Origin of the sequence: Bradyrhizobium sp. 930_D9_N1_4, from assembly GCF_052076015.1 — a bacterium.
GTDB lineage: Bacteria > Pseudomonadota > Alphaproteobacteria > Rhizobiales > Xanthobacteraceae > Bradyrhizobium.
The window spans coordinates 1278992-1334507 of the sequence record NZ_CP197236.1; the positions used below are offsets into that span (position 1 = coordinate 1278992).

The 55516-nt window shown below is 64.4% G+C and carries 53 protein-coding genes, 1 tRNA gene and 1 pseudogene (2 of these 55 cut by a window edge); 33 read left to right on the forward strand and 22 right to left on the reverse strand.

Annotated features, from left to right (window positions below; genetic code table 11):
• Both AB7532_RS05940 and carA read right to left on the reverse strand, forming a co-directional pair.
• A protein-coding gene (locus AB7532_RS05940) for a cupin domain-containing protein (protein ID WP_441233882.1) crosses the window boundary here: on the reverse strand, positions 1–132 show its 5' portion. Its footprint begins 390 nt before the window's first position; 132 of the gene's 522 nt are visible here — the first part of the coding sequence; its start codon is at positions 130–132; its stop codon lies off the left edge, out of view.
• 117 nt (positions 133–249) lie between these two features.
• The gene (gene carA / locus AB7532_RS05945) at positions 250–1440 is read right to left on the reverse strand and encodes a glutamine-hydrolyzing carbamoyl-phosphate synthase small subunit (RefSeq protein ID WP_441233883.1); all 1191 of its coding nucleotides are present in this window, start codon (positions 1438–1440) and stop codon (positions 250–252) included.
• A gap of 146 nt (positions 1441–1586) precedes the next feature.
• On the opposite strand from carA, the gene AB7532_RS05950 reads away from it, so the two are divergent.
• The 7 genes from AB7532_RS05950 to AB7532_RS05980 all read left to right on the forward strand — a co-directional run bounded on the left by AB7532_RS05950 (position 1587) and on the right by AB7532_RS05980 (position 7189).
• A complete protein-coding gene (locus AB7532_RS05950) occupies positions 1587–2315 on the forward strand; it encodes an alpha/beta fold hydrolase (protein ID WP_441233884.1) in 729 nt (242 codons plus the stop codon).
• A gap of 33 nt (positions 2316–2348) precedes the next feature.
• Entirely contained in the window at positions 2349–2804 is a 456-nt protein-coding gene (locus tag AB7532_RS05955; protein ID WP_441233885.1) for a GatB/YqeY domain-containing protein, read from the forward strand.
• 130 nt (positions 2805–2934) lie between these two features.
• Positions 2935–4074 carry an epoxide hydrolase family protein gene (locus AB7532_RS05960; protein WP_441233886.1) on the forward strand — a complete coding sequence of 380 codons (1140 nt, stop codon included), beginning with the start codon at positions 2935–2937 and terminating at the stop codon, positions 4072–4074.
• Positions 4075–4199: 125 nt separating this feature from the next.
• On the forward strand, positions 4200–5810 hold the full coding sequence (locus tag AB7532_RS05965; protein ID WP_441233887.1) for an AMP-binding protein: 1611 nt from the start codon (positions 4200–4202) through the stop codon (positions 5808–5810).
• A gap of 15 nt (positions 5811–5825) precedes the next feature.
• Positions 5826–6293, forward strand: coding sequence for a MarR family transcriptional regulator (locus tag AB7532_RS05970; RefSeq protein ID WP_441233888.1), 468 nt, complete (start codon positions 5826–5828; stop codon positions 6291–6293).
• 81 nt (positions 6294–6374) lie between these two features.
• Positions 6375–6743 carry a YybH family protein gene (locus tag AB7532_RS05975; protein WP_441233889.1) on the forward strand — a complete coding sequence of 123 codons (369 nt, stop codon included), beginning with the start codon at positions 6375–6377 and terminating at the stop codon, positions 6741–6743.
• A gap of 2 nt (positions 6744–6745) precedes the next feature.
• The gene (locus tag AB7532_RS05980; protein WP_441233890.1) at positions 6746–7189 is read left to right on the forward strand and encodes a hypothetical protein; all 444 of its coding nucleotides are present in this window, start codon (positions 6746–6748) and stop codon (positions 7187–7189) included.
• Between the two features lie 2 nt (positions 7190–7191).
• Here the strand turns inward: AB7532_RS05980 and AB7532_RS05985 are convergent, their stop codons facing one another.
• Positions 7192–9420 (reverse strand): ATP-binding protein, encoded by a 2229-nt coding sequence (locus AB7532_RS05985; RefSeq protein WP_441233891.1) that lies wholly within the window; start codon positions 9418–9420, stop codon positions 7192–7194.
• A 290-nt stretch (positions 9421–9710) separates the two neighbouring features.
• Between AB7532_RS05985 and AB7532_RS05990 the strand changes: the two genes are divergently transcribed.
• Positions 9711–10484, forward strand: a complete 774-nt coding sequence (locus AB7532_RS05990; protein ID WP_441233892.1) for a DUF2189 domain-containing protein — start codon at positions 9711–9713, stop codon at positions 10482–10484.
• Between the two features lie 149 nt (positions 10485–10633).
• Here AB7532_RS05990 and AB7532_RS05995 read toward each other — a convergent pair whose 3' ends face one another.
• The 4 genes from AB7532_RS05995 to AB7532_RS06010 all read right to left on the reverse strand — a co-directional run bounded on the left by AB7532_RS05995 (position 10634) and on the right by AB7532_RS06010 (position 13323).
• Positions 10634–11440, reverse strand: coding sequence for a transglutaminase-like domain-containing protein (locus AB7532_RS05995; protein WP_441233893.1), 807 nt, complete (start codon positions 11438–11440; stop codon positions 10634–10636).
• A gap of 596 nt (positions 11441–12036) precedes the next feature.
• Positions 12037–12549, reverse strand: a complete 513-nt coding sequence (locus tag AB7532_RS06000) for an SRPBCC family protein (RefSeq protein ID WP_441233894.1) — start codon at positions 12547–12549, stop codon at positions 12037–12039.
• Positions 12546–13016, reverse strand: coding sequence for an SRPBCC family protein (locus tag AB7532_RS06005; RefSeq protein ID WP_441233895.1), 471 nt, complete (start codon positions 13014–13016; stop codon positions 12546–12548). Before AB7532_RS06005 ends, AB7532_RS06000 begins: the two co-directional genes overlap by 4 nt.
• Positions 13009–13323 carry an ArsR/SmtB family transcription factor gene (locus tag AB7532_RS06010; RefSeq protein WP_212446487.1) on the reverse strand — a complete coding sequence of 105 codons (315 nt, stop codon included), beginning with the start codon at positions 13321–13323 and terminating at the stop codon, positions 13009–13011. The genes AB7532_RS06005 and AB7532_RS06010 overlap by 8 nt, the downstream gene beginning before the upstream one ends.
• A 116-nt stretch (positions 13324–13439) precedes the next feature.
• On the opposite strand from AB7532_RS06010, the gene AB7532_RS06015 reads away from it, so the two are divergent.
• From AB7532_RS06015 to AB7532_RS06030, 4 genes are all read left to right on the forward strand, one after another.
• A complete protein-coding gene (locus AB7532_RS06015) occupies positions 13440–14885 on the forward strand; it encodes an LVIVD repeat-containing protein (protein WP_441233896.1) in 1446 nt (481 codons plus the stop codon).
• Between the two features lie 2 nt (positions 14886–14887).
• Positions 14888–15430, forward strand: coding sequence for a hypothetical protein (locus AB7532_RS06020; protein WP_441233897.1), 543 nt, complete (start codon positions 14888–14890; stop codon positions 15428–15430).
• Between the two features lie 50 nt (positions 15431–15480).
• Entirely contained in the window at positions 15481–16098 is a 618-nt protein-coding gene (locus tag AB7532_RS06025) for a LysE family translocator (RefSeq protein WP_441239195.1), read from the forward strand.
• A gap of 87 nt (positions 16099–16185) precedes the next feature.
• Positions 16186–17169, forward strand: coding sequence for a DUF3592 domain-containing protein (locus AB7532_RS06030; RefSeq protein WP_441233898.1), 984 nt, complete (start codon positions 16186–16188; stop codon positions 17167–17169).
• On the opposite strand, the gene AB7532_RS06035 is transcribed toward AB7532_RS06030, so the two are convergent.
• Positions 17166–17972: an N-formylglutamate amidohydrolase gene (locus AB7532_RS06035; protein WP_441233899.1), complete on the reverse strand. Its 807-nt coding sequence runs from the start codon at positions 17970–17972 to the stop codon at positions 17166–17168. The genes AB7532_RS06030 and AB7532_RS06035 overlap by 4 nt on opposite strands.
• 92 nt (positions 17973–18064) lie before the next feature.
• Here AB7532_RS06035 and AB7532_RS06040 point away from each other — a divergent pair, with 92 nt between their 5' ends.
• Both AB7532_RS06040 and AB7532_RS06045 read left to right on the forward strand, forming a co-directional pair.
• Positions 18065–18976: a transglutaminase family protein gene (locus AB7532_RS06040; RefSeq protein WP_441233900.1), complete on the forward strand. Its 912-nt coding sequence runs from the start codon at positions 18065–18067 to the stop codon at positions 18974–18976.
• Between the two features lie 45 nt (positions 18977–19021).
• Positions 19022–19420, forward strand: coding sequence for a gamma-glutamylcyclotransferase family protein (locus AB7532_RS06045; RefSeq protein ID WP_441233901.1), 399 nt, complete (start codon positions 19022–19024; stop codon positions 19418–19420).
• Positions 19421–19502: 82 nt separating this feature from the next.
• On the opposite strand, the gene AB7532_RS06050 is transcribed toward AB7532_RS06045, so the two are convergent.
• Positions 19503–20066, reverse strand: a complete 564-nt coding sequence (locus AB7532_RS06050; RefSeq protein WP_441233902.1) for a chlorite dismutase family protein — start codon at positions 20064–20066, stop codon at positions 19503–19505.
• 320 nt (positions 20067–20386) lie between these two features.
• On the opposite strand from AB7532_RS06050, the gene dnaG reads away from it, so the two are divergent.
• The 3 genes from dnaG (at position 20387) to AB7532_RS06065 (ending at position 25594) form a co-directional block, all read left to right on the forward strand.
• Entirely contained in the window at positions 20387–22411 is a 2025-nt protein-coding gene (gene dnaG / locus AB7532_RS06055; RefSeq protein WP_441233903.1) for a DNA primase, read from the forward strand.
• 378 nt (positions 22412–22789) lie between these two features.
• Positions 22790–24949: an RNA polymerase sigma factor RpoD gene (gene rpoD / locus AB7532_RS06060; protein ID WP_441233904.1), complete on the forward strand. Its 2160-nt coding sequence runs from the start codon at positions 22790–22792 to the stop codon at positions 24947–24949.
• Between the two features lie 267 nt (positions 24950–25216).
• A complete protein-coding gene (locus AB7532_RS06065) occupies positions 25217–25594 on the forward strand; it encodes a thiol-disulfide oxidoreductase DCC family protein (RefSeq protein WP_441233905.1) in 378 nt (125 codons plus the stop codon).
• An 18-nt stretch (positions 25595–25612) separates the two neighbouring features.
• On the opposite strand, the gene AB7532_RS06070 is transcribed toward AB7532_RS06065, so the two are convergent.
• From AB7532_RS06070 to AB7532_RS06080, 3 genes are all read right to left on the reverse strand, one after another.
• Positions 25613–25849, reverse strand: a complete 237-nt coding sequence (locus AB7532_RS06070; protein ID WP_441233906.1) for a hypothetical protein — start codon at positions 25847–25849, stop codon at positions 25613–25615.
• Positions 25850–26499: 650 nt separating this feature from the next.
• Entirely contained in the window at positions 26500–27441 is a 942-nt protein-coding gene (locus AB7532_RS06075) for an OmpA family protein (RefSeq protein ID WP_441233907.1), read from the reverse strand.
• Positions 27442–27511: 70 nt separating this feature from the next.
• Positions 27512–30739 (reverse strand): KAP family P-loop NTPase fold protein, encoded by a 3228-nt coding sequence (locus tag AB7532_RS06080; protein ID WP_441233908.1) that lies wholly within the window; start codon positions 30737–30739, stop codon positions 27512–27514.
• Positions 30740–30995: 256 nt separating this feature from the next.
• On the opposite strand from AB7532_RS06080, the gene AB7532_RS06085 reads away from it, so the two are divergent.
• The gene (locus tag AB7532_RS06085; protein WP_441239196.1) at positions 30996–31802 is read left to right on the forward strand and encodes a lytic murein transglycosylase; all 807 of its coding nucleotides are present in this window, start codon (positions 30996–30998) and stop codon (positions 31800–31802) included.
• A 147-nt stretch (positions 31803–31949) separates the two neighbouring features.
• On the opposite strand, the gene AB7532_RS06090 is transcribed toward AB7532_RS06085, so the two are convergent.
• Positions 31950–32786, reverse strand: coding sequence for an SDR family NAD(P)-dependent oxidoreductase (locus AB7532_RS06090; RefSeq protein WP_441233909.1), 837 nt, complete (start codon positions 32784–32786; stop codon positions 31950–31952).
• Between the two features lie 129 nt (positions 32787–32915).
• Here AB7532_RS06090 and AB7532_RS06095 point away from each other — a divergent pair, with 129 nt between their 5' ends.
• Entirely contained in the window at positions 32916–33290 is a 375-nt protein-coding gene (locus tag AB7532_RS06095) for a response regulator (protein WP_441233910.1), read from the forward strand.
• 108 nt (positions 33291–33398) lie between these two features.
• Here the strand turns inward: AB7532_RS06095 and AB7532_RS06100 are convergent.
• Positions 33399–33548 (reverse strand): annotated as a pseudogene (locus AB7532_RS06100) (hypothetical protein); the annotation flags it as partial.
• 69 nt (positions 33549–33617) lie between these two features.
• Here AB7532_RS06100 and AB7532_RS06105 point away from each other — a divergent pair.
• The 3 genes from AB7532_RS06105 (at position 33618) to AB7532_RS06115 (ending at position 36727) form a co-directional block, all read left to right on the forward strand.
• Positions 33618–34229, forward strand: a complete 612-nt coding sequence (locus AB7532_RS06105; protein ID WP_441233911.1) for a LysE family translocator — start codon at positions 33618–33620, stop codon at positions 34227–34229.
• Positions 34230–34855: 626 nt separating this feature from the next.
• Positions 34856–36067, forward strand: a complete 1212-nt coding sequence (locus AB7532_RS06110; RefSeq protein ID WP_441233912.1) for a GGDEF domain-containing protein — start codon at positions 34856–34858, stop codon at positions 36065–36067.
• A gap of 36 nt (positions 36068–36103) precedes the next feature.
• Positions 36104–36727 (forward strand): peptidoglycan recognition protein family protein, encoded by a 624-nt coding sequence (locus AB7532_RS06115; RefSeq protein ID WP_441233913.1) that lies wholly within the window; start codon positions 36104–36106, stop codon positions 36725–36727.
• Between the two features lie 10 nt (positions 36728–36737).
• On the opposite strand, the gene AB7532_RS06120 is transcribed toward AB7532_RS06115, so the two are convergent.
• Complete coding sequence (locus AB7532_RS06120; RefSeq protein WP_441233914.1) at positions 36738–37079, reverse strand: hypothetical protein; 342 nt, start codon at positions 37077–37079, stop codon at positions 36738–36740.
• A gap of 111 nt (positions 37080–37190) precedes the next feature.
• Between AB7532_RS06120 and AB7532_RS06125 the strand changes: the two genes are divergently transcribed.
• Positions 37191–37709 carry a hypothetical protein gene (locus AB7532_RS06125; protein ID WP_441233915.1) on the forward strand — a complete coding sequence of 173 codons (519 nt, stop codon included), beginning with the start codon at positions 37191–37193 and terminating at the stop codon, positions 37707–37709.
• Positions 37710–37951: 242 nt separating this feature from the next.
• Here the strand turns inward: AB7532_RS06125 and rpoH are convergent, their stop codons facing one another.
• The gene (gene rpoH, locus AB7532_RS06130) at positions 37952–38851 is read right to left on the reverse strand and encodes an RNA polymerase sigma factor RpoH (protein ID WP_441233916.1); all 900 of its coding nucleotides are present in this window, start codon (positions 38849–38851) and stop codon (positions 37952–37954) included.
• A gap of 218 nt (positions 38852–39069) precedes the next feature.
• Complete coding sequence (locus tag AB7532_RS06135; RefSeq protein WP_441233917.1) at positions 39070–40077, reverse strand: RluA family pseudouridine synthase; 1008 nt, start codon at positions 40075–40077, stop codon at positions 39070–39072.
• On the opposite strand from AB7532_RS06135, the gene AB7532_RS06140 reads away from it, so the two are divergent.
• The 3 genes from AB7532_RS06140 (at position 40076) to AB7532_RS06150 (ending at position 41333) form a co-directional block, all read left to right on the forward strand.
• Positions 40076–40420 (forward strand): hypothetical protein, encoded by a 345-nt coding sequence (locus AB7532_RS06140; protein ID WP_441233918.1) that lies wholly within the window; start codon positions 40076–40078, stop codon positions 40418–40420. The genes AB7532_RS06135 and AB7532_RS06140 overlap by 2 nt on opposite strands.
• Positions 40421–40522: 102 nt before the next feature.
• Positions 40523–41107 (forward strand): DUF2846 domain-containing protein, encoded by a 585-nt coding sequence (locus tag AB7532_RS06145; protein WP_441233919.1) that lies wholly within the window; start codon positions 40523–40525, stop codon positions 41105–41107.
• A 151-nt stretch (positions 41108–41258) separates the two neighbouring features.
• Positions 41259–41333: transfer RNA gene (locus AB7532_RS06150), tRNA-Glu, on the forward strand.
• A gap of 29 nt (positions 41334–41362) precedes the next feature.
• On the opposite strand, the gene AB7532_RS06155 is transcribed toward AB7532_RS06150, so the two are convergent.
• Entirely contained in the window at positions 41363–41908 is a 546-nt protein-coding gene (locus tag AB7532_RS06155; protein ID WP_441233920.1) for an SEC-C metal-binding domain-containing protein, read from the reverse strand.
• 333 nt (positions 41909–42241) lie between these two features.
• On the opposite strand from AB7532_RS06155, the gene AB7532_RS06160 reads away from it, so the two are divergent.
• Entirely contained in the window at positions 42242–43732 is a 1491-nt protein-coding gene (locus AB7532_RS06160) for an amidohydrolase family protein (protein ID WP_441233921.1), read from the forward strand.
• Positions 43733–43735: 3 nt separating this feature from the next.
• Positions 43736–44662 (forward strand): CobW family GTP-binding protein, encoded by a 927-nt coding sequence (locus tag AB7532_RS06165; RefSeq protein WP_441233922.1) that lies wholly within the window; start codon positions 43736–43738, stop codon positions 44660–44662.
• Positions 44663–44669: 7 nt separating this feature from the next.
• On the opposite strand, the gene AB7532_RS06170 is transcribed toward AB7532_RS06165, so the two are convergent.
• On the reverse strand, positions 44670–45047 hold the full coding sequence (locus AB7532_RS06170; RefSeq protein ID WP_441233923.1) for a tautomerase family protein: 378 nt from the start codon (positions 45045–45047) through the stop codon (positions 44670–44672).
• 170 nt (positions 45048–45217) lie between these two features.
• Between AB7532_RS06170 and AB7532_RS06175 the strand changes: the two genes are divergently transcribed.
• Complete coding sequence (locus AB7532_RS06175; RefSeq protein WP_441233924.1) at positions 45218–45817, forward strand: TetR/AcrR family transcriptional regulator; 600 nt, start codon at positions 45218–45220, stop codon at positions 45815–45817.
• Between the two features lie 145 nt (positions 45818–45962).
• On the opposite strand, the gene AB7532_RS06180 is transcribed toward AB7532_RS06175, so the two are convergent.
• Both AB7532_RS06180 and AB7532_RS06185 read right to left on the reverse strand, forming a co-directional pair.
• Positions 45963–46436, reverse strand: a complete 474-nt coding sequence (locus AB7532_RS06180; protein ID WP_441233925.1) for a hypothetical protein — start codon at positions 46434–46436, stop codon at positions 45963–45965.
• Positions 46437–46447: 11 nt separating this feature from the next.
• Positions 46448–46948: a hypothetical protein gene (locus AB7532_RS06185; RefSeq protein ID WP_441233926.1), complete on the reverse strand. Its 501-nt coding sequence runs from the start codon at positions 46946–46948 to the stop codon at positions 46448–46450.
• A gap of 292 nt (positions 46949–47240) precedes the next feature.
• Here AB7532_RS06185 and AB7532_RS06190 point away from each other — a divergent pair, with 292 nt between their 5' ends.
• From AB7532_RS06190 to AB7532_RS06200, 3 genes are all read left to right on the forward strand, one after another.
• Positions 47241–48923: a methyl-accepting chemotaxis protein gene (locus AB7532_RS06190; RefSeq protein ID WP_441233927.1), complete on the forward strand. Its 1683-nt coding sequence runs from the start codon at positions 47241–47243 to the stop codon at positions 48921–48923.
• 11 nt (positions 48924–48934) lie between these two features.
• Positions 48935–49618 carry an aspartate/glutamate racemase family protein gene (locus AB7532_RS06195; protein ID WP_441233928.1) on the forward strand — a complete coding sequence of 228 codons (684 nt, stop codon included), beginning with the start codon at positions 48935–48937 and terminating at the stop codon, positions 49616–49618.
• A gap of 127 nt (positions 49619–49745) precedes the next feature.
• Entirely contained in the window at positions 49746–53051 is a 3306-nt protein-coding gene (locus tag AB7532_RS06200; RefSeq protein WP_441233929.1) for a carboxyl transferase domain-containing protein, read from the forward strand.
• Positions 53052–53175: 124 nt separating this feature from the next.
• On the opposite strand, the gene AB7532_RS06205 is transcribed toward AB7532_RS06200, so the two are convergent.
• Positions 53176–54351 carry an IS481 family transposase gene (locus tag AB7532_RS06205; RefSeq protein ID WP_441233930.1) on the reverse strand — a complete coding sequence of 392 codons (1176 nt, stop codon included), beginning with the start codon at positions 54349–54351 and terminating at the stop codon, positions 53176–53178.
• A gap of 211 nt (positions 54352–54562) precedes the next feature.
• Here AB7532_RS06205 and AB7532_RS06210 point away from each other — a divergent pair, with 211 nt between their 5' ends.
• Positions 54563–55516: the 5' portion of a sigma-54-dependent Fis family transcriptional regulator gene (locus tag AB7532_RS06210; RefSeq protein ID WP_441233931.1), read on the forward strand. 894 nt of this gene lie beyond the right edge of the window; only the first 954 of its 1848 coding nucleotides appear in the window; it begins with the start codon at positions 54563–54565; its stop codon lies beyond the right edge, outside the window.

The following is a 55516-nucleotide window of genomic DNA, read 5'->3' on the forward strand; positions in this document are numbered from 1 at the left end:
CTCTTCCGGCTGTTTGGAGTCGACCTTCACCGCACCCTGGTAAACCAGGAAGGGGAGAATGTTGTTCGGCACGAGCCCGTCATCCTCGAAGACGATGGCGAGCGGCTCGGCATTGTCGCGGATGACGGACATGGCGGGGCTCCTGCACGAATGTAGCAGGGATTCAACGAGGGGCGTGAGACGACGTTCCTTCGACGAAAAAGCCCGGGACGAGCCCGGGCTTTTCAGAATGTATCGCGATAGTTCGTCTTACGCGCTCTTCTTCTGCCGCATCAGATCGGCAAAGCGCTGGAACAGATAGTGCGAGTCGCGCGGACCCGGTGAGGCCTCGGGGTGGTACTGCACCGAGAACACCGGCTTGCCGTCGAGCTGGATGCCGCAATTCGATCCGTCGAACAGCGAGATGTGGGTCTGCGTCGCACCCTTCGGCAGCGTCGCCTCGTCCACCGCAAAGCCGTGGTTCATCGAGGTGATCTCGACCTTGCCGGTGGTCTCGTCCTTGACGGGATGATTGGCGCCGTGATGGCCCTGATGCATCTTCTTGGTCTTCGCGCCGACGGCGAGGCCGAGCATCTGGTGGCCCAGACAAATGCCGAAGGTCGGCGTGCCCGACTTGATCACGTCCTTGATGACGGGGACCGCGTACTTGCCGGTCGCAGCCGGATCGCCCGGACCGTTGGACAGGAACACGCCGTCCGGCTTCATTGCCAGAATGTCTTCGGAGGAAGTCGTCGCCGGCACCACCGTCACCTTGCAGCCAACGCCGGCGAGCAGGCGCAGGATGTTGCGCTTGATGCCGTAGTCGATGGCGACGACGTTGAACTCGGTCTTGTCCTGACGGCCAAAGCCTTTGTCCCACAGCCAGGGCGTCTCATCCCAGGTGAAGCGCTGGCCGGAGGTGACCATCGGCACGAGGTCCATGCCTTCGAGGCCGGGCCATTCGCGCGCTTCTTCCTTCAGGCCATGCAGATCGAACTCGCCGTTCTTGGCGTGGGCGATCACGGCGTTGGGCATGCCCTTGTCGCGGATCAGCGCGGTCAACGCGCGGGTGTCGATGCCGGAGAGGCCGATGATGCCGCGGGCCTTCAGCCACTGGTCCAGGTGCTTGGTGGCGCGGTAGTTCGAGGGATCGGTGATCGCGGTGCGCAGGATCACGCCGCGCGCACCCGGCGTCGCGGCCATGTTCACCGTCTCGATATCTTCGTCGTTGGTGCCGACGTTGCCAATATGCGGGAAGGTGAAGGTGATGAGCTGGCCGGCATAGGAGGGATCGGTGAGGATCTCTTCATAGCCGGTCATCGCGGTGTTGAAGCAGACTTCACCGACGGCGTGGCCTTCGGCGCCGAGGCCAAAACCTTCGAGCACCGTGCCATCGGCGAGCACGAGGAGCGCGGTCGGTTTATGGTCCGGCCAGGCGGTATCGTTTTCGGATTGTGTCATAAGCCCGCTTCATAGTCCCCGCGGGCGCTGCCGTCAAAGCGGAGAAACGCGGATTCACATGCGTTTTTGCATATTTGACAGGTCGCCTCGGCCACTTCAGCTTGGCGGCACAATTTCTGGCAATTTGAGCGGCTTGCGAGGCAATAATGGACCACGCCACCCCGATTCTGCTGGTTCCGGGGCTGGCCTCCTCGGCCCGGATCTACGCCCCGGTGATCCCGGCGCTCTGGCGGTTCGGCCCGGTGATGGTTGCCAACCATATCCGGGACGACAACATGGCGGCGATCGCCGCCCGCGTGCTCAGCGAGGCGCCGCCGCGCTTCGCGCTCGCCGGCCATTCCATGGGGGGCTATGTCGCGCTCGAGATCATGCGCCAGGCGCCGGAGCGGGTGGCAAAACTCGCACTGATCAATACCCAGGCGCGGCCCGATACGCCCGAGGCGACCGCGCGCCGCCGCGGCCTGATGGAGCGCGCCAGGCGCGGCGAACTGCGCGCGGCGCGCGAGGAGATGTTTCCGGAGCTGGTGCATCACTCACGTCGCGACGATGCGTCCATCCGTCAACTCGTGCATGAGCAGGGCGAGGACGTCGGCGTCGACGGTTATCTGCGGCAGCAGAACGCGATCATCGCGCGGGTGGATTCGCGGCCGATGCTGGCAACGATCACATGCCCGACGCTGGTGCTGACGGGCGACCAGGACAACACCATTCCCAACGCGTTCTCGAAGGAGATGGCGGAGGGCATTGCCGGCGCGAAGCTGGTCGTGCTGCCCAATTGCGGGCACCTGCCGCAGCCGGAGCAGCCCGAGGCGACAGTGCGGGCGCTGGTCGAATGGCTGGGACCCCCGGTTGTCTCGGGGGCGCGAACGGCCTAGATCAGGCATCGGATATTCGAAGGGATCACGATCATGCTGCGCGACGACATCAACAATGCGGTCAAGGAGGCCATGAAGGCCAAGGACGAGCGCAAGCTGTCCACGCTGCGCATGGTCAACTCGACCATCAAGAACGCCGACATCGAGGCGCGCGGCAACGGCAAGCCGCCGCTGAGCGATGCCGATCTGCTCGGCGTCTTTCAGAAGATGATCAAGCAGCGCCAGGAATCGGTCGAACTCTACGACAAGGGCGGCCGCGCGGAGCTTGCCGCGCAAGAGCGCGAGGAAATTGCGATCATCTCGGCCTATCTGCCGAAGCAGATGTCGGATGACGAGGTGAAGACGGCGATCGCGGACGCCATCGCCGAGACCGGCGCCGCCGGCATGAAGGACATGGGCAAGGTGATCGCGATGTTGCGCGCGAAGTACGCCGGGCAGATGGACTTTGGTAAGGCCAGCGGTCTGGTGAAAGCGGGGCTGTCGGGCTGACTGTCATTCCGGGGCGGCGCAAAGCGCCGAACCCGGAATCCATCGCGCCGCTTGAATCCGTTGCTTAATGGATTCCGGGCTCGCGCTCCGCGCGCCCCGGAATGACAAGAAGAACAAGGGGAGGCAACCGATGACCGGCGCCATCAAACCGTTTCGCATCGCCATCAGCGACGACATTCTCTCCGACCTCAAATCACGTCTCGCCCGCACGCGCTGGCCGGAGGCGGAGCTGGTCGACGACTGGAGCCAGGGCGCGCCGCTGAAATGGATCCGGGAAATCTGTGCCTATTGGGCGAACGACTACGACTGGCGCGCACGCGAGACAAAACTCAACCGCTTCGAGCAGTTCACGACGGAGATCGACGGGCTCGACATCCACTTCATCCATGCGCGCTCGAAGGAGCCGTCCGCGCTGCCGCTGATCATCACCCATGGCTGGCCGGGCTCGATCGTGGAATTCCAGAAGGTGATCGCGCCGCTGGTCGATCCCGTCGCGCATGGCGGTAATGCCTCGGACGCGTTTCACGTGATCTGCCCCTCGCTGCCGGGTTTCGGCTTCTCTGCAAAACCCCAAGCCACCGGCTGGGGCGTCGACCGCATCGCCGCGACCTGGGCGAAGCTGATGGACCGGCTGGGCTACGCGCGTTACGGCGCGCAAGGCGGCGATTGGGGTTCGGCGGTGACGACCTCGCTCGGCGGGCAGGATCCGGAGCATTGCGCCGGCATCCACATTACGCTCGCCTTCAACGCGGCGCCGAAGGTCGAGGGTGAGCCGACGGCGGAGGAGAAGCGCGCGCTCGCCGGGCTCAAGCACTATGTCGATCTCGATTCCGGCTATTCGAAGCAGCAGGCGACGCGGCCGCAGACGCTCGGTTACGGTCTGACGGATTCGCCGAGCGGGCAGGCCGCCTGGATTTTGGAAAAATTCTGGGCCTGGACCGATTGCGACGGCCACCCCGAGAACATTTTCGACAAGGACGAACTGCTCGACAACGTCATGCTCTATTGGGCGACGCAGACGGCGACCTCCTCCGCGCGGCTCTATTGGGAGAGCTTTGGCAAGCGCCGGACCACGCCGAAGGTCAATGTGCCCACAGGCGTTGCCGCATTCCCCAAGGAGATCATCACGCCGGTGCGGCGCTGGATGGAGCCGAATTTTTCGCGCATCACGCATTGGAGCGAGATGGAGAAGGGCGGGCATTTCGCCGCATTCGAGCAGCCGGAGCTGTTCGTGCGCGATGTCAGGACGTTCTTTGCGACGGTGCGGTAGCCTCGCCCTCAGCCGTCATGCCCGGGCTTGTCTCGGGCATCCACGGCCTTAAACTGATCGCCAAGAAAAACGTGGATGGCCGGAACAAGTCCGGCCATGACGACGCTGCCAGGAAACGCCGGATCATGCTGACCGAAGCCGCAACCTACGACGAGCTTTATCGCAACTTCCGCTGGGACCTGCCTGGTCGCTTCAACATGGCGGAGGCGTGCTGCGACCGCCACGCCGACGGCACCGGCCGCCTCGCGCTGGTCTATCTCGACGAGAACGGCGTCACCACGCGCACCTCCTTCGACGAGGTCGCAGAGATGTCGCGGCGCTTCGCCAATGTGCTGAAGGCCGATGGGCTCACGGGTGGCGACCGCGTCGCGGTGTTCCTGTCGCAATCGCTGGAGCTGCCGATCGCGCACATCGCGGCGTTTCGCTCCGGCATGATCTCGATCCCGCTGTTCGCATTGTTCGGCGAAGACGCACTGGAGTTCCGCCTGTCGAACTCGCAGGCCAAGGCGATCGTCACCGACGAAGGCGGCTGGGAGAAGCTCGCAAAAATACGCAACCGGCTGCCGGACCTGAAGAACGTCTATATCGTCGGCGAACGTGCGCCCGCGGGCACGAAATCGTTCTGGGATTCGACGAGGGCCGCGTCGCCCGACTTCACGCAGGTCGACACCTCATGCGACGATCCCGCGCTGATCATCTACACCTCAGGCACGACGGGCAATCCGAAGGGCGCGCTGCATGCGCACCGTGTCGTGCTCGGTCATCTTCCCAATGTCGAGATGTGTCACAATTTCCTGCCACGGCCCGGCGATCTGATGTGGACGCCGGCGGACTGGGCGTGGATCGGCGGGCTCGTCAACGGCCTGTTCGCATTCTGGTATCACGGCATTCCGCTGGTCGGCCATCGCGCCCGGAAATTCGAGCCGCAGGCGGCGATGCAGATGATGGCCGATCTCGGCGTGCGCAACGTCTTTCTGCCGCCGACGGCGCTGAAACTGATGCGGCAGGCCGGCGTGAAGCATTCCGGCGTCAAGCTGCGCAGCATCTTTACCGGCGGTGAATCGCTCGGCGGCGAGTTGCTCGGCTGGGTGCGCGAGACCTTCGGCATCGACGCGCACGAGGTGTTCGGGCAGACCGAGTGCAATCTCGTGATCGGCAGCAACTCCAACCTGTTTCCGATCCGCCCGGGCTCGATGGGCAAGGCGACGCCGGGTTTCGACGTTCGCATCGTCAACGACAAGGGGGAGGAACAGCCCCGCGGTCAACGCGGCATCGTCGGCGTGCGGCAGCCGTGCCCGTGCACGATGCTCGAATACTGGCGCAATCCGGACGCGACCGCGAAGAAATATGCCGGCGAATTCCTGCTCACCGGCGATCTCGGTGTGCAGGATGAGGACGGCTATTTCTGGTATGTCAGCCGCGAGGACGATGTCATCACCACCGCCGGCTATCGCGTCGGCCCGTCCGAGATCGAGCACACACTGATGAAGCATCCGTCGGTGGCGATGGCCGCCGTGGTCGGCATTCCCGATCCGATCCGCACGGAATCGATCAAGGCCTGGATCGTGCTGCGCCCCGGCTTTGCGCCGGGCGATGCGCTCGCGCGCGAGATCCAGGAGTTCGTCAAGGTGCAGCTTGCCGCGCACGAATATCCGCGCTTCGTGGAGTTCGCTGAGACGTTGCCGATGACGGCAACGGGAAAAGTTCTGCGGCGCGAGTTGCGGACGCGGGGTTAGGGTCTCAACCAGATCATGCCAAAGACCTCTCAAGCCGCGGGGCTTCACCGCGCATCACTTGCGAAGCTACACGATCTCGATGCGGCGCTGGAGCTGATGTATTACGGCTGGCGCGGGATGACGCTCGAGGCCGACGACTATCTCGCGAAGCAGGGCCTGTCGCGTTCGCACCATCGCATCCTCTATGTGGTGGCACGCCGGCCCGACATCGCGATCGGCGCGCTGATCGAGGTGCTCGGCATTTCCAAGCAGGCCCTGAATCGTCCGCTCGGTTTGCTGCTGGAGCGCAAGCTCCTGACCTCGAAGCGCGCACCCGAGCAGCATCGCTCCAAGCTGCTGCGCCTCACGGCTGCGGGGCAGAAGGTCGAGCAAACGGCTTCGGGGCACGAGCGCAAGGTGATGCGCGAGGCGTTCGATCGCGCAGGCGCCTCGGGTGCGGCGGCATGGATGGCCGTCATGGGGGCGATCGCCGACAACACCTGACGATTTCTAAAGTCAACATAGTTGACATGAAGAGCGAGCTTTGCCACTTTCCGGGCCTACGAGCCAGGGGAGGGCTCTGCCATGAGCGGACAGATAATGGATCGCGCAGCCGCCGAACGCTTTGTTACGTCCTGGTGCGCGAGCTGGTGCCGGGTCGACATCGACGCGGTCGTCGCGCATTTTGCCGACAATGCGCAGATGCGCAGTCCTTTGGCGCTGTCGCTGACCGGTTCTCCTGTCATCACCGGTGCCGCAAACATCCGCGCCTATTGGCAGAAGGCCTATGGCCACGTCGAAAGCGCAGACCTGAAGATACTCAGTTGGAGCTGGGACGAGGTGATCGCGCGACTGACGGTGTGGTGGCAACTCGGCGATGTCAGGGCCAGCGAGTTCATGGATTTCGACGATGCGGGCCGTGTGGTGCGCAGCGAAGCCTTCTACGGAAAATGATCATGCACCTTTCGGATTTCGTCCTGCTCCTCAACGCGCTCTGGTTCGGTGGCGCCTTCATCCAGTTCAGCATCGCCCAGGGCAACACGCTGAAGATCCTCTTGCCGCGCGAAGAGCGCAGCAATCCGATCGCGCCGACGCTGGCCGCCAGCGTGGCGTTTCTGGGTGGAATGAATCTGCCGATCGGGCTGTTGTCGTTCTATCTTCTGGCTGCGCGTCCGCTTTTCTTCCAGCCGGTCGAGGCGCAGCTCGCGCTGTTCCTGTTCTTTGCCGCCTGCCATTTCAGCCAGTTCGCCTACAATCTTCCGGTCCTGATGCGCGGAGGGCGCGTTGGGGTGGCTTACTGGCCCGTGCTGAAGGGACCGATGCTCAGAATCTTCATCATCGACGCGGCTCTGTTCGCGGCCAATCTTGGCGTGGCGCTCCGGCTCGCGTTGTCCTCCTGACGTTATTCCGACGGCGCCGACAATGCGGACCGCAGCATCGCAGCAAGATCCTGCCGCTTGAACGGCTTTGTCAGGATCGGGGCGTCGGCCCCGTCGGGGGTCTTGACGGGACTTTGGCTGTAGCCCGAGGTGAAGAGCACTTTAAGCCCAGGTCGTAGTTCGATCGCTTGTCTCGCGAGCTCCGGCCCGAACATGCCGCCGGGCATCACGACGTCGGTGAACAGCAGGTCGATGTCGCCGGACTGGCGCAATAGATCGAGCGCCGCGGGACCGTTCGACGCAACGGTGACGCGATAGCCGAGCGCCTTGAGCTCGTTCTCGACATAGGCCCGAACCATGTCGTCGTCCTCGACGACGAGGATGGTCTCGCTTCCCTCGCGCGCAACGATCCGTTTCACAGGCGACGGATGCTCGTTTGCCGGCGTGGCAAGGCGAGGAAAGAACAGCTTGACGACGCTGCCCTGTCCCGGTTCCGACTGCATCTGCACGAGGCCGCCCGATTGTCGCACGAACCCGTAGACCATGCTGAGACCAAGCCCGGTCCCCTTGCCGACCTCCTTGGTGGTGAAGAACGGTTCGAACGCCCGGCTCGCCACCTCGGCCGTCATGCCGCTGCCGGTGTCGGTCACGGCGACCAGGACGTAGTCACCCGGTCGCGGCTCGCCGTTGACGTCGAGGTCGGATTCGCCGAGCGAAATGTTGCGCGCCTCGATCGTCAGCTTGCCGCCGAGCGGCATCACGTCGCGCGCGTTGAGCACGAGATTGAGCAGCGCCGTTGCGAGCTGGCCCGGATCGATGCTGGTCAGCCACAAATCCGGTTCGAACGTGAAGGCGCACTCGATCTGCTCGCCCAGGGTCCGACGCAGCAATTGCTCCATCTCGCGAATCTTGCCGGCGATGTCGATGTCCCGCGGCCGGAGCGGCTGCTTGCGCGCGAAAGCCAGCAGGCTCCGCGTCAGGTCGGAGCCGCGCTCGGCCGCGGTCGCGATGTCGCCGGCGATCCGGTGCAATTCCTTGTTGCCCGCCAGGCGGTCGGCCAAATGCTCCGAATTGCCGAGGATGACGGTCAGGAGATTGTTGAAATCGTGGGCCACGCCGCCGGTGAGCTGGCCCATGGCTTCCATCTTCTGGGATTGGCTGAGCTTCTGGCTGAGGTCCGCGATGGCGGCGCGTTGCTGCTCGAGCGACCCCGCGGTGTCGTTGAGCAGGGTCATCAGCCCGCCCAGCTCGCCGCGCGGGTGGGGCGGCGGAATTCGCGCGCTGAGGTCGCCGCGTCCGAGCTTCTTTGCCATCGCGGCCAGCCGGCCGACCTGACGACCGACGCTCACGGTCGCAAGGATCCAGACGCCGGCGAGCAGCAGTAGCGAGGCCACGGCGAGAATCGCCATGTCCTCGTAGAGCCGGCGGTTCGCGGCTGCGACCAGCCCGTCCTTGGACCGTCCGACCAGGATATAGAGGCCGGCCTTGCGGATCGAGGGCGAGCGGGAAACGGCCCAGACCTGCGTGTGGCCCTCGCGGTCGGTGACCTCCCGAAACGGCTCGCGATCAGGCGCTGCAGCGAAGCGGAGCAGATCGGAGCCCGCGATCGAGGTGCCGACGGGCTCGCTCCAGCCGCCACCCTTGGGCGCGACCAGCACCGTGCCCTTGCTGTCGACAAACAGGATATCCTTCTCGGCGAGCAGTCGCTTGTCGTGAAAGTCTACGAATTTGTTCAGGTTGAAGGACGCGAGCAACACGAACTTCAGCGCGCCCGCATCCGATCGCACGGGATAGGCGATCTGGAGCACCGATAGTCCGGTCAGGCGGCCGAACACCGGCTCGACCGCGACGACGCCTTGCAAACCCTTGACCTGCTTGAAATAGCCGCGGTCATTCAGATCGAGGGTGCGGTTGGTCCGCAGCGAGTCGCAGAACAGGCTGCCGTTCGGATCAATGGTCAGGATTCCCGTGAACTGCGGGTATTCCTCGCGCACATCCGACAGGAACGCCGAGCATGCTGTCTTGTCGCGCGTGTCGAGGTCGCGGGCACGGGCGAGGCCATAGTGAAGCTGGGCGGTGCCCTGGATCTTCTCGTCGAGATCGCTCGCGATGTCGTCGGCGGACGCCGCCAGATTGGCCAGGGCGGCGTTGATCTCGCTGCTCCGGTTCTGCACGAAACGCAAGCCGACGAGGCACGCCGGCACCAGCATGGCCGCGATGACGAGTATCAGTAGCCGGGTACGCAGGCTCATCGGTCGGGTGGTCCACTCTGGTCATCGCGTGCGCTGCTTCGAAGGTACAATTTGCGGCACCACCCTCCGTACAGTCTATAGGCAACGTGCGGAAAAGGCCTCGATGGGGAAAGATTCTGAAGCCGTGTCTCGAACGAGCCTCCGAATGGGCTTGCTGACGAAACTCTGCCGGCTTCCTGCGATACCGTCACCCGCCATCAACGCGCGCGTGCGCGCAGGCCGCGGGGGCGCTAATATCAAGGCTGGTCCGCGCGCGACGAAATTCGCGCCGGCAGATCAGGAGGGAGCGGATGTCGATCTCGGGCAAAGTCGATCCGGTGGTTCGGCCCGTGGCGGCGACCGACATCGCCGAAGCGCTGGTCGAGGGTTTGCGCGATTTCCAGGCGCTGCCGCTCTACGGGCTGTGTTTCGGCGCGCTCTACGCCGGCGGCGGCATCGCCATCATGCTGTGTCTCACCGCCTTCGGCATGGTCTATCTGGTCTATCCCCTCGCAGCCGGCTTCGCGCTGCTCGGGCCGTTCGTGGCGATCGGCCTCTACGAAGTGAGCCGCCGCCGCGAGCGCGGCGAGGCCGTCTCGTTTGGCGCCATCTGGTCGGCGATACGCTCACGCAGCGAGATCGCCTGGATGGCGTTCGTCACGCTGTTCGTGTTCGTGATCTGGATGTATCAGGTGCGGCTGCTGATCGCGCTGCTGCTCGGCCTGCACGCCTCGTTCTCGAGCCTCCAGGAATTCATGACGGTGGTGCTGACGACCAATGAGGGCCTGCTGTTCCTCGGCATCGGCAACGCGGTCGGGGCTGCGCTGTCGCTGATTTTGTTTTCCCTGACCGTGGTGTCGTTTCCGTTGCTGCTCGACCGCGAGGTCGATTTCGTCACGGCCATGGTGACCAGCGTACGTGCGGTGGTGACCAGCCCGCTGCCGATGATCTCGTGGGCCGCGGTGATCGTGATGTTGCTGATCGTGTCGGCACTGCCGTATTTTCTCGGACTGGTCGTGACGCTGCCCGTGCTTGGGCACGCGACCTGGCATCTTTACCGGCGGCTGGTGGTGCCGGTGGCGTAAGAGGGGAGCCGGACGCAACGGCAGCGAACTATTCGCCCGTTGCGGGGCGTTCGCTATGCGCTTGCGGAATTTCGCCTCTCGCCTTGCCCTTGCTGATCTCGGTCAACGCGCAAATTCATCAGCGCTGAGCGCAGCGGAACTGTCTGTCATCAGGCAATTTCGTCGGTCCATACCTTGAAATTAAGCAGTTTATTCGGACCGAAGGTCTGGGTGATCGGGACGTCTGCGGCATCGCGTCCTTGCGCGATCAGCACGCGGCCGATCCGTGGCGTGTTGTTGCGCGGATCGAACATGTGCCAGCTTCCACCGACGAAGGCCTCGAACCAGGCGGCGAAATCTCCAGCAGGCCACGGCTGCGGTGTGCCGATGTCGCTGAGGTAGCCGGTGCAGTAACGCGCCGGGATGTTCATGCTGCGGCAGAACGCGATGGCGAGATGGGCATAGTCGCGGCACACGCCCTTGCCTTCGTCGTAGGCTTCCCGGGCTGTCTTGGTCGCACGCGCGTGCTCATGGCCGAACGTGATGTGGCGATGAACAAAATCGCAGATGGCCTGGACCCGCGCCCAGCCCGGCGGCGTCTGCTCGAACAACTTCCATGCGATATCCGACAGGCGATCGGTCTCGCAGTAGCGACTGCCGAGCAGATAGACGAGCGTGTCGGCCGGCAGCGCTTCGACGGCATGCTGAAACGCGTTCGGAAATATTGGGTCGGGCAGGCCGCTGTCGCGAACGACGCCATCGCCGGCAAGGCGGAAGGCGCCGGCTGGCGCCACGATGCGGCTGCACCAATTGCCGAAGAGGTCGCGATAGGGATTGATCGTCACCGAGGGGCTGGTGGTCAGCAGGTCGGGCACGAGGACGTCGGAGGCACGCGTGAAGTGCGTGCCCAACACCATGATCATGGGCGTCGGCTGCGGGAATTCGTATTGCATCTCGAACCCGACGCGGAGCTTCATACGAAAGACTTTCCCGTAGCTAAGCTCCCAACATGGCTACGAAGCGGTCGAACACAAGGCTTCGACGGCCTTATTCGATCGAGAGCGGCATCTGGCGCTTCAAAAGCGCGTGGCAGGTGAGAAAACGATAGCTAATTGCAGTGATTGCGCGCACGGTGCGCCAATGTCGGAAAGAGCGGTCGTGTCTGCGCACATGTGGCGCCACGACAATACGCGCGCGACGTGAATGGCTCATTTCTCGCACCGGCGGAGCCGAATCGTCGCGACCTCGCACCTGCGATCGTCGCGCATGTGATCAATTCCTGCGGGTAAATCGGACGCGGCAGGCCCATGCCGCGGATGCCCGAAAGATTCAACTGCGTTCCGATATGAGATCGAACGCCAACTGAAAGCACCTGATGCAAACTCTCTCCCCACGACATGTCAAGACAGATGAAGCACTCCGGCTCGGCGTGGAGTCAGGCTGGTACGCGATCAAGGTCAGCGGGACGTTCGTCTCGGGCCCGCACGATTCGGAAGGGGATTGCCGTCGCAAGATCGACGAGATTCAACCGCCGCCGCCGAAGAAGAAGCAATAAGGGCACAGATTCCGGCCGCTACGGCGTCTTGATCCCCATCGCCTTCAACGCCGCCAGCATCTGCGCTGGCGGCGCCATTTTGATCTGCGGCGCCTTGCCCGTCTCCAACAGGCTCTTCAGCCCCGACAGGATCGCGGGCCAGCCGGTGCGGCCGCCTTCGAGGATGTCGTCGCTGAGCGCGCGGTCGTGGCGCTCACTCATGGTGAGGCGGACGGCTTCGCCGGCTTGCTCGATCTCGTAGGTGACGAGCGTGGTGCCGAGCTTGGCGACCAGACCAGGCCAGTTGACGTTCCACGTCACCGTCAGCTTGTTCGGCGGATCGTATTCGAACACTTCGCCCGAGATGTGCTCGGCGCCGTCGGGCGTGCGCACGATGAATGCGCCGCCAAGTCGCGGCTGCATCTCCACCGCAAGGCCGAAGAAATATTGCCGGCTGAACTCGGCCGAGGTCAGCGCTTCCCACACCTTCGCCGGCGTGGAGGCGATGTAGATGGTGTAGACCGTCAGCGGCTTGAACTGATCGAGGTTCATTTTGCGTCGAATCCCTTGTTGAGCGCCGTGCGCGGAATGGCGAGCACCTGGCCTCTCTCCAGCAGGCTCTTGAGCCCGGACAGGATCGCCGGCCAGCCGTTGGAGACGGCGCCGAGATATTTGCCGCCCTCGACGAAGCCGTCATGCAGCACGGTCAAACGCACGAGCGAGCCGAACGGTTCGATGGTAAAGACGACGCGCGAGATCGGCTCGCCGCGCAGCTCTTCGAACTTGTGGTGCTTGAAGCTGTAGGACAGCCGCCGCGGCGGATCCGCCTCGAGGATCTCACCGGAATCGGTGATTTCGCCGTCCAGCGTGAGCGCGAAGGGGGAGCCGACCTTCCAGTCGGAGCGGACTTCGGCGCCGAACCAGTATTGCCTGGTGAATTCGCTCGACGTCAGCGCCTCCCACAGCTTTTCAGGCGTCGTCTCGATATAGCTCACATAGACGAATTGCGGCTTACTCATCACGCTTCTCCAACTGGCGTTTCAATTCGCTGAGTGCGGCGAGCTTGCCGCGCTCGAATTTCCTGATCCAGCGCTCGCCGATCTGATGGATCGGCACCGGATTCAGGTAATGCAGCTTCTCGCGGCCATGCCTGATGGTCGTGACCAGATTGGCCTCTTCGAGAATGACAAGATGTTTTGTGACCGCCTGGCGCGTCATCTCCAGGCCTTCGCAAAGTTCATTCAGCGTCTGGCCGTTTTTGGCGTGAAGCCTGTCCAGGAGCGACCGTCGTGACGCGTCGGCGAGCGCTTTGAAGACCTCATCCATGGTCGTGATATTAGGCAACCAAATAGTTGCATGTCAAGATGGTGTCTTTGGCGCCTGCAAATGGCCGTGCTAGCTTTGAGGCTCAGCCAACGCAGATTGGTTCCGGGAGGACTTTGATGTTCCGTTGCGTCCTGACTGCTGCCGGCCTTGTCCTTTTCGCCTGCAGCACCGCGGTCCACGCGCAGAAGCAGACCATCGGCGCGCCGCCGGAAGCTTCCAACATGAAGCTGGTCGGCACCAACGATCTCCAGGCGCGCAGTGCGTATCAACCGACCATCCATCACCAGGGCGATCGCTGGATCGCCTATATCGGTCATCACGGCGGCACCGACGATGTGCCTGCGCCCGTCAACCCGATGACGGGGCAGGCCGAGCCGAACGGGACCTCGATCGTCGACGTCACCGATCCCGCGCGTCCAAAGTATCTGCGGCATTTGCCGGGACAGGAAGGCAAGTACGAAGGCGGCGGCGCGCAGATGGTGCGGGTCTGCGACGGCAAGTCCCTGCCGAAGGGCGATCCCAACGCGGTCTACATGCTGCGCACCTTCGGCAGCGAGGCGCATGAGATCTGGAACGTCGCCGATCCCGCAAACCCCGTGCTCATCACGCGGATCGGCGGCCTGAAGGACACGCACAAGAGCTGGTGGGAATGCGACACCGGTATCGCTTTTCTCGTCTCGGGCGCGCCGGACTGGCGCACGCGGCGCATGACGCAGGTCTATGATCTCTCCGATCCCGCACGTCCGCAAAAAATCCGTGATTTCGGTCTGCCCGGGCAGGAGCCCGGCTCGACCGGCGCGGTGCCGACCGAGCTGCACGGGCCGATCTCGACCGGGCCGAACGGCAACCGCGTCTATTTCGGCTACGGCACCAACAAGGGCGGCATCCTGCAGATCGTCGATCGTGAGAAGCTTCTGGAGGGGCCGAAGGAGCCGACTCCGGACAATCTGCGGTATCCCGAGATTGCGCGGATGCCGATGTCCGCCTTCAATGGCGCGCACACGACGTTTCCGATGCTCGACATGCCCGTCGCCGAATTTGCCGAGGACAAGGACGGCAAGACGCGCGACATCGTCATGATCGTGGATGAGGCGATCCTCAACGAATGCGGCGAGGCGCGGCAGATGGTATGGTTCGCCGACGTCACCACCGAGACGCGACCGATGATGATCTCGAGCTACACCGTGCCGGAGGCGAGCGGGCAGTTCTGTCAGCGAGGCGGCCGCTTCGGCTCGCACTCCTCGAACGAGAGCATGGCGCCGGTCTATTACAAGAAGCTTGCCTTCATCGCCTTCTTCAATGCCGGCGTCCGTGTGCTCGACATCCGCGATCCCTATCATCCGAAGGAGGTCGGCTATTTCATTCCGTCGATCACGCAGGCCACCGACCAGCGCTGCATTCCCGTTGACGGCGGCGAGCGCTGCAAGGTCGCGATCCAGACCAACAATGTCGAGACCGATGACCGCGGCTACATCTACATCGTGGATCGCGCCAACACCGGCCTGCACATCCTCGAACTGACCGGACCGGCGCGTGCCGCAGCCGGTCTGCCGAGGAACTGAGGATGCGGCGCGGGGCGGCGATTGCGGCTGTGGTGATCGCGCTCGGTGTGTCCGGCGTCGGTGCCTATCAGCTTGCGACGCCGCCGGCGGAAGAGGCGGCGCACTGGCGCGAGATCGCCTGGCCGTTTCCCCGCGACGGCTGGCCCTCCGGGCGTGCATTTCGTTGCGCCGGTCCGTGCGCCGGCACCGAGCTCTACGTCCGCGCCAAGCGCGGCTTCTGTAACTGCGACCGCGGCGTTGCCGATGACGACGAGGTCGATCGTGTTGCCGATATCGATCTGATCAGCCCGCGCTTTGCCGCCGTCGCGCGGGGTGAGGAGGTCGGTCTCGGCGAGATGCGCGGGCGTGCGAGGCAGTATGATCTCGATATGCCCGATGGCGCCCGCCACACTGCGATCGGAGTCGCGGTCTCGCGACGCTGCGATCTCTTCGTTGCGGCTGTGCGGGGGCGAGGGGAAGCGGGCGCAATGCAGCGTGCCGCGCTCGTGTTCCTGGAGACGCAGGAGATGAAGACATGGGGGCTCGCCGCGCTGGACGGAAAGTGAGTGCCATGCATTAATGCGCCCAAACCGCCCCGAGCCGAGTCTTTCCCATGATGTCCATGCAAGCCTATCTCGCCTTCGTCGCCGCCTGCATTGCGCTGGCGCTGCTGCCGGGCCCGATCGTCACCCTCGTCATCGCCAACGGCCTGCGCTACGGCACACGCGCGGCGCTGACCAACATTCTCGGCGTGCAGTTGGGGCTGTTGATCGTGATTGGCATCCTCGCGGTCGGCCTTACCACGCTGATGGCGACGATGGGCTATTGGTTCAACTGGGTACGCTTCGCGGGCGCGGCCTATCTGGTGTGGCTTGGCATCAAGCTGATCCGCTCTCCGGTCGAGGGCGTCGACGCGGATTCGCCGCCGCCTCCCCCTCGCGGTGGCTTTCTTCTGCAGGGCTTTGTCGTGGCGTTGTCCAATCCGAAGCTGCTGGTGTTCTTCGGCGCGTTCATTCCGCAATTCATGGACATGAGCAAGGATCACCTGTCGCAGGTCCTGGTGCTCGGATTGACCTTCATGGTGCTTGCCGGCCTGACGGACGGAATCTACGCGCTGCTTGCCGGTCAAGTCCGCGGCTTTTTCTCGGCGCGCCGCACCCGCATGGTGTCGCGCGTGTCCGGCGGCTTCATGATCGGCGGCGGCATCTGGCTGGCGCTCATCCGGGCAAAATAACCTTCCCCGAAGCCGGTTCGCGCTTGAACCCTTCGCGGCGGCGATGCGTCCAATCGTGCATTGTGCCGCTGGCGAAGGAATGTGGCCGTGCCCGATCTGCCCTGGTTCGTCTATGCGATGCTGCTCGCACCGCTCGGACTGCTGCTGGTCGCCGCGATCGTCAAGACCTGGCAGGTGCGCGAGGCGCGAAACTGGCCGCAGACATCGGGGAAGGTCGTCCGCTCGATCGCGGAGGTGCGCGAGGTCAGGGTCTCCGACTCCGATCGCGAGGAGGGCTATCGCCTCGAGAGCCGCAATTTCGCGAACGTAACCTACGAATATGCGTTCGGCGGCCGTAAAATGCGCTGCAACCGCATCTCGATCGGCGAGGACCTCGGCAATTTCAAGGTCGCCGAGAAGCTGGCAAAATATCCCGCCGGCAGCACCGTTACCGTCTATTACAATCCGCGTCATCCCGATCAGGCCGTGCTGGAGCGCGATCTGCCCAAGGGCCTGTGGGGCTGTCTCGGCATCGGCACGTTGATCGTGCTGGTCATCGTGTTCGGTTCGGCGTTCGGTCTCAACCAGAGCTATGCCTATCTCGCGCATCATATCGGCCGGCCCGATCTCGCTGGCCTCGTCGTCGGTTTCGGTGGCTTCGGCCTCGTCATCGCGCTGATGGGGTGGGCGGTGCGACGGCAGGCCTCGATGGCGACGCGCTGGCCGGTGGTGCCGGGCACGATCAGGCTATCGGGGATCGAGGAATATCACCAAGCCAGCGAGCCCGGCGAAAGCCGCGGCACCGAGATGTTCGGCAAGCGGGTGACCTACACCTACAATTATCAGAACGTCAGCTACACCAACGAATGCGCGCGCGTCGCGACCGGCACGCCGTCGGGCTCAGACGAGATGCTGCGCAAGCTGATGTCACGCTATCAGGACGGCGCCACCGTGGAGGTGCGGGTCAATCCGGATAATCCAGCCGAGGCAACGCTCGACGCAAGCGGCGCGGGCCGCATCGCCTATCTGCTGTGGGGCATCGCCGCGATCTTCGCCGCGCTCGCGCTGTTCGTCGCGACGCGCGGCGGTTAGTCGGCCAGCCGTTCCCGACGCAACTCCACCCCGATCTCCACAAAGATCCTTCCCAGCCGTTCGGCCCATTGCTGCTGGCCGGACTGGTCGGCGATCAGGTCCTGCCGGATCTCGATGCCGGTGTTGACGAGGCCGCGCGCTTCGCCGTGGACGGGGATGGTGTAGTCGCTGAGGTCGCTCACCGCATAGGGCTCGTTGTCGCCGACGACGAGATCGCCTTCGGCGCGCAGATGCTTGAGCAGCAGCTTTGGCAGCACGGTGTCGCGATTGTAGAGCGCGCCGATGTGCCAGGGCCGCGCAACGCCGGCATAGACGGGCGTGAAGCTGTGCAAGGACACCAGCACCGTCGGCCGCTTCTCATGCAGGCGGCGGTCGATCGCGGCATCGATGCGGTGATGATAGGGCTCGAAGATCTCGCGCCGCCGTGCCGCGCGCTCGCCCTCGGAAATTCTCTCGTTGCGCGGGATCGTGGTGGCTTCGGAAATCACGGGGATGGAACTTGCGACGCCGGGTGAGCGGTTGCAGTCGATCACGAGCCGTGAGTAGCGCTGCGCGATCAGATGGGCGTCGAGCATCTTGGCCAGCCGATCGGCAACGCCGGCGATGCCGATGTCCCAGGCGATGTGCCGCGTCAGCTCGCTCTCGGCAACGCCGAGATCGCCGAGCGCGCGGGGCATAATGCGGCCGTAATGGTCCGATGTGAGCAGGAAGGGTGATGTCCCTGCTGCATTGACCTCATGCACTGGCGGAATATCGCCCTCGCCGAGCAGTTGATCCGTCGCCTCGGCTGTGTTGAAAGCCATCCTGATTGCCTATGGAAAAAGCAGTCGCCCCGGAAATTGGGCAAAGAATCGCTATAAAAGGGCCTGCCCAAAATCACCATGATCTCCCGACGATGCCGCTGCTGACGATTCATCACAAGACCGAATATCGCTACAACCGTCCCGTGGCGTTCGGTGAGCACAGGTTCATGCTGCGGCCGAGCGACGGCCACGATCTGCGCGTGCTCGACAGTCAGCTCAAGATCTCGCCCGAGCCGAGATCGCTGCGCTGGATCCACGACGTATTCGGCAATTCGGTCGCGATCGCCGATTTCGACGAGCGCGCGGACAGGCTGACCTTCGACTGGCACGTCACCGTCGCGCACGACCCGGTCGAGGAGTTCGCGCTGACGCCGGATGATCCCGCTTACTTCTATCCGTTCGTCTATGACAACGCGGAATTGCCCGATCTCGTCCAATATATGACACCGCAATATCCCGATCCCGTCGGCAAGATCGGCGAGTGGGCGCGCGGCTTTCTCGACGCTGATGCGCCGTCGCCGACCTTCGAGATCCTGAGCCGCATTACGCACGCCATCCGCGAGCAGTTCGAATACCGCAGGCGGCACGCGCCCGGCACGCAGCCGCCGTTCGATACCCTGGAGCTGGGCACCGGCACCTGCCGCGACTACGCGCTGTTCATGATCGAGGCATTGCGCCGTCTCGGCTTCGCCGCGCGCTTCGTGTCCGGCTACATCTTCGTGCCGGACGACATCGCGCAGCACCATGTCGGCGGCGGCGCGACGCATGCATGGGTGCAGGTCTATCTGCCGAGCGCGGGCTGGATCGAGTTCGATCCGACCAACGGCATCGTCGGCACGCGCGATCTCATCCGCGTCGCTGTCGCGCGCGACCCGCGCCAGGCGATCCCGCTTCACGGCATCTATATCGGCACCCAGGACGCCTTCGATGTCATGGAGGTGAGCATCAGGGTGGTCTCGGACGAGCAGCGCAGCAGCCGGGAGCTGGAAGCGGCGGTTTTGTAAGCCGGCTGCGATTTGCGCGCCGCGGATTGACGGCTATAGAGGGCCATGAGCTCCGATCGTCTTTTCGTTTACGGCACCCTGATGCGCGGCTTCGACCATCCGATGGCGCGGCTGCTGGCGGGCCACGCGGATTTTTTGGGTGAGGCCACCTGCCGGGGCCGGCTCGTCCTCGTGAAGCATTATCCGGGATTGCTGGTGTCGGAGATGGCCTCCGACATCGTGCATGGCGAACTCTTTCAGATGCGCGTGCCTGGCGAACTGCTGGGCGAGCTCGACATGTACGAGGCCTGCGGCGAAGGCTTTCCGGAGCCGACCGAATATTTGCGTCAGTTGGTCGACGTGACGCTCCCGGATGGCGCGACGGAGAAGGCCTGGACTTACGTCTACAACTGGCCAGTCACGGACCTGCCGCGGATCGAGTCGGGACGCTTCCTCGAGCACTAGAGCATGATCCGGGAAAGTGTGTAGCGGGTTTTCCGAAAGATCATGCGCCAATAACAAACCTAAAGCGCGATCTCATCGCGCTTTAAGCCGACAACACTTCCTTCACGACCCGCACATCCACCTCGTGCTCGACATAAGTCCATTCCTCGGTTCGCCTGAGCATCCCGACCAGCTCCTCGAACAGCGAGGCATGCGCGGGCGCGAATTCGAACCAGGTCAGGAAGTCGAAGGGGCCGCCGAGGTCGCGGCAGTGGTAGAGCTGGCGCGCGATCGCGGGCAGGAAACGCAGACTGCTGGCGATGTGGTGAGACTTGTCCTCGAAGATCTTGCGCCGCTCTTCCTGCGTCAGGTCCCACCAGGCCTGCGACTTGCGGATGGGGATCAGGGCCGCGCTCGTTGCCTCCAGCCGGCCGAGCCCGGCCTGCACGGCGACGAGCTGTTGCTTCTCGGCGCGCTCGGTGTAGCGCAAGCTGCTGGGGACGCCGACCAGCCGCCATGCATTCCGCGAGGGCACCAGCGGCAATGAAATGGCCTCGCTGTCGGTCACCGACAGCGCCGGCATGAAGGCGAGGGGCTCACCCGTCACGGGCGAAATCGAGGTGACGCGCCAACCCCCGCTCGGGCCGCCCCGAAAGGTCCTGAACATGGCCTATGGAAGCGTGGAACCGGGCGAGGTTCAAGCTTTTCCCGTCATGCGGGGAACTGCCGGAGCCGTCATCCTGAGGTGCGAGTGGCGCGATGCAGGGCATCGCGCCGGGAGCCTCGAAGGATGGGCGGCCGAGATGCAGCCGGGCCGTCGCCCTTCGAGGCTCGCCGAAGAGGCGAGCACCTCAGGGTGACGGTGAGGGAATGACGGAAGGGGCTGTGAACAGCGCGTATAATCCTGACAAACCTGACTTTTAGGCGAACCGCACCTATATCCCTGATCCCCAGCCCGACTCACACGGTTCGCGTTAAACGGACGCCATGCGCTTCACGCCCCAATTCCTCGACGAGCTTCGTGCCCGGCTTTCGGTTTCCGAGGTCGTGGGCAAGCGCGTCAAGCTGAAGAAGGCGGGGCGGGAGTGGAAGGGGCTGTCGCCGTTCCAGCAGGAGAAGACGCCGTCCTTCTACGTCAACGACCAGAAGGGCTTTTACCACGACTTCTCCTCCGGCAAGCACGGCGACATCATCAGCTTTGTGATGGAGACCGACGGCCTGCCGTTCGCGGAGGCCGTGGAGCGGCTCGCCAGCATGGCGGGGCTGGCGCTGCCGGCCGTGACGCCCGATGCGGCGCGGCAGGAGCAGCGGCGCCGCACCCTGCATGACGTCATGGATCTCGCCGCGACTTATTTCGCGGAGACGCTGGCCTCGCGCCTGGGTGCCAAGGCGCGCGGCTATCTCGCCGACCGCGCGATCTCGCCGGCGACGCAATTGCAGTTTCGCCTCGGCTATTGCTCGCCCGACCGCTTCGCGCTGAAGGAGCATCTCGGCAAGCTCGGAATCTCCGTCGAGGACATGGTCGAGACCGGCCTGCTGATTGGCGGCGACGACATCCCGGTGCCCTACGACCGCTTCCGCGATCGCGTGATGTTTCCGATCACGGATATTCGCGGCCGCGTCATCGCCTTCGGCGGGCGCGCGCTGGAGAAGGATGTTCCGGCCAAATATTTGAACTCGCCGGAGACGCCGCTCTTCCACAAGGGCGACAATCTCTACAATCACCAGACCGCGCGCAAAGCCACCCATGACGGCGGCACGCTGATCGTGGTCGAAGGCTATGTCGACGTCATCGCCATGGTGACTGCGGGCTTTGCAGGCAGCGTCGCGCCGCTCGGCACCGCGCTCACCGAAAGTCAGCTCGGACTGCTCTGGAAGATGGCGGACGAGCCGATCCTCTGTTTTGACGGCGACCGCGCCGGACAGAAGGCGGCTTATCGTGCTGCCGATCTCGCGCTGCCCTTCCTCGCACCGGGCAAGAGCCTTCGTTTCGCGCTGCTGCCGGAAGGGCAGGACCCCGACGATCTCGTGCGCTCCGGCGGCCGCGGCGCGATCGAGGAGGTGATCGCAGCGGCGAAGCCGCTCGCCGAGATGATCTGGTCGCGCGAGCTCGAAGGCGGCAACTTTGCAACGCCCGAGCGCCGCGCCGCGCTGGAGGCCCGCGTCAAGGAGCTCTCCAACGGCATCCGCGACGAGGTGGTGCGGCGCTATTATCGCGACGATTTTGCCGAGCGGCTTCGGCGCACTTTCGCGCCCGAGGGTGGCCGCGGCGGCTTTGCCGGCCGGGGCAATTTCCAGGGCAACTTTCAAGGTAATTCCGGCCGCGCCTTCCAGCCCCGCGGCGGAGGGCAGGCGAAGCGATTCGGAGGCCAGGGATTCGGTGGCCAAGGGCGCCGTGGGGCTCCGGGTCCTGCCTTTATTCCCTCAGGCCCCTATCAGGCGGCCAGCCCCCAGCTCGCGGCCAGCCCGATCATGCGCGGACAGCGGAGCGCGATCTCGCGCCGCGAGGCGCTGATCCTGCAAATCCTGATCAACCATCCCTGGCTGCTGCACGACCACCTCGAGGAGGTCGCCGCCCTGGAGCTGGCCCATCCCGAAGCCCATAAGCTGCGGGCCGGCATCATCGCCGCCTTCGCCAACGACCATCATCACTCGCCCGACCCCGGCGAGCTGGCCGAGAAGATGCGCGCCGACATCGAGAAGGGGGGATTTTCGCAGCTTCTTCAAAGGGTTGAAGGCGGCATCACCACCGCGGCGGTATGGGGTGCCCGCGAGGGCGCCGCCCGGGACGACGTTCTCGCCACCTGGCACCAGCTCGTTGCCTTGCATCGGCAGTACCATTCACTACTTAGAGAGTTGAAGGACGCCGAGCTGGCCTTGGGGGAGGACCCCAGCGAGGCCAATTTGGCATGGCTGCGTGACGTCAAGGCTCGGATAGGCGAAGTCGACGGCACCGAGGCCCTGATCGAGGGTTTTGGCGAGCTGTCGGGCCGGTTCCAGAAGAGCGTGTGATGAAAGAATCATGCGGACGGCCGGAGCCGGAACCGCTAAAAGACTCGCCAAATCCAAGGTTTGGCGGCAAAAACAGGGTTAATCGAGGCTTAACGGTCTTGTAGCACTTTGGCCACCAGGCGGCCGCAGGCAGAACAGACGCGTCAGGAATGAATCCGCGCAAGCTCTGTTGGTACTACACCTGCATCCGCTGCGACAAAGAGGCTCACGAAGCGTTAGGCAAATCCGGCGAGAGAGAAGGTCGGGGTGGCGAGAGATATCCGCGCCGCCCTTTCCGTGTCGAGTGCTGACGAAGCGAGAGCGTCGAACAACAGGTTCAAGTGAATTCAGGCGGGCGGCCGTTCGGCCTTCTGCATGAAGCGCGTTTAGGAGCAATGGATGGCCACCAAGGCAAAGACGCTGCAGGCGAAGGACAAGGAAAAAGACGACAAGGCAGCGGACGCGCCGGAGAAGGACTCCCAGGACGCGCCGTCGCCTTTGCTCGATCTGTCCGACGCGGCAGTGAAGAAGATGATCAAGCAGGCCAAGAAGCGCGGCTTCGTGACCTTCGATCAGCTCAACGAAGTTTTGCCGTCCGACCAGACCTCGCCCGAGCAGATCGAGGACATCATGTCCATGCTCTCGGACATGGGCATCAACGTCACCGAGGCCGATGATAGCGGCGACGAGGAGGAAAAGGACGAGGGCGGCGAGGACGAGACCGACAACGAACTCGTCGAGGTCACCCAGAAGGCCGTCACCGAGGTCAAGAAGAGCGAGCCGGGCGAGCGCACCGACGACCCCGTGCGCATGTATCTGCGCGAGATGGGCACGGTCGAGCTGCTGTCGCGCGAAGGCGAAATCGCGATCGCGAAGCGCATCGAGGCCGGCCGCGAGGCGATGATCGCAGGCCTCTGCGAGAGCCCGCTGACCTTCCAGGCCATCATCATCTGGCGCGACGAGCTCAACGAAGGCAAGATCTTCCTTCGCGACATCATCGATCTCGAAGCGACCTATGCCGGCCCCGACGCCAAGGGCGGCATGAACAACGCCATGATCGCCGGCCCCAACGGTGAGAACGGCGAAGCGCCGGCCGATGGCCAGGCCGCAGCGAACGGCGGTGCGCCCGCGCATGTCGCGCCGCCCGCTGCTCCTCCGTCCCCGACCCCGTTCCGCGCTGCGCAGCCCGCCCCCGGCGGCAGCCAGGCCGGCGAGGTCAAGGATCCCGGCGAATCCGCCGCCGAAGCCGACATGGACGAGGACGACGAGTTCGAGAACCAGATGTCGCTCGCGGCCATCGAGGCCGAGCTCAAGCCGAAGGTCGTCGAGATCTTCGACAAAATCGCCGATAGCTACAAGAAGCTGCGCAAGCTTCAGGAGCAGGACATCCAGAACCAGCTCGAGAGCACCTCGCACGGGCCCTCGCTGTCGCCGCACCAGGAGCGCAAGTACCGCAAGCTCAAGGACGAGATCATCGTCGAGGTGAAGTCGCTGCGCCTCAACCAGGCGCGTATCGATTCCCTCGTCGAGCAGCTCTACGACATCAACAAGCGCCTCGTCTCGTACGAGGGCCGCCTGATGCGCCTGGCCGACAGCCACGGCGTCGCGCGCGAGGATTTCCTGCGCAACTACACCGGCTCGGAGCTCGACCCGCGCTGGCTCAACCGCGTCTCGAAGCTCTCCGCGAAGGGCTGGAAGAACTTCGTCCATATCGAGAAGGACCGCATCAAGGACCTTCGCCACGAGGTGCATCAGCTTGCCGCCCTCACCGGCCTCGAGATCGTCGAGTTCCGCAAGATCGTGCACTCCGTGCAGAAGGGCGAGCGCGAAGCACGCCAGGCCAAGAAGGAGATGGTGGAAGCCAACCTCCGTCTCGTGATCTCGATCGCCAAGAAGTACACCAACCGCGGCCTGCAATTCCTCGACCTGATCCAGGAAGGCAATATCGGCCTGATGAAGGCGGTCGATAAATTCGAGTATCGCCGCGGCTACAAGTTCTCGACCTACGCCACGTGGTGGATCCGGCAGGCGATCACGCGTTCGATCGCCGACCAGGCGCGCACCATCCGCATCCCCGTGCACATGATCGAGACGATCAACAAGATCGTGCGCACGAGCCGCCAGATGCTCAACGAGATCGGCCGCGAGCCCACTCCCGAGGAATTGGCCGAAAAGCTCGGCATGCCGCTCGAGAAAGTACGAAAAGTCCTCAAGATCGCGAAAGAGCCGCTCTCGCTCGAAACCCCCGTCGGTGACGAAGAGGATTCACACCTCGGCGATTTCATCGAGGACAAGAACGCGATCCTGCCGATCGACGCCGCGATCCAGTCGAACCTGCGCGAAACCACCACGCGCGTGCTCGCCTCGCTCACCCCGCGCGAAGAGCGCGTGCTCCGCATGCGCTTCGGCATCGGCATGAACACCGACCACACGCTGGAAGAAGTCGGCCAGCAGTTCAGCGTGACCAGAGAGCGTATTCGTCAGATCGAGGCGAAGGCGCTGAGGAAGCTGAAGCATCCGAGCAGGTCAAGGAAGCTGCGGTCGTTCCTGGATAACTAATTCGGATCGTCATGCCCGGGCCTGATCCGGCATCCATCCAAACGAGAACGGCGGGCCGAAAGCCCGCCGTTTCTGTTTTGGTGATATGCTATAACGCATGCTTTCCGATTTCGTTTGTGCAAGTTTGACCGCGGTCGATCAGCGAGCAGACGGTTCAAGTTCGCCAGCACATAGCCGCGTCGCGAGGCGATTGAAGAATCGTCGTTCAATTGCAGTGATGCGAAACCAGCAGCGCTTGCTGCATTACATCTGCTATGATGTTGGATAATGAATCCCCAACTCACCGTCTACTACAACACCCGCTGCCCCGTCTGCGACACCGGCATCGACTGGCAGCGCAACAGGCTGCTGGCGCTGGTACGTTCAGGGACGGTCGAGTTCAGGGATATCAACGAGCAGCCTGACGCGCTGGCGCAGTTTGCCGCCTCGCTCGACGACATCAGGCGGCGGCTGCATGCGACTGATGAGGCCGGCCGGCTCGTCGTCGGTGCGGATATTGCGGTTGCGCTGTGGCGGATGACGCCGGGCGAGGGGTGGCTTGCGGCGCTGTTCGGCAATCGCGTGGCGCTGCCGTTCACGCGGTTTGTTTATGACCGGTTTGCCGATCTGCTGTTTGCCTGGAATAGGTGGTGCGGGCGCTGGTGAGCGCCGGCTTGGGTCGGCCTACTTCTTCTTCGCCCCGACCCGCTCGATCCGCTTGATCTCGGGCGCCGGGCGGCCGCCCTTTTCGGCGATCTCGCGGTCCTGCTCCATGATGAAGTTGCGCGCGGGTTCGTCGCCGTCGAGGCCGCCGAGCAATTCGGAGGGCACGCGGCGGTTGGAGCGCTGGGTGTCGTCTTCGTAGAAGACGTTGAAGAAGGCGAATTCGCCTTTGGGATTGGTTCCGGGTTTCTTGGCCATGGGCGGCTTGTCGTCGATCAGGGGGCGGCAGTCAAATAACTTTGCGCGTGCGCACGCCAATAGCCGTGGTTTTCACCGCGTAAACGATTGAAAAGCCTGTTTTTGGGATCGAGCGCCAAGCGCTTCAGGTCCGAAGCGGACCCTCAATAAACGGCGGGCCGCAGAGCCCGCCGTTTATTGTTGGTCTTCAGCGTCGCCCGGGGCTGGCAGGGCAACAACCTGAGATAGAAGTCTAGTACCTTCGCCATGCGATGGCAAGGCAAATCGCCGACGCGCTGATGTCGCAGCGTGCGCACCAGATATGCGTCGATCGTGCGTGTTGCTTCAACACGCTTTCACGCGAGATGATTTAGCGTTCGAATTAATTTGTTCATCTTGTCCGCCATCGCAATGCAGTGAAAGCTCGCGTGACGTGCGCGAAATGCGCGGAGCTGCATCTTTTCCAAATGCTTGCGGCCAGCTCTCATTCACTGCACGAACCGAGTTCCACTTTGCGCTGCACATCTCAATGCGCGCGCGGGAATTGCGAGTTACAACGCACGCAGATCACGCTGCGATGCGCAATGGCGCATCGGAGGATCCGTTGATCTGCAAGCACAGTCGCGCGGGGATTCCAGGCTCGCGCTACGCACCCGGAATGACGGGAGGAATTACGGCGCCACCAGTTCCACGCGCCGGTTGAGCGCGCGGCCGGCGTCGGTGGCGTTCGAGCCGACCGGTGCCAGCAAGCCGACGCCGGCGGTGCGCAGCCTTGGCTGCGCGATCCGAAAACTCTTGACGAGTTCGGCTGCGACCGCTTCGGCGCGGCGCTTCGAGAGATCGAGATTGTATTCATGGGCGCCCTGGCTGTCGGTGTGGCCGACGATGAAGACGTTGAGCTGCGGCTGGCTCGCGAGCAGCTTTGCGATCTGCTCCAGCGTCGGCCGGCTCTCGGGCTTGAGCACGGCCTTGTCGGTGTCGAAATAGATGCCGTAGAGCGCGATGTGGCCGGTCTCGCCAAGACCCTTGGCCATCGCGGCGGCGTCGACCATCTTGTTCGCGATGGCGCCGAGCTCGACGACGTTCACCTGCGCATAGATGTCCTGGTTGTTCTGGCTGACGAGGACGCTGGCATAGGTCTCGCGCCCGCCTTCGGTCTTGCGGCCGGAGAAATAGCGGTAGTTGAAACCATCGACCCACATCTGCGGGACTGGCAGGGTGTCGATGCTTTCCGTGAACGGAATCGCGCCGCAGGCGTCGGTGTCGCAGGCGAGCAAGGTCTCGAAGCCGGCTTTGGCAAGCTGCGTCTCGAAGTTGCGCGAGACTTCCAGAATCGACGGGCCGGGATTGGTGCGATAGGCAATGCGAAACACGCGGCCTTCGAGCCGCCGCGCGTCGATCGGCTGGCCGTCTTTGAAAGCGGCTGCCTGCATCCGCGCCGCATCGAAATCCTTCACGGCATAACCGGTGATGATGCTGCCGGCGAAGCGGCCGATGCCGGGATAATCGCGAGAGCCCGCGACGTCGCGCGTCTGCGCGGCGGCGGGGGCGATGATGCAGGCTGAAACCAGGATGGCGAGAACGGGCAGTCCGAGGACATTTTGCGAGGACATCGGTATCTCTGCTGCTTGGGGGGCCGATTGTTGGTCGCGCGCCCGCTGCGGCGGGTTCTGAATGGCCAGTCTAAAGGGAGCGTCGGAGCGCCCGGAATGCTGCAATGGCCTCTTGCGTCGGCGGCCAATCCGAGGAGAACTTTGCCTTGAAGACGGTGGCGCATTGCGCGATGACGGCTTGCTCGGGCGGGGGCGCTCCGGTTGCAGTCGCAGAGGGCGACTGCACCGACCAATCCGGAATGTCATTGCACAGCGCGACGATGCCGCCGAGTGCCACCAGCGTCGGCTCGCTGATGTCGGCGTCGCCGGCGCCATCAGGCTTGACGCCGAACCATCGATCCAGAACATCGGGTGTCTCGTGCGCCGGTCGCAGCCGCATCGCCTGGAGGCGCAGCCGGTTCTGATGACGCTTGACACCACGCGGCGTCGGATCGGCCTCGAACACGGCCGGATGCCAGATCGCGAGGGCCGCGCGGAAATGCTTGGAGTCCTCCACCTTGTCCTCGCGCACCATGGTGATGCGCCGCGCTCCCAGCATCGCGATGAGCAACAGCGCGACGGCGAGACCGAGATAGGGCGGCACGCGCCGCGACAGAATGAGCTCTTCGGCCGAACGCGTCGGCACCGTGATTTTGGCGACCGCCGGGCTATCAGTCGCCGGCGTCGCGACGTTCGGTGCGGTGTCCGCGGCTGTGGCTGCGGTAGGCGCGGCCTTTGCCGCGGTTTGCGCCGGCTTCGCCACGGGCGGCGACACCACGCTCTGCAAATTGTTGGCCCATGAGGCCAGCAGCCAGATCGCCAGGAGCAGCACCATCGCGGGGATTCCGACATCGGGCACGTAGCGAAGGGTCTTTCGAATGCGGTCCGGCCATGGCGAGGTGCCCCCGGGCAGCTCGTCGTGGCCGGAGGACAGCCCGATGCTGTTGCGGACGTCGACGTCGGGAACGGGAATGGTGAGATTGAGCAGCTTCTTCAGATATTGCCGCGCGCGCTGCTGGTCGTCGCCATATTGCTTGGCGATGATCTCGACCACCTTTGGCTCGTCCATGCCGAGGAAAATGAAGCATGGTCCGGCCGTCGTCAGGAAGTTGATGGATTCCAGCACCTCCATCAGGTTCGCCGGCGTGCAGCGATCGAGGTCGTCGATGAAGATGACGAGCCCCGGATTGGTCGAGGTCCGCAAGGCCCGGCCGGCGGCGTCGAACTCTTTGGCAAATTTGTAGCGGAAGCCGAGCTGGGCGCTGAAATCGGCGAGCTTGGAGTTGCCGCGCAACGTCGCCATCAGCTCGGACGGCTTCAGGTTCATCGTGGCGTAGATCTTGACGATCACGAGCAGCAATGTGCCGGCGCCGACGAAGAGGGCGTGATCGAGCCATTTGCTGGCAGACTCCGTCCATTGCCCGACCTTCGGCCACTCGGCGTCGGGATTGAGCCAGGCGGCGAGAGAGTTGCCGATGGCCCCCCACTTGAACGCCCAGGCTGCGCTGAAGATCAGGGCGGCAACGAGCAGCAGCGGGACCATGTCGCGTCCCGCGCGCACGTAGAGCAGCCGCGCCCTGAACCACAGGCCCGACAGGCGCCAGACCGGCGGAATGGCCTGGCCGCGGATGTTTTCCAGCAGCGCGGCCAGGATGTTCTCTTCCTTCTGGTGATGCCATGCGTTGAACCAGACCGGGCTCGAGCCGCGCTGGCGCAGATCTTCGGCCACCAGGTTCATCAGCGAGCTCTTGCCCGTGCCCCATGGGCCGGTGATGGCGATCGTCAGTGGCGGCGAGGTGCTGGTGTTGCGCACGAAACGCGACAGCGCGAGCGCCAGCGGCTTCATCCCGAGCACGTCGAAATCGTTCCACCCGATCGGCGTGTCGGACGTGCCCGTCGCCGAAATGCCCGCGCCGACCTTGTTGCTGGGCAGGTCGTGCCACGCCAGTCCGGTGAAGAAGAACGCGATGACCAATCCCGGGATTGCGCCGAACAGCACCCAAGGCGCGAATTGCGATCGATACCACAGGCGATCCCACGTCTTGCCGCCGTCCGAGGTCTGGAAGACCGCCGGCAGCGGGCCTTCCTCGTTACCGTCCTCCCAGCCCGACGAGATCCAGCCGAAGCGCTGGTCGGGCTGGAAGTGCAGGGAGCGCAGGTTCGCCTTGGTCGGAAGCGTGACGAATTGGGTGTTGTGCTCAACTTGGCCAGGTGGCGTGAACAGCTTGAAGGTCGTGGTGGCGAGACGACCTTGCGCGAACAGCGTGAACATCCTGGCGGTGCGATTGGGCAGATCGACCTGTTGGTCCGGCGGCAGGAGAGCGAAGAAGTTCATCCGCGATGACGTTGCCCGCAGGAATTGCCCGACACCCCGTCCCAGCTTGTCGTTCACACCCGTCTTGAAGTATCCGCGAATTTCGTCATCGAAGACATAGCCCGACAGCGCGAACGGCACCTGTGCGTTGATGATGTCCTGCTGTGGCGCCCCGCGCGTATCCATCACCCCTGCCGGAACCAGCACGAACTGATCTCCCCCGGCCGCGACGAATGGTGCGGGGTTGCCGTCGGTCGGAAACCCTTTCCAGCTTTGCCCGCCATCCCGGCTGAAGGAGCCGTCGATACCTTCCAGCCGGAAGCACAAACTGCCGTCTGTATCGCATCCGGCCCAATAGGCCGCCTCTGATAACGGCTGACGCGCGGGCAGGTTCGCGAAATCGGGATCGGAGCTGGGGTCGGGTACCAGCCTGATTCCCCCCGTTTGAGCCGCAGGCCGCGCGGGCCATTTTGCATCCTCCAGATCGAGCAACTGCTGCTGCTGGATTGGCGGTATCGGCGGTGGGGACTGTTGAGCCGCGTTGGTGGGGGACTTCGACGGCTCGACCTGATTGGGCACGGCGGATTTTGGTCTTGGCGCAACCTTCAAATCGGGCTCGCCGGCATGGGCGGTCTCGAATCCCAGCCAATTGAAGGCAGCCTTTTGCGGCGCCGGGTCGGGCAACCCCACCGGCCGCTCGCTGAGCCAGGCCGTCGATTTCGGCCGCCATGAGAGGACGCCCGCCACTCCCATCGGCACGACCGGCATGGCGGCCAGACGGGGATCGGGTTGCGGCTTGAAGAGATATTCAATCCAGCCCGGACCGGGCGTGAACGGGTCGCTGCGAATCGAGCGATCGGTGATGCCGAGGAGACAGAGCATCAGGAAGACGAAAGCGATGGTCGCTTTCAGGTAGAGCCGGCGCAGCATCATGCGCCGATCGACCCGGGACCCGCCCTCGGACAGGCCGCCAGCGGAAACTGGCGTCGGGGCTGAAGCATCCATGACGCGCCCTTCGGAACGAAACCGCAACGCAACCCGTGCGCGCATCCCGGCGTTGCGCGTCCTGGGCTCGATGATTGGTCTGGATGAGGCGCTGCAGGTTCATTCGTGTCGCAGCTCCTGCGTCAGGATAGCGCGAGACGGACGCGATGCCTCGCAAGCCGGCGCTTTGACCGGCCGGGTGTTCCCGGGCATGATTGCGCACTGCCGTTCGCGCAGATTCTCCAGAGGATTTTCCCGCATGTTGAGACACGCCTTGATGCTCGGACGAGGCCTGGCCAGTGCTGTCATCGTCTGTCTCGCCGGTGGCTCGGCGCAGGCCGCGCGCTGCGGCGGCGACTTCAACAGCTTTGTCGCGAGCATGGCCTCGGAGGCGCAGGCGGCCGGCGTGTCGGCGAGCGTGACCATCACGGCGCTCAACGGCGTCGCCCCGGACCCTGCGGTGCTCGCCTTCGACCGGCGCCAGCGCCACACCTTCAACAAGAGCTTCGAGCAGTACGTCTCGACCCGCGTCGGTCCCGGACGCATCAATGGCGGCAAGGCGCTGCTCCAGCGTCACGCCGCGCTGCTCTCGCGCATCGAGCAGAAGTTCGGCGTGCCGCGCACGATCCTGGTCGCGATCTGGGGGCTGGAGAGCGATTTCGGCAAGGGCGACATCGGCAAAATGCCGGTGGTCCGCACGCTGGCAACGCTCGCGCATGATTGCCGCCGCACCGATCTGTTCCAGGGCGAATTGCTCGCGGCGCTCAAGATCGTGCAGCGTGGCGACCTGCCGCTACGCGACCTCATCGGCGCCTTCGCCGGCGAGATCGGCCAGACCCAGTTCCTGCCGTCGTCCTACATCAAATACGGCGTGGATTTCGACGGTGACGGCCATGTCGACCTCCGCCACAGCATCCCCGACGTGCTCGCCTCGACCGCGAACCTGCTCCACACCAACGGGTTCAAGATGGGCCAGCCCTACGGCGAGGGCACACCCAATTTCGAGGCGATGCGCGAATGGAACAGGGCGGTGGTGTACCGCAAGACGATCGGGTATTTCGCGGATCGGCTGGCGGTACAGTAAGGAGCGGCATACTCGGTGTCATCGCCCGCGCAGGCGGGCGATCCAGTATTCCGTGACGTCAGCGGCTCATCGAGAAGCCGCGGCGTACTGGATTCCCCGCCTTCGCGGGGAATGACAGCGGAGGGCGCAGCACGGCCAGCGCTAAACCTACTTCCCCGTCCCCTTCGCCATCCTCTCCAGCTTCCGCTGCAACGGCGCCCAGTACGTCGCCGGACGGAAACGCTGCAACAGGTCCATGAAGCGGGCGTCGTTGCCGATCAGGATGCGCGGCTCGTTCTTCTCGATGCCCCTGATGATGCGCAGCGCGGCGTCCTTCGGCGTGGTCCTGGCCGCCGTCTCGAACCGCTCGATCGATTGCGCGCGGCGGGCATTGTCGGTGACGCCGACGCCGCCGCGTGAATTGCGCGCGATGGCGGTGGCGACGCCGCCGGGATGCACGACCGACAGTCTGACCGGGCTGGCCGCGACCGCAAGCTCGTGCCGTACGCTCTCGGAAAAGCCGCGCACCGCGAATTTCGCCGCCGCATAGGCCGCTTGTCCCGGCGGCGCGATGATGCCGAAGACCGAGGAGAGGTTGACGATATGCGCTTCCGGCCTCGTCTTCAGATGCGGCAGGAAGGCGCGCGTGCCGTGGACTACGCCCCAGAAATTGATGCCGAACAGCCACTCCATCTGTGCCTGGTCGATCTCCTCGAACGTCCCCATCAGTGCCACGCCGGCATTGTTGACGACGATGTTGAGCGAAGGGTGCGCAGCGATCGCATCGGTCGCGAAATGCGCGATGTCGGCGGGCTCGCCGACATCGACGCGATGCACGGTCACTTTACGCTGCCGGCCAATTTCGGCGGAGAGCGTCTTCAACCCCGCCTCGTCGCGATCGGCCAGCGCGAGATCGCAGCCGCGTTGCGCGAGTTCGACAGCTAGTGCGCGGCCGATGCCGCTCGCCGCTCCCGTGATGGCGGCTGCGCCGCGAATCATCGTCATGGATACCCCCGTCAAGCTCAAAACAGGGGAACTATGCTTTACATTTTTTCAGAATGGAACCGAACCGTATCCGAGTTGTGTCCTTAACTCACGTTACCTGGACGGAGGCGCAAGCATTGGGAGCTATCCATGGGACAACTAAAGCCATTTCCTGCAACGGCACTCATCGTTGAAGACGACGCCATGCAGCGGGAGATGCTCTGTCTCCTGCTCGAAGAGAGCGGGTATCAGGTTATCCAGTGCGAGAGTGCCGAGGCCGCCGAGCGCGTGTTGCAGAAGAATGCCGGCGCGTTGAGCCTGATGCTGACGGACGTGCAGCTTGCCGGCCGCATGAATGGCGTCGAGCTCGCGCACGTCGCCAAGGATCGCAATCCGAAGCTCGATGTCGTCGTCACGTCCGGCCGTCCCCTCATGCAGCCTTTGCCGATCGGTGCAAAGTTCTGGGCCAAGCCATGGGCGCCGCTCGACGTCCTGCGCGAGGCTGAAATCGCCCAGCTCAACTAGCGCAACACCACCTCGCGGTCGGTCCAGCGCAGATACTGCCGTGGCGCGGCCCAGCTCGCGCTTGAACATGGCAAAGGCGCTCGGGCTGTCATAGCCGACGTCGAGCACGACGCAGGTCACGGCCTCGCCGGCGCCGAGACGCGCCAGCGCTTCCAGCAACCGGACGCGCTGGCGCCAGGCCGAAAAGCTTTGGCCGGTCTCGCGACGGAACGCTGAAAGCGTGGTGCGAGGCGCTGGAACGCTTTGGCAAGCTGGCACTGGACTAGGTGATGGCGCTCTGACCGCCTCGTGACTTCTCCATGATCGAGGAGGGTGGTAGGGACAGGGATGTCCTGGTCCTTTCTGCTCACCTCGCTCATCGTCGTCGCCTCGCCTGGTACCGGCGTGCTCTACACGCTGGCCGCAGCGCTGACCCGCGGCTCGCGCGCGAGTGTCGCAGCCGCCTTCGGCTGCACACTCGGGATCGTGCCGCACATGATCGCGGCGATGCTCGGCCTGGCCGCCGTGCTGCACACCAGCGCACTCGCCTTTGCCGCGCTGAAATGGGGCGGCGTGCTCTATCTGCTCTACATGTCCTGGCAGGCGCTGCGTGAGACGGGCGCGCTGGCGGTCGAAGGCAAGATCAAGGAGCGGTCGAGCGGCCGCGTCATCGTCACGGGCTTCCTGATCAACATCCTCAACCCAAAACTCTCGATCTTCTTCCTCGCCTTCCTGCCGCAGTTTATCGCGGTGGATGAGACCCATGTGCTGGCGCGGATGCTGGAGCTGAGCGGCGCCTTCATGGCGATGACCTTTGCCGTGTTCGTCGTCTATGGCCTCTGCGCCGCCTCGGTGCGCGAGCGCGTCATCTCCCGCCCCGGCGTGATGGCCTGGCTGCGGCGCAGCTTTGCGGCGGGGTTTGCGCTGTTGGGCGCGAAGCTCGCGTTCGCGGAGCGGTAGGGTCTTTTCCCAACCTCTCCCCGTAGGAACGGGGACAGGGGAAAGCAGCAGGGCAATAAAAAAGCGGGCCTCGCGCCCGCTACCTTCAAGCCAGTCTTACCCGAAGCCCGGGCGGAGCGAGGCTCCACCCGGGCAAATAAAAAGAAGCCTCGTTACTTCTTCTTCGCCTTCTTGGCCTTTTTCGCCTTCTTCTTCACAGCCTTCTTCGCTTTCTTAGCCATAGTATCCTCTTAAGGGTTCATGGTTAAACGCGACACGAGGGATGCTCGGCGGAGGGCCAGCCTCGCAACATCCTCGACGACAAACTCAGCAGATTCGCAGGTCTCTGCCCCGTGCCGTCATATCTGTGTCATCACGTTATCCACAGCTCAGATGCATTTTCGGGTGCGTTTTGCCCGCGAATCCGCATCGCGCACCTCGCGATACGTCGCCGGCGATATGCCTAACGATCCGACAATCGCCGCGCGTCGTTCATGAATCCAAAACCAAAGGCGAGCTTTCGACGATCGCGGTGAGGTTCCGTTAAGTGCAACCCGCGCATTCTTCCCCGCAAGAAAACGGGGACGGGTCATGGACGAACGGCTGCCAGAGACGGGGGGCGGGACGCTGCGCGCGCCGCACGCGTCATGCTGAACGTACCGACACTCTGGACGGTTTTCGTCGTCAACTTTCTGGCGCTCGGCCTGATCTGGGCCTACGTGACGCGCTCCTATCCGAAATTTGCCGCTGCGCGGTTCTGGATGGCATCGTCCTTCGTCGGCGCCGCGGGTGCGATGACCGCACTGGCGCGCCTGTTCATCTCTTCTCCTCTGCCACTTCTGTTCGGCGCGGCCGGCGTCATTGCTGCGAGCTGCTTCGCCGCGATGGGCATTCAGCGCTTTTACGACCGGCCGGTGTCATGGCGCATGATGGGCGCAACGGGATGCTTGAGCCTCGCCGGCATCGTTTTCTTCATGATTGGCTTCGAGCACATGCAGCTGCGCATGCTCAGCTATACGATTGGGCAGGGCCTGCCCCTGGTACTGGCGCTGCGTCTCTTGTTTGCGCCGCCGGAGGGCCGCGTCAGTCCAGGTGCAAAACTGTCCGGCATCGTCATCGTGACCATCATTGCGATCTTCCTGGTCCGGACGTTGGGTAATCTGCTCGGCCACGATTTCTCGGCGAGGGCCGGCGGTCAGGCCCATGCCGTCATGGTGCTGGGGCTGCTGTTCCTGTCGATGACACTCAATTTCGGCTTCCTGCTGATGGCGATGGACCGGCTGCGGGGTGAGGTCGCCGACCTCGCGCTGCTCGACGATCTCACCGGCGTCGCCAACCGGCGCCATCTGTTGCAGCGCCTGTCCGAGGAATGTGCCCGTTCGGAGCGCAGCGGCGAGCCGTTCTCGCTGCTGGTGATCGACCTCGACGGCTTCAAGACCATCAACGACACCCATGGCCACGCCGCCGGCGACGCCTGCCTGCGGCACTTCACCCTGATGGCGCAGACGCGCTTGAGGCCCGGCGATATGCTGGCCCGCACCGGCGGCGACGAGTTCTGCGTCGTGCTGCCGTCCTCGTCCCTGCGTGAGGCTGCCACGATCGCCCGCCGCGTGCTCGAGGTTTGCCGTCAGGATGCGGCCAGCTGCACAGCCAAGGATATCCCGATCGCGATCTCGATCGGTGTCGCCGAATGGGACCGTGCCATCGGCCAATTCCCTGACAAGCTCATCGCGCACGCCGACCACGCGCTCTATGCCGCGAAAAAGAACGGCAAGAACGATCTTGCTGTCTACGATCCGGCTCCGCCGCTTTCGCCGGAGCCGGTCGGCTTCAGTGAAGCCGTGCGCAAATTCGCGTAAAGGCGTGCTAGGTTGGGTCCGCATTGGACCCTGACGATGATATCTCGCGTTCTTGCGGCCGTTCTCGCCGCACTCCTTCTGATCACTCCCGCCGCTGCTACCGACGCTGAGCTCGCAGAGCTCGCGCGGGCGTCCGGCACGCCTGACATTCCCGGCCTGAAGATCGTGTGGCTCGCGCCATGGGGCGACGTCGCCAAGGCTCATGCCTGGCGCAACATCATCGTGCACCAGACCGAAGGGCCGGCAGGCTCGGCGCGCGGCGGCGCGGCAGAGCAGGCGAAGAATCCCACGCGGCGCGGCGTGACAGTGTGGGTCGAGACCGACGGAACGGTCTATTGGGCGGTTGCGGAAAATCTGGTGCCGACCCATGGCGATGGCGCCAACCGCAACGACAACAAGTACATCGACAACAAGCCGACCTATCGCCAGGTGGTGCGCGATAATTCGATCGGCGTCGAGTTCGCCGGCAACTATCCCGATGTCACCGCAGGCCCCACCGAGGCGCAGGTCGCGGCGTGGAAGATCCTCGTGAAGGTGCTGCGCGCGCGCTACGACATCCCGCTCGACCACGTCTACGCGCACAACTGGATCGACTACAAGGACGCGCGCTATTGCGAAGGATGCTGGCTCGCGACGCTGGCGCGGACCTGGGGAGAATGAGCACTGCCGGTCACACCGCCTCCGACATCCACCCAAAGAATCGCCGCATCAATCCCGGCGGCCGCGGCAATTCCGGTGGCGCATCCGCTGCCAGCACGCGTTTGAAGAAGTAATCCAGGAACACCATGTCGTTCGGCTCGGTGACGGTGAAGGTCTCCTCGCCGAAGAAGACACTGTAGTTGAAGAAGAATGGCCCCATGATCGGGATCGTCGCCGTGCTCGCATAGTCCTTGGAGATCACGAACTCGGCGGGGTCGAGCCCGTGGTCGCGCATGGCTTGCTCGACCAGCGGCAGCTTACGCATGAACTGTGGGGAGAAGCCGCCGACGGTGGATTGCAGGATGATCGACACAATGGTGTCCGTTCAATTTGTGCTGCCGGTCCGGTCAATCTGGGGCGGTTGACCGGCTGCGCGGGTTCAAGGCAAGCTCGGTTCTACATTGGGCAAGGGGAGGGAAATGTGATGGCTGTCTCACTCGGCGGCAGGGTGGTCGTCGAACTTCGGCCGGCGCCATCGCTTGGTGTATCCGCGCGCGGTCTGCGTGCCATCGGCGTGATGCCGGCGATCGTGCTGTCGCTCTGCGCCTCGCTGCTGCTCGCGCTGGAGACGCCGAGCAAGCCGTTCCTCGACAGGAACAGCTTTTATCTCGCCTCCGCCGGTTTTCGCGTGCAGGTCGCCAATGATGCCGCGGGCGAGAGGGCGTTGCGCGCGCTGCCGCCGCATCGTTTCGTGATGCACCGGAACGGCGGCGACGTTCGCTATCTCTATGCCGAGCCGCAACATTGCGTCTGCATCTTTATGGGCACGCAGGCGGCCTACGATGCCTATCGCGGCATGCTCAGCCGCGGCGCCGATCAGCCCGATGTCGTCTCCGCCGATTACAAGACGCAAGCCAGCGCTCTGCTCGACGAGACGCCGGCGCAGCTGGAGGACCAGGTCGAGCCGGAATCGCTCGCGGATTATTTTCGGGCGTTTTATTGAGGCGGCTTTGTGCGGCGTGCTCGCTGTCATCGCACGCCTTGTGCGCACTGGAGCGGGCGATCCAGTATTCCAGAGTGTGCGTTTGAGAGCTCGCTCTCGCCACTTCCGCCGCGGCGTACTGGATGCCCCGCCTTTGCGGGGCATGACACCGAATGTGAGATGACACCCAACAAAAAAGCCGGCGTCACCGCCGGCTTTTCCGTCTCTTGTCGATCCGCCAATTCCTGGCGCTGAAATCCCGCTTAGAGCGCGGCTTCCAGCGCGGCCTGTTCGGCCTTTGCGATCGTGCCCTTGACCGCGGCCTGCACCTTTTCGAAGGCGCGGACCTCGATCTGGCGGACGCGCTCGCGCGACACGCCGAACTCGGCGGCAAGGTCTTCCAGCGTCATCGGCTCATCGGCGAGGCGGCGGGCCTCGAAGATGCGGCGTTCACGCGGGTTGAGCACGCCCATGGCGCCGTTGAGCGCGTCACGGCGGTGATCATACTCCTCGTGCTCGGCCAGCATGGCTTCCTGGTTGGGCGAATTGTCGACCAGCCAGTCCTGCCATTCGCCGGCTTCGCCGTCGTCGCGGATCGGTGCGTTGAGCGACGCGTCGCCACCGAGGCGGCGGTTCATGTCGACCACGTCCTGGGCCGTGACGCCGAGACGCTTGGCAATGATTGCCACCTGGTCGGGGCGGAGATCGCCTTCGTCCAGCGCGTTGATCTTGCTCTTCGCCTTGCGCAGGTTGAAGAACAGCTTCTTCTGGTTCGCGGTGGTGCCCATCTTCACGAGCGACCAGGAACGCAGGATGTACTCTTGAATCGACGCCTTGATCCACCACATCGCGTAGGTGGCGAGGCGGAACCCCTTCTCGGGTTCGAAACGCTTCACCGCCTGCATCAGGCCGACATTGCCTTCCGAGACGACCTCGGAGATCGGCAAGCCGTAGCCGCGATAGCCCATGGCGATCTTGGCCACGAGCCGGAGATGGCTGGTGACGAGTTGGTGTGCAGCGTCGCGATCATCGTGTTCACGCCAGCGCTTGGCGAGCATGTATTCCTGCTGGGGTTCCAGCATGGGGAACTTGCGGATTTCGCCCAGGTAGCGGGAAAGGCCGGATTCTCCATTAAGGACCGGCAGAGCAGCGGTACGGGCCATTGTGAAGCCCTCCAAGGTTCAGGCCCCCGATAGCGGCGGGCCAGGCAGACGACCGCTTTGTTAAAGCCGGCCGTAGCTGCGATGTTCCGCGTTGGTCATTTCCAACGCAGGCGCAATATACCCCATCGGGAGGCAAAAAGGGAAGGATTGCTGACGTCACGTCCCCGTGTGGCAGCTATAACTTTTTGTAATGTAACGCTTTTCCTAAAGGGCCTGCGTCATACCGCCGCTTTCAGGGCCTTCTCCAGGAGAAGCAAATCCTCCGGGAGAGGCGCTTCCCAGTGGAGTAATTCCCCGCTTCTCGGGTGCTCCAATACCAGCAGATAAGCATGGAGAGCCTGCCGTCCAAGGGCAACCAAAACGGCCTGCGACTCGAGGCCCAGCTGGTTCGCTTTGGTCTTGAAATGCGGGCCATAGACCGCATCGCCCATCAGAGGATGGCCGATATGGGCAAGGTGGACGCGGATCTGGTGGGTGCGTCCGGTCTCGAGCTCGCAGGCGAGCAGGGCGGCGATCGGCTTGGCGTCCCGCCCGGTAAAACTCTCCACAATTTCCCAATGCGTCACCGCCTCGCGGCCGCCCTGGCGCACCGCCATCTTCTCGCGCGCATGCGGGTGGCGGTCGATCGGCGCGTCCACGGTGCCGCGATGGCGGCCGGGCAGGCCCCAGGCGAAGGCCATGTAGCCGCGCCGCATCGCTCCCGTCCGGCCGTGATCGGCGAATTGCGCGCTGAGCGAGGCATGAGCGAGGTCGTTCTTGGCGACCACCATCAACCCGGTCGTGTCCTTGTCCAGCCGGTGCACGATGCCGGGCCGGCGCACGCCCCCGATGCCCGACAGCGAGCCGCCGCAATGGGCGATCAGGGCGTTGACCAGGGTGCCGGTCTCGTGGCCGGCCGCGGGGTGTACGACCAGGCCCTTGGGCTTGTTGAGGACCACGATGTCGTCGTCCTCGAATACGATATCCAGCGCGATATCCTCGCCCTTGGGCTCCGCGGGCGCGGCCTCCGGCACGTCGATTATGATCGTATCGCCGGATGCGACGTGATAAGCGGGGTCGCGGATGGCGACCGCCTTGAGGCTGACCGCACCCGCCAGGATCAGGGTCTTCAGCCTTGATCGCGACAGGTCGGTGAGGCGCGCCGCCAGCACGCGGTCGAGCCGGGTCGAGCCCTCGTCGCCGGCGACGACAATCTCCAACCTTTGCGCAGAGCCTGAGTTTTCCATGACGACGTCTGATACCGCTGTTCCCGAACCGAGCCCCGAGCAAGCCGCGCTGTTCGCGCGGGTGCGGCGGATGATGCTGATCGCGGGGTTGACCACGGCGCTGGCAATCTGCGCCGTCCTGATCGCGGTGGGCTACCGCCTTTTCAAGTCGGAGGGAAGGGCGGTTGAAACCGCAGGCGACGTCACCGCCACCCTGCCCAAGGGCGCCAGGATCGTCTCGACCGGGGTCGCCGGGGATCGTCTCGTCGTCACGCTGGACGTCGGTGGGGTCATCGAGATCCGCACCTTCGACGCCCACACCCTGAAGCCGGCCGGAAAGCTGAAATTCGCCAACGAGCCGTAGCGCCGGTGCGGTCCGCGGGCTGGGGATCTTTCTCCGGTCCGAATTGTCCTGCCGCGCAACTTCTGATCTAGCTTTGGCGAGAGGACGTTGGGTGGGGTTGGAATGAGACGTATCAAGTTGCACGTCGTCGCAACGGCACTCGTCGTCGGATCGCTCGGATGCGCTGGCTCTGCGGCGCTCGCGGAGCCGGCCACGCATCCCGCAGCACCCATCAGGCTGGCTGGACTTGTCGCGCCTAAACAACCGGCGCCCCAGGCTAAGCCAAAGGCGTCTCTCGCGCGGCTTTATTTCCTGCGCGAGAAGGGCATTTTCGGCGCGATGGGCGGAATGGCGACCTCTGCGGAGATCAAGATCGACGGCAAGCCTGTCGGCACGCTCAAGATGGGGAAGTTCTTCGTCGTCGATCGGGCGCCCGGCCTTACCAAAATCGCGTCCCACACGACGATGTCGATGGCGGATTACGAGGTCGAGGTCCCGATCGAAGCCGGCAAGACCTATTATTTCGGCGTCGGGACACAGCGGGGCGGCGCCCCGGGCCAGGACCTGATCAACCAGGCCATTGCGGGCAGCAGCGGCCAGCAGATCCGGTCGACGTCACCGTTCAAATCCGCATTCTCGGGCTCCGGCCTGTTCCGCCTGGAGCCGGCCGCCGGCGCCGCCGCGATCGAGAAATTGAAGAAGCCGTGAGTGTTCCCGGCTTGTTTGGCGGGGAACGCGAGCGGCCGGCCGGTCGGTCGCGGCGTTAAGCTTGAGCCGCACTCACCGTGAATATCGGCCGATTTCGTGCCCGATCGAGGCTTGCCGCCGGCAAAATTCGCGGCTATGTCCTGTCCCTCACGCTCCCTTCGTCTAGCGGTTAGGACGCGGCCCTCTCAAGGCTGAAACAGGGGTTCGATTCCCCTAGGGAGCGCCATTTTTCGCAAGGTAGCTTTGACGCCGTGGTCAGGCGGACCGAAGCCACGACCTCGCGGTCAAGACTTCCAGCTCAGCAAAATAGTCATCACCCGATTTGATGCCCCGCATCCTCTCATTGAGGTGTCCGGCAAGCACCGAGCCGATTGCATGAACGGCTTCGTGACGATCCAGCCCTTCAGACATCAGCCGCTGCGCCGTGCGTCTCACCGGCAGCCCGGCACCGGCAATCTGGTTCTCGACGATGGCGTGAATGACGGCGTGCGACTGCTCCCGCGGGAGATGGATCCCGGCACGTCGATGATATGCCAACACGAGATCAATCCGTTCCTGTTCGTCCAGCGCAAGCCACTGATCCGGGTGTGGCTCTACGAGTGGATCATACCGCCACGTCGCCTCGTTCTCCGGCTCAAGCGGTGATTGGGCGACTTCCGGCGCCTGCGGATCAAATCGGCGCAATCCGGGTGACGGTTCATTGAGGCTCTGCGAGCTGAGACAGCACTTCTTGAACTTCTTGCCGCTGCCGCAGGGGCAGGGGTCGTTTCGCCCGACATCTCTATGAGGACTGATGCTCATGGGCACGCCTTCACACGCTACCGGCCAGGGCGAGGGACACAACGTAGTCGTAGGTGACAGCGCCGGACTGCACCCCTCAAGTGAGACACGGTAATTGCAGCGACAGGCATTTCAAGGATGATCTGCGGAAACGGAATTGTCCCCATCCAGGCCGAACACTTCTGCGAGTATCCACCTCCCGCACGAGCATGCAGCATCGGCATCCGCAGCGGTGGTCGTCTTCTCAAAAATCTGCATCATGCGCGCCGGGACGGTGCGCGATGCGGCCGGTCTCGCCCTCCGAAGCTGCCGGGCCTTTGGAGGCTTTTGGCTTCTGCTTTTTGGAGTTTTGAAATGAGCGGCTTGGTGATCTCTGGCGGCCGGGTGGTGGATCCCGCGAGCGGAATGGACGCAATCGGCGATGTGGCGGTGGTCGACGGCAAGATCGCCGCGGTCGGCACTGGCCTCGGCAGCGCCGAGCGGGTGATCGACGCGACCGGCCTCGTGGTTGCGCCCGGTTTCATCGACCTGCATGCGCATGGCCAGTCGATCCCGGCCGACCGCATGCAGGCGTTCGACGGCGTGACGACGACGCTCGATCTCGAAGCCGGCGTGCTGCCGGTCGGGTCCTGGTATGAGCGCCAGGCGCGCAAGGGACGCGTGCTCAACTACGGCGCCGCCACCAACTGGGCCTTTGCGCGCATCGGCGCGATGACGGGCTCCAATGCGGAGAGTTCGCTGGAGGCGTTCGGCAATGCCATGCGCGATCGGCGATGGATGGACAACGTCGCAAGCGATGCAGAGGTCTCAGGCATCCTCGAGCGACTGTCGCGCGGCCTGAACGAGGGCGGTATCGGCATCGGCATCCTGAACGCCTACGCGCCGGGCGCCGGCGTGCAGGAATTGACCGCGGTCTGCCTGCTCGCGGCGAAGCAGGACGTGCCGACCTTCACCCATGTCGCCTACATGTCGCGCGTCGACCCCGAAAGCGCCGCGGAAGCCTATATCCGCCTGATCGGTTATGCCGGCGCCACCGGCGCGCACATGCACATCTGCCACTTCAACTCGTCGAGCAAGACCGATATCGAGCGCTGCCGCGTGCTGGTTGAGAAGGCGCAGGCGCAGGGCCTGCCCATCACGGTCGAGGCCTATCCTTACGGCACCGGCTCGACGGTGCTGGCCGCCGCCTTCTTCAGCGATCCCGAATTCGTCGAGCGCAACGGCACCGGCTACGATTCAGTGCAGCGCGTCACCGACGGCCATCGCTTCCGCGACCGCGAGGAGCTGTTGAAGGCGCAGGCCGAAGAGCCGTCCTCGCTGGTGCTCTGGCACATCCTCGACACCGACAACAATGCGCATCACCGCGACCTGCTCGACATGTCGGTGCTGTATCCGGGCGGCGCCATCGCTTCGGACGCGATGCCGTGGACGACGTCGGACGGAAAGACCTACACCGGCGATGCCTGGCCGCTGCCTGATGATGCCACCTCGCATCCGCGCTCGGCCGGCTGCTTCACGAAGTTCATCCGCGAATGGGTGCGCGAGCGCAAGACCGTGTCGCTGCTCGAAGGCGTACGCAAATGCGCGCTGATCCCGGCGGAAATCCTGTCGCAGAGCACGCCCGCGATGCGCGCCAAGGGCAGGCTCACAAAGGATGCCGATGCCGACATTGTCGTGTTCGACTATGAAAAGCTGTCCGACCGCGCGACGTTCACGGCGATGAACCGCCCGTCGGAAGGCGTGCGGCACCTGGTCGTCAGCGGCCAGCCGTTGATCAGCGACGGCATACTGGATGTCGCGGCGCGACCCGGCCGTCCGGTGCGTCGCCCCGTCGTCGAGAGCTGATTCATGCCGGTCCCCATTCTCCTGGTGACGGGCTTTTTGGGGGCCGGCAAGACCACTGTCGTCAACCATCTGCTGGCGAACGCGGAGGGCCGGCGGATCGCCGCGATCGTCAACGACTTCGGTGCGATCAACATCGACGCCGAGTTGATCGCGGGTGCCAGCGACGGCGTGGTCAGCCTTGCCAATGGCTGCATCTGCTGCTCGCTCGAAGGCGATCTCTTGCGCACGCTCTCGACGCTGCTGCGGCGCGATCCGAAGCCGGAATACATCGTCATCGAAACAAGCGGCGTCGCCGATCCCTCGGACATCGTCCGCAACCTGATGGACCCGGTGATCCTGCGCGAGGCGCCGCTGGAGACGGTGCTCTGCGTGATGGACGCGGCGACACTGCCGTCCGCCTTGGACGACGCGCTTCATCGCTCGCAGCTGCGCGTCGCTGACATCGTAGCACTGAGCAAGCTGGATCTGGCGGACGAGGGCGCGGGTGCGCGGATGCGCGAAGCCATCCGCGCGCAGCGCGTCCCTGCCGTGGTGGTCGATGCCCGGCACGGCGAGATCCCGTCCGCGCTGCTGTTCCCCGCGACCGTCGATCGTGTGACTGCGCCGCGCGAGCCGGGCCCGAAGCGGCCGGCCGAGGAACGCTTCGAGACGCTGAGCTGGACCTCGGACCAGCCGCTCTCGCTGCCCCGCTTGCAGCAGGCCATCGGCAAGCTGGCGCCAAAACTCGCGCGCGCAAAAGGTCTGTTCGAGACGACCGAGCAGCCCGGGCGCCAGATGATATTTCAGTTCGCCGCCGGCCGCGCCACGCTCGCGCTGGGGGAAGCGGCAGCGCAAGGCGTGCCACGATCGCGGATCGTCTTCATCGTCGAGCTCGGTGTTCTCTCGAAGGCTGAGCTCGACGAAATCATGGCGGCGTGCGTCACGAGCTGAAGCCGTCTCACGCGAATTGCGCGATGCCGTTTCCGACCGACCAGTTCTCCGCGGGAGCGTCGAGCACGTTGACGAACACGTCCTCGGGTCGGACGCCTGGTTTCTCACCGAGCAGGTCCGCGATCCGCCGATACAGCGCCTTCTTCTGCTCCGCCGTGCGCGAGGCGAACACGGTAATCTGGATCAGCAGGGCGTCATCGCTGCGTTGGACGCCATAGGCGTTACCGCAGCGGAAGTTCGAGGCGTCATGCTCGCTGATGGTCATGAACTCGTCGCCTTCAGGGACGTTCAGCGCCTCGCGCATGGCGCGGTAGAGACTGTCGAGGATCGCCTGCCGGTAGGCCTCCGGCTTTCCCGCGCGCATCGAGATGTGAAGAAGAGGCATGAGCTGGTCCCTTTGCATGCGGGCTCGATCGGCCGGGGCGCATGCAAGTGCCGCCGCTCGGCCCATTGACGAAACGGGCTATCAATCCCAATTGGTTTTTGACACGATGTCGAGAAAGCACATTCTTGACATCGTGTCAAATATGGTAGAAGCTGGCAGAGGAGCTGGATGTGAGGCCGCGCGAGTTCGACCACGACGACGTCCTGCGCATCGCGTTTGAGCAGTTCTGGCGCAAGGGCGTGCGCGGCACCTCGCTGTCGGACATCGCGCGCGACGCCGGCGTTCAGCGCGGCAGCCTGTACAATGCTTTCGGCAGCAAGGAGGCGCTGTTCCTCCAGGCCTATGAACGCTATGCGGGCGACTATCTCGTCACCCTGCAAAAGGCCCTCGGCGCGGGCACGTTGCGAAAGCGCCTCACTGCGTTCTTCGACCTCACCATCACCAACTTCCGCTCAGGCTCACCGCCGCGCGGATGTCCGACCACACGCGGATTGATGGAGCTTGGTGCTGCCGAAGGCGAAGGGCTGGACGAAGAGGCGCGCCAGGCTTTCGCGAGCCTCATCTCGCGCATCACCGCCCTGGTTCAGGACACGTTGTCATCGGGCGCCGAGCGCGGTGAATTCAGCGGTAATCCGGCAGCGGCGGCTCTCCACATCATCACCGTGACGCGTGGCCTTGGGGTGCTCGAACGTGCCTTCGGCGACGAACCACAACTGCGCAAGATCGCCGCTCACACGATCGATCTCGTGCTCGGCAGGAAAGGCGGCTAGGCGATGATAATACGAGAACGACGACCCCAGCGGTGGTGACCGCTGAGGTCGTCTGGAGGTTTCATGGAGGCATCGAGCACTGCGTCTCCATGACGATGTCGATACCGCAAGACGGCTCTCTACGCGAATAGAACTCATCAAAACATCAGCAGACGGCGAGCGCATTGACCGCTCGCGTCGTCGCGATCTCATTCGCGCCGCCGACGAACTGGCAGACGATGGATTCGAGCTCGCCCGGCTGGTTGCGGCGCGCGACCGCCAGCAGTCGCATCAACTCCGCCTCGTCCTTCGAGAGGCGCCGGCACGACGGCGGCATGAAGCACAGCTCGCACGGCCGGCCGTTGCGCAGGATCCGGACGAGCGCGGCAGCGCGCGCGACCAGCAGCGGACTGTCGGCAACGCCCGGTGCCTCGTCGGCGTAACGATAGGCGGCTTCCCAGCAGTCGGAGGCGCCGGTCGCATAGGCCGCGCCGATGAACCGGAACAGCGACAGCGCGACGCGACAAAAATCATCGTAGCTCTCGACGCACGGTCGCGTCGCAAGTGCGGCCTGGAGCGGACAGAGCCGAGGCTGGCCGGCTTCTGCGGCAGGCACAGAATCGCACGCATTCTGCGTCATGAACGATCTCGTCAGTGCAACGTGGGACTTCCCACAAACCAGCTCTTCATCGCCATCGTCCGTTCGAGCTCGAACGATCGAACCTGTCGGTCGGGCAGAATGAGACCGGCCATGCGGAAGATCGTCGCAAGGCCGCGAACCGGCGCCAGCGCCCAGTCGGCACCGACCGGCGGCAGCCAGCTCTCGAACTGCTCGCGCGCGACTTCGTCGCGCTGCTTCTGCGCCGCGGAGATGGCGCGCAAGATTCCGTGCTCGCTGTCCGACATCTTCGGACAGGTCGGGCAATGAACCTCGATGGCTGTATGCGCCGTGCAGGCAAAGATCTCGATGATCGCTTCGAGCGAGGGCACGGCATCGCCGACGCGAAAATGGTCGTAGACCTGCTGGATGTCGGCGGCGGTCGGAACGGCGGTCCCGCTGCGGGCCTTGGCGCGAAAGCCCCAGATGAAGAGCCGCTCGGCCGCGCACAGCGCGGGAAGGTCGAGGGATCTGGTGTCTGTCGATTGATGCATGGAGCTTCCGGCCTGGCGCAAAATATCTGCTTCGATCGTTCCGCCACGGGCTCACGCAAGTCAACGTCCGGAGGGCGGATATCGAGGTCTTCTAGATTCCGGCAGAGGCGCGAACGTCGACGAATTCTAAATTGCGCTCACGCGAATGCGGCGTCGATCCGGTTGTCGCGGCTTCAGATCATCAGGCCGTTTCGCGTACTTTTGCGGTCCCTCGGGAACCCGAATGCTTAAAGGTTTGCTAAGGCGGACGGGATAAACTGGCATATCAGCCCCGCCAGAATTGCGAGCACCGATGATTTTCTCCCGCATCAGTTTCAAGCTGGTCTTGATCGTTGCGATCAGCCTTCTTGGCATGATCGCCCTGGCGCCGATCGCGCTGTCGACCCTGCGCAGCCAGATGATCGCGGATCGTCAGGCCAAGACGCAGCACATGGTCGATGTGGGTTACGGCATCCTGACGCATTACCAGAAGCTCGAGAGCGACGGAAAACTCACCCGAGAGCAGGCACAGGCCGGTGCAATGGCCGAGATCAAGAGCCTGCGCTACGACAAGGTCGAGTACTTCTGGATCAACGACATGACCCCGAAGATGATCATGCATCCGATCAAGCCCGAGCTTGACGGCAAGGATCTCGCGGGGATGAAGGACCCCGCTGGCAACGCGCTGTTCGTCGGCTTCGTTGACGTTGTCAAGAAACAGGGCGCCGGCTTCTATGGCTACCTCTGGCCCAAGCCCGGCTTCGACCAGCCGGTCGGGAAAATCTCCTATGTGAAGGGCTTTGCACCCTGGGGCTGGATCATCGGTACCGGCATCTATCTCGACGACGTCGACGCGGTGTTTCGTCAGGATGCAATGACCTTCGGCTTCGTGTGCCTCGTCGTGCTCGTGCTCGTGCTCGGCGCGTCCTTCGTGATCGGCCGCAGCGTGACGCGGCCGCTGGCCAAGATCACCGCGCTGACCGAGCGCCTCGCCGCAGGCGACAGCGCCTTCGAGGTGCCCTACACCGATCGCAACAACGAGGTCGGCGGGCTCGCCAAGGCGCTTGCCGTGTTCAAGGACAACGCGACGGCCGTGGGCCGGATGCACGCCGAGCAGCACGAAGCGAAACAGCGGGCCGACGACGAGAAGCGCAAGACGATGGCCGACCTCGCCGGCAAGTTCGAGGCGAGCGTGCAGGCCGTCGTTCGCGACGTCTTCAACGAGGCGCGCGCGATGCAGCAGGCGGCGCAAGGCATGTCGGAGACCGCGAACAAGGCGACCGATCGCGCCAGTTTCGTCGCGACCGCCTGCCAGCAGGCCTCATCCAACGTGCAGACGGTGGCGTCCGCCGCCGGCCAGCTGTCGGCTTCGATCACCGAAATCAGCCAGCGCGTTGCGCAGGCCGCAAACGTGGCGGACAAGGCCGCTGCCGATGGCCAGCGCACCAACGACACCGTGCAGGGGCTCGCTGCCGCCGCCCACAAGATCGGCGAAGTCATCGACCTCATCAACCAGATCGCCTCGCAGACCAATCTGCTGGCGCTCAATGCCACCATCGAGGCCGCGCGCGCGGGCGAATCCGGCAGGGGATTTGCCGTGGTCGCAAGCGAAGTCAAATCGCTGGCGAGCCAGACCGCGAAGGCGACCGACGAGATCGGCGCGCAGATCACCGCGATCCAGGCCGAGACCAACCAGGTCGTCGGTAACATCGAGAGCATCCGCAAGACCATCATGGAGGTCAACGAGATCTCCTCCTCAATCGCAGCCGCGGTCGAAGAACAGGGCGCCGCGACGCAGGCGATTGCGCACAGCGTGCAGGAGGCGGCCTCCGGCACCGACCAGGTCTCGCAGAACATCTCCGGCGTGTCCGACGCGACCGCTGAGACCGGCCAGGCCGCCGGCCTCGTGCTGCAATCGAGCGGCCGGCTGACGCAGAAGCTGCAATCGCTCGAGGACGAGGTCAGCACCTTCGTTGCGGGGGTCCGGGCGGCCTAGTATAGCAGGGGATGGGCCAAAACTCCGATCGGCGCGCGCGCATCCTCCTGATCAATCCGAACAGCAACGAGGCGACCACCGCGATGATGGTCGCCATCGCGAAATCCGCGGCCGGCGACGGCTTCGACGTCGCCGGTGCAACGGCGACGCGTGCGCCGTCGATGATCGTATCGGCCGAGGCACTGGATGCGGCTGCGCCCGAAGCGGAAGAGATTGCGCTGGCCCGCAGCGGCGCGTGCGACGGCGTCATCGTCTCTGCGTTCGGCGATCCCGGTCTGGCAAGGATCAGGGCCGGCATGACGTTGCCCGCAGTCGGCATCGGCGAGTCATCGATGCTGGAAGCCGCTGAAGGCGGCCGCCGTTTCGGCGTTGCGACCACGACGCCGCTACTGGGTACGAAGATCGATGCCTTGCCCGAAGCGCTGGGATTGCGGGCGCATTACACCGGCACCCGCTTTGCCGAAGGTGATCCGGAGGAGCTGATGCGCGATCCGGCGCGGCTGCGCGACGCGCTGGCCGGCGCCGTGGAAGCCTGCATCGCGATCGACGGCGCGGAGGCCGTCATCATCGGCGGTGGTCCTTTGGGCGAAGCCGCGCGCGCGCTTCAACCGATGTTCGCTGTCCCCGTCATCGCGCCGATCCCGTCTGCCGTGGTGCGGATTATTCGCCTCATCTCGGCGCGCGCCGGCGGCTGATATTCCGGCCCGCGGGACCTGTCGCCGCGACCGGCTTTCCCACCCTTGACGGCCGCGGCTAAAGTGAAGAAGCAGGACCATCGAACCTGCCGCGCCGCGCCTGGCGCGCGGGGCATGGAGACGCCGCATGTCGTTCAAGAAGCTCCTGATTGCCAATCGCGGCGAGATCGCCATCCGCATCGCGCGCGCGGCGGCCGATGCCGGCATGACGACGGTTGCGATCCATCCCGCCGACGATGCGCTGTCGCTGCATGTGCGTGTTGCCGACGACGCCGTCCAAATTCCGGGCCGCGGCGCGCGGGCCTATCTCGACATCGAGGCCGTGGTGAAGGCGGCGAAGGCTGCCTGCTGCGATGCCGTGCATCCCGGCTATGGCTTTCTCAGTGAGAACGCCGCTTTCGCCAAGGCCTGCGCTGACGCAGGTCTCGCCTTCGTCGGGCCGAAACCGGCGGCGCTTGAACTGTTCGGCGACAAGGTCGCGGCACGGCAACTGGCAAAACGCTGCGAAGTGCCGATCATCGCCGGCACCAATGGGCCGTCGAGCCTCGACGAGATCACGGCATTCTTCGAAACTCTTGGCAAGGGCGCCGCGATCGTGATCAAGGCGATGGCCGGCGGCGGTGGCCGGGGCATGCGCGTCGTGGAGAGCGCATCCGATCTCGCGGAAGCCTATGCACGCTGTCAGTCCGAGGCCAAGGCCGCGTTCGGCTTCGACGGCGTCTATGCCGAGCGGCTGATCCGGCAGGCCCGCCATATCGAGGTGCAGATCATCGGCGACCGACATGGCGCGATCTCCCATCTCTGGGAGCGCGAATGCACCATCCAGCGCCGGCATCAGAAGCTGATTGAGGTCGCGCCGAGCCCGTCGCTCAGTGAGCCCCTGCGTGGCCGCATCATCGAGGCAGCGAAGCAGCTGGCGGCGGCGGCCTCTTACGACAATCTCGGCACCTTCGAGTTTCTGGTCGACGGCACCGCCAAGGACAGCTTTGCCTTCATCGAAGCCAATCCGCGGCTCCAGGTCGAGCACACCGTGACGGAAGAGGTGCTCGGCCTCGATCTCGTTCGCGCCCAGCTCGCGGTCGCATCAGGCGCAACGCTCGCCTCGCTGGGCCTTGCGCAAGGTTCGATCCCGAAGCCGCGCGGCTATGCCATGCAGCTCCGCGTCAACATGGAGACGCTGGATGCAAACGGCGCGACGCATCCGACCGGCGGTGTGTTGGCCGTATTCGAGCCGCCGTCAGGCCCCGGTGTCCGTGTCGATAGTTTTGGCTATGCCGGCTACAAGACCAGCGCCGCCTTCGATTCGCTGCTGGCAAAAGTCATCGTGCATACGCCGGGCGAGGCCTGGCACGACGTGGTTGCAAAAGCCTCGCGCGCCTTGCGCGAATTCCGGATCGACGGCGTCGTCACCAACATTGCCTTCCTCCAGGCCGTGCTGGCGCATCCCGATTTCAGGACCAACCGCATCGCGACCGACTTCATCGATCGGAACGTCGCAAAGCTCGTCGACGCCGCAGATGGCGCGGCCAAGCCGCTCTACTTTGCAGCGACCGAGCGAGGCGCCGGCCTCGGTGCGGAGGCGCATGTCGCGCAAGCCGTGCCTGAGGGCGCGGTGATGGTCGCGGCGCCCTTGCAGGGCACCATCGTCACCGTCCAGGTCAAGGAAGGCGAGATCGTGCGTCCCGGCCAGCAGCTCGCCGTGATCGAATCCATGAAGATGGAACATCTCGTCATGGCCGAGCAGGGTGGCCGCGTGATGAAGCTGGTCGCCGGCGACGGCGTCACGCTGATGCATGGCGATCCCATCCTGTATCTGGAGCCGCTCGACGTTGCGGCAGACAGCACGGCGGCCGAAGCCGACGTCGATCTCGATCATATCCGCCCTGATCTGGCCGAGCTGATCGCGCGGCAGGCCAACACGCGCGATGCGAACCGTCCGGCCTCGGTCGAGCGCCGCCGCAACACCAACCAGCGCACCGCGCGCGAGAACGTCGCGCAGCTCGTCGACGAAGGCTCATTCATGGAGTACGGCAGCCTTGCGATCGCGGCGCAGCGCCGCCGCCGCAAGGTCGACGATCTCATCAAGAACACGCCGGCCGACGGTCTCGTCATGGGCGTTGCCACCGTCAACGCCGGGAAGTTCGGGCCTGAAGGCGGCCGCTGCATCGTCGTGGCCTATGACTACACCGTGCTCGCGGGCACGCAGGGCCACATGAACCACAAGAAGATCGACCGCATGTTGACGCTGGCGGAAGACTGGCGCGTGCCGCTGGTGTTTTACGCCGAGGGCGGCGGCGGCCGGCCGGGCGACACCGACCGGCTCGGCATGACCGGCCTGGACGGTCCGTCCTTCGTGCAGTTCGCGAAGCTCTCGGGCCTGGTACCGGTCGTCGGTGTCGTCTCAGGCTATTGCTTCGCCGGCAACGCCGCGATGCTGGGCTGCTGCGACGTCATCATCGCTACGAAAAATGCCTCGATCGGCATGGGTGGCCCTGCCATGATCGAGGGTGGCGGTCTCGGCGTCTATCATCCGGCCGAGGTCGGCCCTGTTGCGTTCCAGTCTCCGAACGGCGTCATCGACATCCTGGTCGAGGACGAGGAGGAGGCGACATCCGTCGCGCAAAAGTACCTGTCCTATTTCCAGGGCGCGGTGACGGAGTGGGAGGCCGCTGACCAGCGCCTGCTCCGCCGTGCGATCCCGGAGAACCGGCTGCGCGTCTACGACATCCGCAGTGTGATCGATCTCGTCGCGGACAGCGACAGCGTGCTGGAGCTGCGCCGGGATTACGGCGTCGGTATGATCACCGCGCTGGTCCGCATCGAGGGCAAACCGGTCGGCCTGATCGCCAACAATCCGCGTCATCTCGGTGGCGCGATCGACGCCGATGCCGGCGACAAGGCCGCGCGCTTCCTCCAGCTCTGCGACGCCTTCGACCTGCCGATCGTCTCGCTCTGCGACACGCCCGGCTTCATGGTGGGCCCGGAGGCCGAGAAGACCGCGATCGTGCGCCACGTCTCGCGCATGTTCGTGACCGGCGCGAGCATCACCGTGCCGCTGTTCGGCATTGTGCTGCGCAAGGGCTACGGCCTCGGTGCGCAGTCGATGATCGGCGGCGGCTTCCATGCCTCGTTCTTCACCGCGGCCTGGCCGACCGGCGAGTTCGGCGGCATGGGGCTGGAGGGCTATGTCCGGCTCGGCTTCCGCAAGGAGATGGAGGCGATCGCCGACCCCGAAGAGCGCGAGACCTACTACCGCAACAAGGTCGCCGAGCTCTATGCCAACGGCAAGGCGGTCTCGATCGCCTCGGTGTTCGAGATCGACAACGTCATCGATCCCGCCGAGACGCGTCGCTGGATCATGGCGGGCCTGCGCTCCGTCCCGAAGCCGCCGGCGCGGACGGAGAAGAAGCGGCCGTGCATCGACACGTGGTGAGCGCAGTGCAGCAACGCAGAGTAACTTAGGGCAATCTGCCTCCACATCGTCATGCCCGGGCTTGTCCCGGGCATCCACGTTCGTTCGCACGCGCGGCAAAGGCGTGGATGGCCGGGACAAGTGTTTAGTCCGGAGACATGGCTGACACCTGTTCGGACACATCACTGACAGGTTGGGCGCTGGTCAAGTCGATTGATGCGACCTGCCAGCTTGCGAAGAAGATTCCGTAGTGGCCGTCACGATCCAGCGGCCGAATGGCAAGGCGTTCGCGAGCGAAGGCCTGGGGAACTTTCCAGAAGCGTCCTTTGAAGGAGACGTAGGGTCTCGTCGATGAGACCCTGCGCACGATCTCGCCGCTGTCGTATTCGATTTTTGGAATGCGAGCCGGCATGACCCGGACGCTCGGCCGGAAGCGATCGGCGGGAACGTGCATGTCGAGGCCCTGGTGGGGGCGCTCCAGATTGTAGACAGGGCGCCAGGCGTCGAGGGCGCGCTGGACTTCCGGAAGACTGCGGAAGCGACGCATTGCAAAGACCTCGGCCTTCAGGGTGCGGTGGAAGCGTTCGTTCTTGCCTCGAGCCTGCGGGTGGCACGGCCTGGCGTGGATCACCCTGATACCAAGCTTGAGCAGCCACACCTTCAGTCCGGTCCAACGAACGCCGGACGTGTCGCCCCAGGGGGAGCCGTTGTCGGTGTAGAAGGCCTCGGGCAGGCCATAGCAGCGGAACGTCGCCGTCAGGTGATCCTGCACGGTCAGACGCTGCTCGTCGGCGCAGGCCTTCAGGCACAGAACATAGCGCGAGTGATCGTCGACGATCGTTAGCGGATGGCACCTCGTCCCGTTGGCGAGTGGCAGGTGCCCCTTGAAGTCCATCTGCCACAGCAGGTTGGGAGCTTCCTTCTCGAAGCGGTGCCCCGGATTTGGCGGTGCATTCTCGCTTGGTTTGACCCGGCCGTTCCGGCACAGGATCTGGTGCACCGTTGACGGCACAGGCACCGTCTGCCCGCTCCGCTTCAGGCAATGGGCGATCTTCCGCGCGCCCCAGGCCGGGTGCTTGTCGCGGACAGCCAGGACCTCGGCCTCAACCGCCGCATCGCTCCGCTGGGGCATCGCGCGCGGGCGCCGGGATCGGTCCGTCAGCTCCCGATCGCCAGCCTGCCAGCGCGACAGCCACTTGTAGCCGACATCAGGGCTGATGTTGAACCGCCGGCAGAGCTCTCGCCGGTTAGCGCCTTCTTGCAAAGCCAGCCGCACAAACTCATGGCGCTGATCCATTGCTGACACCTCATTCCAAGGCATGGACGGCCTCCCGAATCGGACCAATCCAGCCAATGTTGATGTGTCAGCTATGTCTCCGAACACCCGTCAGTGATCTGTCCGGGCTAAACAACAAGCCCGGCCATGACGGCGCTGAGGCATCGCGCCCTATAACCGCCTCGCCGGTTCCCGATTGACATCCCCGCCCGTGCTGCCAGACTTTGCACAATAATACAGGGTGGAGACGTCCGCGATGGCCAGCCTTTCGGCCTCGAACCATGTCGCCCGTGTCTTGTCCGTTGCCAATCATGTGGCCGACGTCGACGCCTCATCGCGCATCGCCGATTCCTGGCGGCGCTGCCTGATCAGCCACAAGCTCGATCCCGCCCGCCAGGGCCCGCCGCAGACACTCACCGAGTCCGAGGTGCGGCATGTCGCCGAGCCGATGGAAGAGACGATCCGGCTTCTCACACCCGAGCTCGACGATCTCGCCCGCGTGCTGCGCGATGCCGGCTATTGCGTCAATCTGGCTGACGCCAACGCGACGATGCTGTTCAGTCGCCTGCCGGGCGAGGCCGACGCACGGATGTTCATGGACTGGAAGATCTATACCGGCTCGAACTTCGCCGAAGCCTTTGAAGGCACCAACGGGCTCGGCACCGCGCTTGCCGAGCAGAAGCCGATCCTGGTGCACCGCGACGAGCATTTTCGCGCGCAATGGCACATGTTCTCCTGTGCCGTGGCGCCGTTGTTCGACCAGGCGGGGCGTCTTGCGGGTGCGGTGAACATCACCTCCTGCCGCGAGGATCTCGAACGCGCCGCGCATCAACTCGCGCTTGCGGTGACGATGGAGGCGACGCGGCGGATGGAGGGCGCGATCTTCCGCGGCCATTTCCGCAATGCCTGGATCGCGACTGTGCCGGGCGACGGCGGCAGCGGTCTGCTCGCCTATGACGACGACCGCCGCATCGTCGGCGCCTGCCGTTCGGCGCGCGCGCTGCTGGGGCTGACCGACGGACTGATTGCTTCTGGCATCGATTTGTCGCGCTATATCAAGCTCGACCATTCGCATGCCGCCGATGCGATCGTCGAGCTGCGCCGCGCCGATGGTCGTCCGCTAGGGCAGGGCCGTGTCGCGCCACCGCTGCCCGCAAGGTCGCGCGTGCCGCGTCGCGACGCCCCCGTCGATCGCTTCGACGCGCTGCAT

Excerpts from the sequence above, each read along its gene's own strand:
- carA (WP_441233883.1), bottom strand. The coding sequence starts at position 1,440 with ATGACACAATCCGAAAACGATACCGCCTGGCCGGACCATAAACCGACC.
- AB7532_RS05950 (WP_441233884.1), top strand. The coding sequence starts at position 1,587 with ATGGACCACGCCACCCCGATTCTGCTGGTTCCGGGGCTGGCCTCCTCG.
- AB7532_RS05955 (WP_441233885.1), top strand. The coding sequence starts at position 2,349 with ATGCTGCGCGACGACATCAACAATGCGGTCAAGGAGGCCATGAAGGCC.
- AB7532_RS05960 (WP_441233886.1), top strand. The coding sequence starts at position 2,935 with ATGACCGGCGCCATCAAACCGTTTCGCATCGCCATCAGCGACGACATT.
- AB7532_RS05965 (WP_441233887.1), top strand. The coding sequence starts at position 4,200 with ATGCTGACCGAAGCCGCAACCTACGACGAGCTTTATCGCAACTTCCGC.
- AB7532_RS05970 (WP_441233888.1), top strand. The coding sequence starts at position 5,826 with ATGCCAAAGACCTCTCAAGCCGCGGGGCTTCACCGCGCATCACTTGCG.
- AB7532_RS05975 (WP_441233889.1), top strand. The coding sequence starts at position 6,375 with ATGAGCGGACAGATAATGGATCGCGCAGCCGCCGAACGCTTTGTTACG.
- AB7532_RS05980 (WP_441233890.1), top strand. The coding sequence starts at position 6,746 with ATGCACCTTTCGGATTTCGTCCTGCTCCTCAACGCGCTCTGGTTCGGT.
- AB7532_RS05985 (WP_441233891.1), bottom strand. The coding sequence starts at position 9,420 with ATGAGCCTGCGTACCCGGCTACTGATACTCGTCATCGCGGCCATGCTG.
- AB7532_RS05990 (WP_441233892.1), top strand. The coding sequence starts at position 9,711 with ATGTCGATCTCGGGCAAAGTCGATCCGGTGGTTCGGCCCGTGGCGGCG.
- AB7532_RS05995 (WP_441233893.1), bottom strand. The coding sequence starts at position 11,440 with ATGAAGCTCCGCGTCGGGTTCGAGATGCAATACGAATTCCCGCAGCCG.
- AB7532_RS06000 (WP_441233894.1), bottom strand. The coding sequence starts at position 12,549 with ATGAACCTCGATCAGTTCAAGCCGCTGACGGTCTACACCATCTACATC.
- AB7532_RS06005 (WP_441233895.1), bottom strand. The coding sequence starts at position 13,016 with ATGAGTAAGCCGCAATTCGTCTATGTGAGCTATATCGAGACGACGCCT.
- AB7532_RS06010 (WP_212446487.1), bottom strand. The coding sequence starts at position 13,323 with ATGGATGAGGTCTTCAAAGCGCTCGCCGACGCGTCACGACGGTCGCTC.
- AB7532_RS06015 (WP_441233896.1), top strand. The coding sequence starts at position 13,440 with ATGTTCCGTTGCGTCCTGACTGCTGCCGGCCTTGTCCTTTTCGCCTGC.
- AB7532_RS06020 (WP_441233897.1), top strand. The coding sequence starts at position 14,888 with ATGCGGCGCGGGGCGGCGATTGCGGCTGTGGTGATCGCGCTCGGTGTG.
- AB7532_RS06025 (WP_441239195.1), top strand. The coding sequence starts at position 15,481 with ATGTCCATGCAAGCCTATCTCGCCTTCGTCGCCGCCTGCATTGCGCTG.
- AB7532_RS06035 (WP_441233899.1), bottom strand. The coding sequence starts at position 17,972 with ATGGCTTTCAACACAGCCGAGGCGACGGATCAACTGCTCGGCGAGGGC.
- AB7532_RS06040 (WP_441233900.1), top strand. The coding sequence starts at position 18,065 with ATGCCGCTGCTGACGATTCATCACAAGACCGAATATCGCTACAACCGT.
- AB7532_RS06045 (WP_441233901.1), top strand. The coding sequence starts at position 19,022 with ATGAGCTCCGATCGTCTTTTCGTTTACGGCACCCTGATGCGCGGCTTC.
- AB7532_RS06050 (WP_441233902.1), bottom strand. The coding sequence starts at position 20,066 with ATGTTCAGGACCTTTCGGGGCGGCCCGAGCGGGGGTTGGCGCGTCACC.
- dnaG (WP_441233903.1), top strand. The coding sequence starts at position 20,387 with ATGCGCTTCACGCCCCAATTCCTCGACGAGCTTCGTGCCCGGCTTTCG.
- rpoD (WP_441233904.1), top strand. The coding sequence starts at position 22,790 with ATGGCCACCAAGGCAAAGACGCTGCAGGCGAAGGACAAGGAAAAAGAC.
- AB7532_RS06065 (WP_441233905.1), top strand. The coding sequence starts at position 25,217 with ATGAATCCCCAACTCACCGTCTACTACAACACCCGCTGCCCCGTCTGC.
- AB7532_RS06070 (WP_441233906.1), bottom strand. The coding sequence starts at position 25,849 with ATGGCCAAGAAACCCGGAACCAATCCCAAAGGCGAATTCGCCTTCTTC.
- AB7532_RS06075 (WP_441233907.1), bottom strand. The coding sequence starts at position 27,441 with ATGTCCTCGCAAAATGTCCTCGGACTGCCCGTTCTCGCCATCCTGGTT.
- AB7532_RS06080 (WP_441233908.1), bottom strand. The coding sequence starts at position 30,739 with ATGGATGCTTCAGCCCCGACGCCAGTTTCCGCTGGCGGCCTGTCCGAG.
- AB7532_RS06085 (WP_441239196.1), top strand. The coding sequence starts at position 30,996 with ATGCTCGGACGAGGCCTGGCCAGTGCTGTCATCGTCTGTCTCGCCGGT.
- AB7532_RS06090 (WP_441233909.1), bottom strand. The coding sequence starts at position 32,786 with ATGACGATGATTCGCGGCGCAGCCGCCATCACGGGAGCGGCGAGCGGC.
- AB7532_RS06095 (WP_441233910.1), top strand. The coding sequence starts at position 32,916 with ATGGGACAACTAAAGCCATTTCCTGCAACGGCACTCATCGTTGAAGAC.
- AB7532_RS06105 (WP_441233911.1), top strand. The coding sequence starts at position 33,618 with ATGTCCTGGTCCTTTCTGCTCACCTCGCTCATCGTCGTCGCCTCGCCT.
- AB7532_RS06110 (WP_441233912.1), top strand. The coding sequence starts at position 34,856 with ATGCTGAACGTACCGACACTCTGGACGGTTTTCGTCGTCAACTTTCTG.
- AB7532_RS06115 (WP_441233913.1), top strand. The coding sequence starts at position 36,104 with ATGATATCTCGCGTTCTTGCGGCCGTTCTCGCCGCACTCCTTCTGATC.
- AB7532_RS06125 (WP_441233915.1), top strand. The coding sequence starts at position 37,191 with ATGGCTGTCTCACTCGGCGGCAGGGTGGTCGTCGAACTTCGGCCGGCG.
- rpoH (WP_441233916.1), bottom strand. The coding sequence starts at position 38,851 with ATGGCCCGTACCGCTGCTCTGCCGGTCCTTAATGGAGAATCCGGCCTT.
- AB7532_RS06140 (WP_441233918.1), top strand. The coding sequence starts at position 40,076 with ATGACGACGTCTGATACCGCTGTTCCCGAACCGAGCCCCGAGCAAGCC.
- AB7532_RS06135 (WP_441233917.1), bottom strand. The coding sequence starts at position 40,077 with ATGGAAAACTCAGGCTCTGCGCAAAGGTTGGAGATTGTCGTCGCCGGC.
- AB7532_RS06145 (WP_441233919.1), top strand. The coding sequence starts at position 40,523 with ATGAGACGTATCAAGTTGCACGTCGTCGCAACGGCACTCGTCGTCGGA.
- AB7532_RS06155 (WP_441233920.1), bottom strand. The coding sequence starts at position 41,908 with ATGAGCATCAGTCCTCATAGAGATGTCGGGCGAAACGACCCCTGCCCC.
- AB7532_RS06160 (WP_441233921.1), top strand. The coding sequence starts at position 42,242 with ATGAGCGGCTTGGTGATCTCTGGCGGCCGGGTGGTGGATCCCGCGAGC.
- AB7532_RS06165 (WP_441233922.1), top strand. The coding sequence starts at position 43,736 with ATGCCGGTCCCCATTCTCCTGGTGACGGGCTTTTTGGGGGCCGGCAAG.
- AB7532_RS06170 (WP_441233923.1), bottom strand. The coding sequence starts at position 45,047 with ATGCCTCTTCTTCACATCTCGATGCGCGCGGGAAAGCCGGAGGCCTAC.
- AB7532_RS06180 (WP_441233925.1), bottom strand. The coding sequence starts at position 46,436 with ATGACGCAGAATGCGTGCGATTCTGTGCCTGCCGCAGAAGCCGGCCAG.
- AB7532_RS06185 (WP_441233926.1), bottom strand. The coding sequence starts at position 46,948 with ATGCATCAATCGACAGACACCAGATCCCTCGACCTTCCCGCGCTGTGC.
- AB7532_RS06190 (WP_441233927.1), top strand. The coding sequence starts at position 47,241 with ATGATTTTCTCCCGCATCAGTTTCAAGCTGGTCTTGATCGTTGCGATC.
- AB7532_RS06195 (WP_441233928.1), top strand. The coding sequence starts at position 48,935 with ATGGGCCAAAACTCCGATCGGCGCGCGCGCATCCTCCTGATCAATCCG.
- AB7532_RS06200 (WP_441233929.1), top strand. The coding sequence starts at position 49,746 with ATGTCGTTCAAGAAGCTCCTGATTGCCAATCGCGGCGAGATCGCCATC.
- AB7532_RS06205 (WP_441233930.1), bottom strand. The coding sequence starts at position 54,351 with ATGCCTTGGAATGAGGTGTCAGCAATGGATCAGCGCCATGAGTTTGTG.